Annotated in this window: 39 protein-coding genes and 1 pseudogene (1 of these 40 running past the window's edge); 21 read left to right on the top strand and 19 right to left on the bottom strand. The window is 71.5% G+C overall.

All coding sequences use genetic code 11. From position 1 onward, the window contains the following. The 4 genes and pseudogenes from ACFW47_RS31650 to glgB form a co-directional block, all read left to right on the top strand. Positions 1-435, top strand: a pseudogene (locus ACFW47_RS31650) (alpha-1,4-glucan--maltose-1-phosphate maltosyltransferase); the annotation flags it as partial. Then, positions 432-2,132, top strand: coding sequence for a maltose alpha-D-glucosyltransferase (gene treS / locus ACFW47_RS31645; RefSeq protein WP_386307833.1), 1,701 nt, complete (start codon positions 432-434; stop codon positions 2,130-2,132). The pseudogene ACFW47_RS31650 and the gene treS, both read left to right, overlap by 4 nt. Before the next feature lie 98 nt (positions 2,133-2,230). Then, complete coding sequence (locus ACFW47_RS31640; protein ID WP_386288746.1) at positions 2,231-3,631, top strand: phosphotransferase; 1,401 nt, start codon at positions 2,231-2,233, stop codon at positions 3,629-3,631. 60 nt (positions 3,632-3,691) lie between these two features. Then, positions 3,692-6,136 carry a 1,4-alpha-glucan branching enzyme gene (gene glgB / locus ACFW47_RS31635; RefSeq protein WP_386307832.1) on the top strand — a complete coding sequence of 815 codons (2,445 nt, stop codon included), beginning with the start codon at positions 3,692-3,694 and terminating at the stop codon, positions 6,134-6,136. A 13-nt stretch (positions 6,137-6,149) separates the two neighbouring features. On the opposite strand, the gene ACFW47_RS31630 is transcribed toward glgB, so the two are convergent. The 4 genes from ACFW47_RS31630 to ACFW47_RS31615 all read right to left on the bottom strand — a co-directional run bounded on the left by ACFW47_RS31630 (position 6,150) and on the right by ACFW47_RS31615 (position 10,789). After that, positions 6,150-8,414 (bottom strand): HelD family protein, encoded by a 2,265-nt coding sequence (locus ACFW47_RS31630; protein WP_386307830.1) that lies wholly within the window; start codon positions 8,412-8,414, stop codon positions 6,150-6,152. A 119-nt stretch (positions 8,415-8,533) separates the two neighbouring features. After that, positions 8,534-8,848: a thioredoxin family protein gene (locus tag ACFW47_RS31625; protein ID WP_386288750.1), complete on the bottom strand. Its 315-nt coding sequence runs from the start codon at positions 8,846-8,848 to the stop codon at positions 8,534-8,536. Positions 8,849-8,862: 14 nt separating this feature from the next. Then, positions 8,863-9,261, bottom strand: coding sequence for a MerR family transcriptional regulator (locus ACFW47_RS31620; protein WP_386288740.1), 399 nt, complete (start codon positions 9,259-9,261; stop codon positions 8,863-8,865). A gap of 130 nt (positions 9,262-9,391) precedes the next feature. Continuing rightward, positions 9,392-10,789 carry a cation:dicarboxylate symporter family transporter gene (locus tag ACFW47_RS31615; RefSeq protein ID WP_386288738.1) on the bottom strand — a complete coding sequence of 466 codons (1,398 nt, stop codon included), beginning with the start codon at positions 10,787-10,789 and terminating at the stop codon, positions 9,392-9,394. A 154-nt stretch (positions 10,790-10,943) separates the two neighbouring features. On the opposite strand from ACFW47_RS31615, the gene ACFW47_RS31610 reads away from it, so the two are divergent. The 6 genes from ACFW47_RS31610 to ACFW47_RS31585 all read left to right on the top strand — a co-directional run bounded on the left by ACFW47_RS31610 (position 10,944) and on the right by ACFW47_RS31585 (position 17,409). After that, the gene (locus ACFW47_RS31610; RefSeq protein WP_386288736.1) at positions 10,944-12,611 is read left to right on the top strand and encodes an ATP-binding protein; all 1,668 of its coding nucleotides are present in this window, start codon (positions 10,944-10,946) and stop codon (positions 12,609-12,611) included. Beyond that, the gene (locus ACFW47_RS31605) at positions 12,608-13,312 is read left to right on the top strand and encodes a response regulator (protein WP_386288734.1); all 705 of its coding nucleotides are present in this window, start codon (positions 12,608-12,610) and stop codon (positions 13,310-13,312) included. The genes ACFW47_RS31610 and ACFW47_RS31605 overlap by 4 nt, the downstream gene beginning before the upstream one ends. Positions 13,313-13,418: 106 nt before the next feature. Then, positions 13,419-14,798: an extracellular solute-binding protein gene (locus ACFW47_RS31600; protein WP_386307828.1), complete on the top strand. Its 1,380-nt coding sequence runs from the start codon at positions 13,419-13,421 to the stop codon at positions 14,796-14,798. Then, positions 14,795-15,739, top strand: coding sequence for a carbohydrate ABC transporter permease (locus ACFW47_RS31595; protein WP_386288730.1), 945 nt, complete (start codon positions 14,795-14,797; stop codon positions 15,737-15,739). The genes ACFW47_RS31600 and ACFW47_RS31595 overlap by 4 nt, the downstream gene beginning before the upstream one ends. 1 nt (position 15,740) lies before the next feature. Continuing rightward, on the top strand, positions 15,741-16,604 hold the full coding sequence (locus ACFW47_RS31590; RefSeq protein ID WP_386288728.1) for a carbohydrate ABC transporter permease: 864 nt from the start codon (positions 15,741-15,743) through the stop codon (positions 16,602-16,604). Positions 16,605-16,695: 91 nt separating this feature from the next. Continuing rightward, positions 16,696-17,409, top strand: coding sequence for a helix-turn-helix domain-containing protein (locus ACFW47_RS31585; protein WP_386288726.1), 714 nt, complete (start codon positions 16,696-16,698; stop codon positions 17,407-17,409). Between the two features lie 10 nt (positions 17,410-17,419). Here the strand turns inward: ACFW47_RS31585 and ACFW47_RS31580 are convergent, their stop codons facing one another. Continuing rightward, on the bottom strand, positions 17,420-18,445 hold the full coding sequence (locus tag ACFW47_RS31580) for an ATP-dependent 6-phosphofructokinase (RefSeq protein WP_073724068.1): 1,026 nt from the start codon (positions 18,443-18,445) through the stop codon (positions 17,420-17,422). Between the two features lie 206 nt (positions 18,446-18,651). Between ACFW47_RS31580 and pta the strand changes: the two genes are divergently transcribed. From pta to pyk, 3 genes are all read left to right on the top strand, one after another. Then, positions 18,652-20,745, top strand: a complete 2,094-nt coding sequence (gene pta, locus ACFW47_RS31575) for a phosphate acetyltransferase (RefSeq protein WP_386307826.1) — start codon at positions 18,652-18,654, stop codon at positions 20,743-20,745. Continuing rightward, on the top strand, positions 20,742-21,959 hold the full coding sequence (locus ACFW47_RS31570; RefSeq protein ID WP_386288722.1) for an acetate kinase: 1,218 nt from the start codon (positions 20,742-20,744) through the stop codon (positions 21,957-21,959). The genes pta and ACFW47_RS31570 overlap by 4 nt, the downstream gene beginning before the upstream one ends. 74 nt (positions 21,960-22,033) lie before the next feature. Next, positions 22,034-23,464: a pyruvate kinase gene (pyk, locus tag ACFW47_RS31565; RefSeq protein ID WP_386288720.1), complete on the top strand. Its 1,431-nt coding sequence runs from the start codon at positions 22,034-22,036 to the stop codon at positions 23,462-23,464. 75 nt (positions 23,465-23,539) lie between these two features. On the opposite strand, the gene ACFW47_RS31560 is transcribed toward pyk, so the two are convergent. The 4 genes from ACFW47_RS31560 to ACFW47_RS31545 all read right to left on the bottom strand — a co-directional run bounded on the left by ACFW47_RS31560 (position 23,540) and on the right by ACFW47_RS31545 (position 27,895). Continuing rightward, positions 23,540-24,925 carry a hypothetical protein gene (locus ACFW47_RS31560; protein ID WP_386307825.1) on the bottom strand — a complete coding sequence of 462 codons (1,386 nt, stop codon included), beginning with the start codon at positions 24,923-24,925 and terminating at the stop codon, positions 23,540-23,542. Next, the gene (locus ACFW47_RS31555; RefSeq protein ID WP_386307823.1) at positions 24,915-25,502 is read right to left on the bottom strand and encodes a DUF6114 domain-containing protein; all 588 of its coding nucleotides are present in this window, start codon (positions 25,500-25,502) and stop codon (positions 24,915-24,917) included. The genes ACFW47_RS31560 and ACFW47_RS31555 overlap by 11 nt, the downstream gene beginning before the upstream one ends. Positions 25,503-25,614: 112 nt before the next feature. Continuing rightward, a complete protein-coding gene (locus tag ACFW47_RS31550) occupies positions 25,615-26,262 on the bottom strand; it encodes a DUF6230 family protein (RefSeq protein ID WP_386288715.1) in 648 nt (215 codons plus the stop codon). Between the two features lie 655 nt (positions 26,263-26,917). Further along, positions 26,918-27,895 (bottom strand): tetratricopeptide repeat protein, encoded by a 978-nt coding sequence (locus ACFW47_RS31545; protein ID WP_386288713.1) that lies wholly within the window; start codon positions 27,893-27,895, stop codon positions 26,918-26,920. Between the two features lie 248 nt (positions 27,896-28,143). Between ACFW47_RS31545 and ACFW47_RS31540 the strand changes: the two genes are divergently transcribed. After that, the gene (locus tag ACFW47_RS31540) at positions 28,144-28,785 is read left to right on the top strand and encodes a TetR/AcrR family transcriptional regulator (RefSeq protein ID WP_386288711.1); all 642 of its coding nucleotides are present in this window, start codon (positions 28,144-28,146) and stop codon (positions 28,783-28,785) included. Positions 28,786-28,843: 58 nt separating this feature from the next. On the opposite strand, the gene ACFW47_RS31535 is transcribed toward ACFW47_RS31540, so the two are convergent. The 5 genes from ACFW47_RS31535 to ACFW47_RS31515 form a co-directional block, all read right to left on the bottom strand. Further along, positions 28,844-30,544 carry a methylmalonyl-CoA mutase gene (locus ACFW47_RS31535; protein ID WP_386288709.1) on the bottom strand — a complete coding sequence of 567 codons (1,701 nt, stop codon included), beginning with the start codon at positions 30,542-30,544 and terminating at the stop codon, positions 28,844-28,846. 93 nt (positions 30,545-30,637) lie between these two features. Beyond that, positions 30,638-30,979 carry a DUF3817 domain-containing protein gene (locus ACFW47_RS31530; RefSeq protein ID WP_386288707.1) on the bottom strand — a complete coding sequence of 114 codons (342 nt, stop codon included), beginning with the start codon at positions 30,977-30,979 and terminating at the stop codon, positions 30,638-30,640. A gap of 56 nt (positions 30,980-31,035) precedes the next feature. Next, positions 31,036-31,545 carry a MarR family winged helix-turn-helix transcriptional regulator gene (locus ACFW47_RS31525; RefSeq protein ID WP_386288706.1) on the bottom strand — a complete coding sequence of 170 codons (510 nt, stop codon included), beginning with the start codon at positions 31,543-31,545 and terminating at the stop codon, positions 31,036-31,038. 77 nt (positions 31,546-31,622) lie between these two features. Further along, entirely contained in the window at positions 31,623-31,916 is a 294-nt protein-coding gene (locus ACFW47_RS31520) for an MTH1187 family thiamine-binding protein (RefSeq protein WP_386307821.1), read from the bottom strand. Next, positions 31,913-32,257, bottom strand: a complete 345-nt coding sequence (locus ACFW47_RS31515; protein ID WP_386307820.1) for a DUF3817 domain-containing protein — start codon at positions 32,255-32,257, stop codon at positions 31,913-31,915. The genes ACFW47_RS31520 and ACFW47_RS31515 overlap by 4 nt, the downstream gene beginning before the upstream one ends. A gap of 173 nt (positions 32,258-32,430) precedes the next feature. On the opposite strand from ACFW47_RS31515, the gene ACFW47_RS31510 reads away from it, so the two are divergent. The 4 genes from ACFW47_RS31510 to ACFW47_RS31495 all read left to right on the top strand — a co-directional run bounded on the left by ACFW47_RS31510 (position 32,431) and on the right by ACFW47_RS31495 (position 35,065). After that, complete coding sequence (locus ACFW47_RS31510) at positions 32,431-33,063, top strand: AIM24 family protein (protein ID WP_386307819.1); 633 nt, start codon at positions 32,431-32,433, stop codon at positions 33,061-33,063. A gap of 1 nt (position 33,064) precedes the next feature. Continuing rightward, on the top strand, positions 33,065-33,715 hold the full coding sequence (locus tag ACFW47_RS31505; protein WP_386288699.1) for an AIM24 family protein: 651 nt from the start codon (positions 33,065-33,067) through the stop codon (positions 33,713-33,715). Continuing rightward, positions 33,712-34,488, top strand: coding sequence for an AIM24 family protein (locus ACFW47_RS31500; RefSeq protein WP_386288697.1), 777 nt, complete (start codon positions 33,712-33,714; stop codon positions 34,486-34,488). The genes ACFW47_RS31505 and ACFW47_RS31500 overlap by 4 nt, the downstream gene beginning before the upstream one ends. 100 nt (positions 34,489-34,588) lie before the next feature. Next, on the top strand, positions 34,589-35,065 hold the full coding sequence (locus tag ACFW47_RS31495) for a MarR family winged helix-turn-helix transcriptional regulator (RefSeq protein ID WP_073724102.1): 477 nt from the start codon (positions 34,589-34,591) through the stop codon (positions 35,063-35,065). Positions 35,066-35,096: 31 nt separating this feature from the next. Here the strand turns inward: ACFW47_RS31495 and ACFW47_RS31490 are convergent, their stop codons facing one another. Both ACFW47_RS31490 and ACFW47_RS31485 read right to left on the bottom strand, forming a co-directional pair. Next, positions 35,097-36,515: an ATP-binding protein gene (locus ACFW47_RS31490; RefSeq protein ID WP_386288695.1), complete on the bottom strand. Its 1,419-nt coding sequence runs from the start codon at positions 36,513-36,515 to the stop codon at positions 35,097-35,099. Continuing rightward, on the bottom strand, positions 36,512-37,180 hold the full coding sequence (locus ACFW47_RS31485) for a response regulator transcription factor (RefSeq protein ID WP_100048256.1): 669 nt from the start codon (positions 37,178-37,180) through the stop codon (positions 36,512-36,514). The genes ACFW47_RS31490 and ACFW47_RS31485 overlap by 4 nt, the downstream gene beginning before the upstream one ends. Positions 37,181-37,315: 135 nt before the next feature. On the opposite strand from ACFW47_RS31485, the gene ACFW47_RS31480 reads away from it, so the two are divergent. Then, positions 37,316-38,053: a PepSY domain-containing protein gene (locus ACFW47_RS31480; protein ID WP_386307818.1), complete on the top strand. Its 738-nt coding sequence runs from the start codon at positions 37,316-37,318 to the stop codon at positions 38,051-38,053. Here ACFW47_RS31480 and ACFW47_RS31475 read toward each other — a convergent pair. The 3 genes from ACFW47_RS31475 to ACFW47_RS31465 form a co-directional block, all read right to left on the bottom strand. Further along, on the bottom strand, positions 37,986-39,281 hold the full coding sequence (locus ACFW47_RS31475) for an MFS transporter (RefSeq protein ID WP_386307816.1): 1,296 nt from the start codon (positions 39,279-39,281) through the stop codon (positions 37,986-37,988). The two genes, ACFW47_RS31480 and ACFW47_RS31475, sit on opposite strands and share 68 nt — an antisense overlap. Before the next feature lie 868 nt (positions 39,282-40,149). Beyond that, on the bottom strand, positions 40,150-41,106 hold the full coding sequence (gene meaB / locus ACFW47_RS31470; protein WP_386288689.1) for a methylmalonyl Co-A mutase-associated GTPase MeaB: 957 nt from the start codon (positions 41,104-41,106) through the stop codon (positions 40,150-40,152). A 55-nt stretch (positions 41,107-41,161) separates the two neighbouring features. Next, positions 41,162-42,376: an acetyl-CoA C-acetyltransferase gene (locus tag ACFW47_RS31465; protein ID WP_386307815.1), complete on the bottom strand. Its 1,215-nt coding sequence runs from the start codon at positions 42,374-42,376 to the stop codon at positions 41,162-41,164. A gap of 149 nt (positions 42,377-42,525) precedes the next feature. Here ACFW47_RS31465 and mce point away from each other — a divergent pair, with 149 nt between their 5' ends. Further along, positions 42,526-42,966 (top strand): methylmalonyl-CoA epimerase, encoded by a 441-nt coding sequence (mce, locus tag ACFW47_RS31460; protein ID WP_210960426.1) that lies wholly within the window; start codon positions 42,526-42,528, stop codon positions 42,964-42,966. Positions 42,967-43,201: 235 nt separating this feature from the next. Beyond that, positions 43,202-45,356, top strand: partial view of a polarized growth protein Scy gene (gene scy / locus ACFW47_RS31455; protein WP_386307813.1) — the 5' portion only. 1,829 nt of this gene lie beyond the right edge of the window; the window shows 2,155 of its 3,984 coding nt (coding positions 1-2,155); it begins with the start codon at positions 43,202-43,204; its stop codon lies off the right edge, out of view.

Below are 45,356 nucleotides of genomic sequence, written 5' to 3'. Positions count from 1 at the left end.
AGCGAGAAGTACCAGCTCAAACCCCGCGACTGGGCCCGCGCCGCACGCGAGGGCACCACCATCGCCCCCCTCATCACCCGACTCAACACCATCCGGCGCGAGAACCCGGCGCTCCGCCAACTGCGCGATCTGCACTTCCACCCCACGGACAAGGAGGAGGTGATCGCCTACTCGAAGCGGCGGGGGTCGAACACGGTTCTGGTGGTCGTGAACCTCGACCCCCACCACACCCAGGAGGCCACGGTCTCGTTGGACATGCCGCAACTCGGCCTGGACTGGCACGAGTCGGTGCCGGTGCGCGACGAGCTCACCGGCGAGACCTACCACTGGGGCAGGGCCAACTATGTGCGCCTGGAGCCGGGCCGGACGCCCGCGCACGTCTGCACGGTTCTGCGACCGTCCAACCCGCAGATCGGAGGGTCACCCACCACATGATCTTCAACGAGCCCGTGCCGGACACCTTCGAGGACACCCCGGCCAAGGACCGCGACCCGGACTGGTTCAAACGAGCCGTCTTCTACGAGGTCCTCGTCCGCTCCTTCCAGGACAGCAACGGCGACGGCGTCGGCGACCTCAAGGGCCTGACCGCCAAGCTGGACTACCTGCAATGGCTGGGCGTGGACTGCCTGTGGCTGCCGCCCTTCTTCAAGTCACCGTTGCGCGACGGCGGCTACGACGTCTCCGACTACACCGCCGTACTGCCCGAGTTCGGCGACCTGGCCGACTTCGTCGAGTTCGTGGACGCGGCCCACCAGCGCGGCATGCGCGTGATCATCGACTTCGTCATGAACCACACCAGCGACCAGCACCCGTGGTTCCAGGAGTCCCGGGCCAATCCCGACGGCCCCTACGGGGACTACTACGTCTGGGCGGACGACGACAAGCAGTTCCAGGACGCGCGGATCATCTTCGTCGACACCGAGGCGTCGAACTGGACCTACGACCCGGTGCGCAAGCAGTACTACTGGCACCGCTTCTTCTCCCACCAGCCCGACCTCAACTACGAGAACCCGGCCGTCCAGGAGGAGATGATCTCCGCCCTGAAGTTCTGGCTGGACCTCGGCATCGACGGGTTCCGGCTGGACGCGGTGCCGTACCTGTACCAGGAGGAGGGCACCAACTGCGAAAACCTTCCGGCGACGCACGCCTTCCTCAAGCGGGTGCGCAAGGAGATCGACGCGCAGTACCCGGACACGGTCGTACTGGCGGAGGCGAACCAGTGGCCGGAGGACGTCGTCGACTACTTCGGCGACTTCGCCTCCGGCGGCGACGAGTGCCACATGGCCTTCCACTTCCCGGTCATGCCGCGCATCTTCATGGCCGTCCGCCGCGAGTCCCGCTACCCCGTCTCGGAGATCCTCGCCAAGACCCCGGCCATCCCGTCCGGCTGCCAGTGGGGCATCTTCCTGCGCAACCACGACGAGCTGACCCTGGAGATGGTCACCGACGAAGAGCGCGACTACATGTACGCGGAATACGCCAAGGACCCGCGCATGCGCGCCAACATCGGCATCCGCCGGCGTCTGGCCCCGCTCCTGGACAACGACCGCGACCAGATCGAGCTGTTCACCGCCCTGCTGCTGTCCCTGCCGGGCTCGCCGATCCTCTACTACGGCGACGAGATCGGCATGGGCGACAACATCTGGCTCGGCGACCGGGACGCCGTACGGACCCCGATGCAGTGGACACCGGACCGCAACGCCGGCTTCTCGTCGTCCGACCCCGGCCGTCTGTTCCTGCCCACGATCATGGACCCGGTCTACGGCTACCAGGTGACGAACGTCGAGGCGTCCATGGCCTCGCCGTCCTCGCTGCTGCACTGGACCCGGCGCATGATCGAGATCCGCAAACAGAACGTGGCCTTCGGGCTGGGTTCCTACACCGAACTGCCCTCCTCCAACCCCGCCGTACTGGCCTTCCTGCGGGAGTACGAGGACGACCTGGTGCTGTGCGTGCACAACTTCTCCCGGTTCGCGCAGCCCACCGAGCTGGACCTGAGCGCCTTCGAGGGACGCCATCCGGTCGAGCTGTTCGGCGGGGTCCGCTTCCCGGCCGTCGGCGAGCTGCCGTACCTGCTGACCCTGGGCGGGCACGGCTTCTACTGGTTCCGGCTCCGCAAGGACGCCGTCTAGGCCACAGGGCCCGATCCCCGGCGCGGGGCGGTTTCCGCCGCCCCGCCCGGGGCACGCATCAGTAACACCCCGACGACCCGGGGAAGGGACGCGACGCCATGTCGGAAGCCGTCACGAGCACCGTCACGAGCACGAGCCCACCGGGCCTCCTTGCGTCACTCGATCCACTCCTGCGGGACTGGCTGCCACGCCGGCGCTGGTTCGCGGGCAAGGGGCGTCCGGTCACCGGGTTCTCACTGGTCGCCGCCACCGACCTGCTGCCGTCCGAGGCGCGCCTCGGCCTCCACCACGTGCTGGTCCGCGCCCACCAGCAGCCCGCCGCGGACCCGGGCGGGCCCGAGGAGCCCGGCGACTGCTACCAGCTCCTCATAGGCACGCGCGAGGCGCTGCCGCCCCGGCTGGCGCCCGCGCTGATCGGCCACGTGACCGAGGGCCCGCTGGCGGGCCGCACCGTCTACGACGCCCTGTACGACACCCGGCCCGCCGAGGTGCTCCTGGAGGCGCTGCGCACCAGGGCCCGCATCGGCGGGCTCCGCTTCGAGCGGGAGGGCGAGCGGGAGATACGCACGGGGCTGGTGCCCCGGCTGATGACCGCCGAGCAGTCGAACTCGTCGGTCGTGTATGGAGATACGTTCATTCTGAAGCTGCTGCGCCGGATCGTGCCGGGCGTCAACCCCGATCTGGAGCTGCCTCTGGCGCTGGCCCGCGAGGGCTGCCCCCGGGTGCCCGCACCGGCGGGTTGGATGGTCGCCGACCTGGCCGGCCGGACCTGGGTGCTGGGCGTGCTGCAACCGTACGTGCAGGGCGCGACGGACGGCTGGGAGCTGGCCCTGCGGGAGCTGGCGAAGGGCGAGGACTTCGTCGCCGAGGCGCGGGCGCTGGGGCGGGCCACCGCCGAGGTGCACACCGCGCTGGCCCGCGCGCTGCCGACCGTCACCCTCGGCATCGGTCAGATCCGGCAGCTCGCCGACGGCATGATCGGCCGGCTGGAGGAGGCGGCGCGGGCGGTGCCGCTGCTGCGTCCGTACGCGCCCGCCCTGCGTACGGCGTTCACCGCGCTGGGCGACCTGGCCGCCGAGGGCCGCACCTGGACCGCCCAGCGCGTCCACGGCGACCTGCACCTGGGCCAGTGCCTGCGCTCACCCTCCGGGCAGTGGTCGCTGATCGACTTCGAGGGGGAGCCGGCGAAGCCCCTGGCCGAGCGCCGGATGCCGCAGCCGCCGGTGCGGGACGTCGCCGGGATGCTGCGCTCCTTCGACTACGCCGCGCACTCGGCCGGTGCGCCGTCGCCCGGCTGGGCCGAGTCCTGCCGGGCCGCCTACTGCACCGGGTACGCGGAGGCCGGTGGGCATGATCCGCGCACCGACCCGGTGATGCTGCGCGCCTGTGAGACGGACAAGGCGGTCTACGAGGTCCTGTACGAGGCACGGCACCGTCCCGACTGGCTGACGGTGCCCTTGTCCGCGGTGCGCCGCCTGTCCGCGCCCGAACCGGCATGACGGCCGGCTCCTGATCCCCCCTCTTGATCCCACTGCGACTGCGCCCAGGAGGCCCCGCCCGTGACCCCCCGCTCCTCGTCCAGCGGTCCCGAACCGGAGAAGGCGGCCGCCAAGAAGGCGGCCGAGAAGGAGACGACCGGCAAGAAGGCGACAGCGAAGAAGGCCGCGGCCAAGAAGACCGCGGCGAAGAAGACCGTCGCCAGGAAGACCGCAGCCAAGAAGACCGTCGCCAAGAAGGCATCCGACGGTAGGGCACCCGGCAAGAAGGCATCCGGCAAGAAGGCCGTGCCCGCCGTCGTCCGTCCGGCCGAGACCCCCGTCTCCCCCGCCCTGGACGCCGCCGACCGGGAGCGGCTGCTCGCCGGCACGCACCACGACCCGCACTCCGTGCTGGGCGCCCACGCGGTGCCCGGCGGGGTCGCCTTCCGGGCCTTCAGGCCGTACGCCCTGGCGGTGAGCGTGCTCTGCGGGGAGCTGCGGACCGAACTGCACGACGACGGGGCGGGGTTCTTCTCGGGCCTGCTGCCGCTGGGCGACGTACCGGCCTACCGGCTGCTGGTGACGTACGAGGGCAGGGTCTGGGAGGCGGAGGACCCGTACCGCTTCCTGCCCACGCTGGGCGACCTGGACCTGCATCTGATCGGCGAGGGCCGGCACGAGCAGCTGTGGCAGGCGCTGGGCGCGCACCCGACGGTCCACGAGGGCGTGGCGGGCACCCGCTTCGCGGTGTGGGCGCCGAACGCGCGCGGGGTGCGGGTGGCCGGCGGCTTCAACTTCTGGGACGGCACCGGCCACCCGATGCGCTCGCTGGGCGCCACCGGCGTGTGGGAGCTGTTCCTGCCCGGCATCGGCCCGGGTGAGCTGTACAAGTTCGAGATCACCCGGCCGGACGGCTCGCGCACCTTCCGCGCCGACCCGCTGGCCCGCCGCACCGAGGTGCCGCCGGCCACCTCCTCGGTCGTGCACGCCTCGGACTACACCTGGGGCGACGCCGAGTGGCTGGCGCGCCGCGCCCAGGCGCCCGCGCACGAGGCGCCGATGTCGGTGTACGAGGTCCACCTGCCGTCGTGGCGACCGGGGCTGACCTACCGGGAGCTGGCCGAACAGCTCCCCGCGTACGTCGGCGACCTGGGCTTCACGCACGTCGAGCTGATGCCCGTCGCCGAGCACCCCTTCGGCGGCTCCTGGGGCTACCAGGTCACCGGCTTCTACGCGCCCACGGCCCGGCTCGGCGACCCGGACGACTTCAAGTACCTGGTGGACCGGCTCCACCAGGCGGGCATCGGTGTCCTCATGGACTGGGTGCCCGCGCACTTCCCGCGGGACGACTGGGCGCTGGCCGAGTTCGACGGGCGTCCCCTTTACGAGCACGCCGATCCGCTGCGGGCGGCGCACCCGGACTGGGGGACGCTGGAGTTCGACTTCGGGCGGCGGGAGGTGCGCAACTTCCTGGTCGCCAACGCCGTGTACTGGTGCGAGGAGTTCCACATCGACGGGCTGCGGGTCGACGCGGTCGCCTCGATGCTCTACCTGGACTACTCGCGCGAGCCGGGCCAGTGGACGCCGAACGAGCACGGCGGCCGGGAGAACCTGGACGCGGTGGCGTTCCTCCAGGAGATGAACGCGACGGTGTACCGGCGGGTGCCGGGCGTCGTGACGATCGCGGAGGAGTCGACGGCCTGGGACGGGGTCACCCGAGCCACCCACCACAAGGGGCCGAGCGGGTTCGGCGGGCTCGGGTTCGGGCTGAAGTGGAACATGGGCTGGATGCACGACTCGCTCCAGTACCTGAGCCACGAACCGGTGCACCGCAAATACCACCACGGCGAGATGACCTTCTCCATGGTGTACGCCTACAGCGAGAACTACGTGCTGCCGATATCGCACGACGAGGTGGTGCACGGGAAGAGGTCGCTGGTGTCGAAGATGCCGGGCGACTGGTGGCAGCAGCGGGCCAATGTGCGGGCGTACCTGGGCTTCATGTGGGCCCATCCCGGCAAGCAGCTGCTCTTCATGGGGCAGGAGTTCGCGCAGGGCGCGGAGTGGTCCGAGGCGCACGGGCCCGACTGGTGGCTGCTCGACCCGGAGTACGGGGCGGCGGCGGACCACCGGGGCGTACGGGACCTGGTCCGCGACCTGAACACCGCCTACCGGGCCACGCCCGCCCTGTGGCGGCTCGACACCCACCCCGACGGCTTCGCGTGGGTGGTCGGGGACGCCGCCGAGGACAACGTCCTCGCGTTCCTGCGCCTGGACGCCGACGGCACCCCGCTCCTCGCGGTGTCGAACTTCGCCCCGGTCGTGCGGCACGACTACCGCCTCGGCGTCCCGGACGACGTGCCCGCCTGGCACGAGGTGCTCAACACGGACGCCGTGCGGTACGGCGGCGGTGGCGTGGGCAGCCCCGACCCGGTCAAACCGGAGGCGCGGGGGTGGCACGGCCGGGCGGCGAGCGTCCGCCTGACCCTGCCGCCCCTCGCGACGGTGTGGCTGCGTCCGGCCTAGAGGGTCCGGTGGCCTACGCGTCCACCAGCCCCTTCGGCAGCGGCTCGGTGTGCAGGACGCCGAGTCGCTGGGTGGCCCGGGTGAGGGCGACGTACAGGTCGCTGGTGCCGTAGCGGCCGGGCTCGACGACCAGGACGGAGTCGAACTCCAGGCCCTTGGACTGCCGGGGGTCGAGCAGGACGACCGTGTGGGTCAGGTCGGGCTCGGCGCCCGCCGTGACGCCGTCCAGCCGGGCGGCGAGGGCGCGGTGCAGCTCGCGCGGGGCGATGACGGCGAGGCGGCCCTCCTCGGGGGTCAGCTCGCGGACGGCGTCGGCGACGGCGGCCGGGAGGTCGCCGGTGGCACGGATCCAGGGGCGTACGCCGGTGGACCGGACCGAACTGGGGGGTGCGAAGGCCGGGTCCTCGGCCCGGACCACCGCCGCGGCCACGTCCATGATCTCGGCCGGGGTGCGGTAGTTGACGCCCAGGCGGGTGTGCTCCCAGCGGTCCTCGACGTAGGGGGCGAGGATCCTCGACCAGGAGCCGACGCCGGCCGCCTCGGCGGTCTGCGCCGGGTCGCCGACCAGGGTCATCGAGCGGGTCGGGCAGCGGCGCATCAGCAGCCGCCAGGCCATCGGGGACAGCTCCTGTGCCTCGTCCACGATGATGTGCCCGAAGGCCCAGGTGCGGTCGGCGGCGGCACGCTCGGCGGCGCTGCGGTGGTCCTCCGCCTCCTGACGTTCGGCGAACCGCTCGGCGTCGATGATGTCGTGGGCGAGCAGGACCTCGGCGTCCTCCTCGTCCCTGTCCTCGAACTCGTAGGTCCGGGACGCGTACGACACGTCCAGCACGCCCTGCGCGTAGGCGATCTGCGCCGCCCGCTCGCGTTCGGCGCGGGTGCGGGCGCTGCGGTCGTCCACGCCGAGCAGTTCGGCCGCCTCGTCCAGCAGCGGTACGTCGGCGACGGTCCAGTGCCGGGTGACCGGGCGGCGGACGGCGGCGGCGTCCTCGGCGGGGAGGAAGGGCTCGGGGGCGGCGAGGAAGTCGGCGACCAGGCGGTGCGGGGTGAGGCGGGGCCACAGCTGGTCGATGGCCGACCAGACCTCGGGGTTCTCGGCGATCTCGTCGCGGATCTGGGTGACGTCGCTCGCGTCGAGCAGGCTGGAGCCGTCGAAGGGGTCGGTGCCGATGCGCTCGGCGTACAGCTCGGTCAGCGTGTTGAGGATGTGCCCCTCGAAGTGCTCACGCGCGACGTTGTGCGGCAGCTTCGCGGCGCGGGTGCGCTCGCGGGCGACGCCGACGAGGCCGTCGTCCAGCATCAGGATCTCGCGGTCGTGCTCGATCGTGATCACCGGGTCGGGCAGCGCCTGCCGGTCGCGGACCACCTCGGCGAGTACGTCGGCCATGTCGGCGCGGCCCTTCACCGCCGCCGCCTCGGGGGTGTCCGTCGCGGTGGCCTTCACGCCGGGGAACAGCTCGCCGACGGTGGCGAGGAGCACCCCGGTCTCGCCCAGGGAGGGCAGCACCTCGCCGATGTAGCCGAGGAATGCGGGGTTCGGGCCGACGATGAGGACGGCGCGCTTGGCGAGCAGCTCGCGGTGCTCGTAGAGGAGGTAGGCGGCGCGGTGCAGGGCGACGGCGGTCTTGCCGGTGCCGGGCCCGCCCTCGACGACCAGGACGCCGCGGTGCGGGGCGCGGATGATGCGGTCCTGGTCGGCCTGGATGGTCTGCACGATGTCGCCCATGCGGCCGGTGCGCGCCGAGTTCAGCGCGGCCAGCAGCACGGCGTCGCCGGACGGGTCCTCGTGGCCGGTGCGCGTCTCGTCGCCGACGTCGAGGAACTCGTCGTGCAGAGCGGTGACCCGGCGGCCCTCGCTCGCGATGTGCCGACGGCGCCGCAGACCCATCGGGGTGTGGCCGGTGGCCAGGTAGAAGGGGCGGGCGACGTCGGCCCGCCAGTCGATCAGGACCGGGGTGCGTTCGGCGTCGTCGGCGCGCAGGCCGATGCGGCCGATGTGGTGGCCGGTACCGGAGGCGAGGTCGATCCGGCCGAAGCACAGGGAGCCGTCCACCGCGTTGAGCGCGGCGAGCAGCCCGGAGCGCTCGGCGACCAGGATGTCCCGCTCCAGCCTGGCCTGCTGGGGGGTGTTGCCCTGCGCGAGCGCCTCGGTGACCGACACCTCGGCGTCGCCGCGCAGCGCGTCCACACGCGCGTACAGCCCGTCGATGAATTCCTGCTCGTGCCGCAATTCATCGTCCGGAAATTCGGTGTTTGACAATTCCACTCCCGGCCGCATATACTGTGCCTACTGAACTTCTTCGTGACCTCTTTCTCCTGAAGTCACGAATCAACGAATATACGCAGAGAAATCCCCCGAGCGCAATTGCTCGGGGGATTTTTCGTGTGCCGGGCCGGTCAGACGACGTCGGCCAGTTCCTCGAGAAGCCGCCGCTTGGGCCGGGAGCCCACCATCGACTTCACCGGCTCGCCTCCGCGAAAGACCATGAACGTCGGCATCGACAGCACCTTGTACGCGTTGGTGGTCACCGGGTTCCGGTCGACGTTCAGCTGCACCACCCTCAGCCGGCCGGCTTCCTCGGCGGCCACGGCGGCGAGCACCGGGGCCATCTGCCGGCACGGCGGGCACCAGTCCGCGGTGAACTCCACCAGCACCGGCAGCTCGCCGGCCAGCACCTCCTCGCCGAACTCCGCGTCCGTCACCTCCGGCACCCCGGTGATCGTCGTCATGCGTGTCCTCCCAGTTCGCACTTGGGCTCCGGACCCCCCGGAACCGCCGCCTCGGCCCGCGCGAGCTGCGCGCCCACCTGCGCCCGCACCGACGTCAGCTCTTCGATCAGCGTGTCCAGCTCCGCCAGCTTGCGCCGGTAGACCACGAGGGACGCCGGGCAGGAGTCGCCCTCGGGGTGCCCGGCGCGCAGGCACTCCACGAACGGGCGGGTCTCCTCCAGGTCGAACCCGAAGTCCTGGAGCGTCCTGATCTGCCGCAGCAGCCTCAGGTCGTCCTCGTCGTAGGTCCGGTAGCCGTTCCCGCCCCGCCGCGCGGGCAGCAGGCCCCGCGACTCGTAGTACCGCAGCGTCCGCGTCGTGGTCCCGGCGCGTGCGGCCAGCTCGCCGATTCGCATGCGGACGAACGTAAGCCTTGACGCGGGCGTCAAGGCAAGAAGCCCCGCGCCGGGGGCGCGGGGCTTCTTGGGGGGACCGGGCGGCTGAGCAACGGGGGGAGCCCTCAGCCGCCCGGGGTGTGCGGCGCGGTCAGGCCCGCGCCAGCTCCTTCTCGCCGCCCTGTTCGGGCAGGTCGGGTGCGTCACCGGCGTCGTCGTCGGCGCCGTGGTGATCGTCCAGCAGAGTCTTCTCGTCGAACGGGATCCGGCCGGCGAGCACCTCGTTCACCCGGGCCTTGTCGATCTCCTTGGTCCAGGTGCCGATCAGGACGGTGGCGACGGCGTTGCCGCCGAAGTTGGTCAGGGCGCGGGCCTCGCTCATGAAGCGGTCGATGCCGACGATCAGGCCGATGCCGTCCACCAGGGCGGGCTTGTGCGAGGAGAGACCGCCGGCCAGCGTGGCCAGACCGGCGCCGGAGACACCGGCCGCGCCCTTCGAGGCGACCAGCAGGAAGAGCAGCAGCGGGATCTGCTCGCCGATCGACATCGGCGTGCCCATGGCGTCGGCGATGAACAGCGAGGCCATGGTCATGTAGATCATGGTGCCGTCGAGGTTGAAGGAGTAGCCGGTCGGGACGGTGATGCCGACCACCGGCTTGCTGACGCCCAGGTGCTCCATCTTCGCGATGAGGCGCGGCAGCGCCGACTCCGAGGAGGAGGTGGACAGGATCAGCAGGAACTCGCGGCCCAGGTACTTGAAGAGCGAGAAGACGTTGACGCCGGCGATGACGCGCAGCAGCGTGCCCAGCACCAGGAAGAGGAAGAGGACGCAGGTCACGTAGAAGCCGAGCATCAGGACGGCCAGGCTCTTGAGGGCGTCGACGCCGGCCGAGCCGGTGACGGCGGCGATGGCACCGAAGGCGCCGACCGGGGCGGCCCACATGATCATGGCCAGGACGCGGAAGACCAGCCGCTGGATGTGCTCGATGCCGCGCAGCACCGGCTGCCCGGCGTTGCCCATGGCCTGCAGGGCGAAGCCGCACAGCAGGGCGATCAGCAGGGTCTGCAGGACCTCGCCGGAGGTGAACGCCGACACGATCGTGGTCGGGATGATGCCCATCAGGAAGTCGACGGTGCCCTTGGCCTCCGCGTCGACCTGCGCCTGACCGGTCTCCTTGACGGCGTCGGTCACCGCGAGGCCGGTGCCCGGGTCGAGGATGTTGCCGACGACCAGACCGATGGCGAGCGCCACCAGCGACATGACCAGGAAGTAGCCCAGCGCGATACCACCGACCGCGCCGACCTTGGCGGCCTTGCGGACGGAACCGATGCCCAGCACGATCGTGCAGAAGATGATCGGCGAGATCATCATCTTGATCAGGTTCACGAAGCCGGTGCCGAGCGGCTTCAGCTCCGTCGCGAAGTCGGGCGCGATCAGACCGACGGCGATACCGAGGGCGACCGCGATGATCACCGCGATGTAGAGGTAGTGCGTGCGGTCCCGCTTGGCTTTGGGTGCGGCTGGTGCCGTAGCGGCGTTGCTGGTCACGGCGGCCCTCCTTGACGACGTCGTCGGCATCACCGGCGTGCGGCTCACGTCCGGGCGGTTGTTTCGGGGATGCGGCGACTATCTCCCGTGCTGTGAGCGCGGTCACCCTTGCGTTCATTTAGTTCACAATCCAGCCAGGAGGGAGACTTGCCGCATGCACCTCCGCGTCCCGAGACCCCGTAGCCTGGCAGGTCAGCTCTTCGCCATGCAGGCCGTGCTGATAGCGGTCGTCGTGGCCGGGTACGCGCTGTTCACCTACATCAGCGACCGGGGGCAGGCGCAGGACGCGGCCGGGCGGCAGGCCAGGGCGGTGACCCTGGCGATAGCCGACTCGCCGTCCGTGCTGGAGGCCATCGGTTCCCCCGATCCGACGGCGCGGCTCCAGCCGTACGCGGTGCGGGTCATGCGGGACACCGACGTGGACTTCGTGACGATCATGGACCCGGAGGGCATCCGCTGGACCCACCCGGACCCGAAGCAAATCGGCCATCCCTTCCGCGGGCACATAGAGCGGGCGCAGCGGGGCCAGACCTTCACCGAGACCTATACGGGCACGCTCGGTCCGTCGGTGCGGGCGGTGACGCCGGTGCTGGACGACGGCCGGGTGGTCGGACTGGTCAGCGCCGGGATCAAGGTCGAAGAGATCAGCAAGCGGGCGCAGGAGCAGCTGACGGCGCTGCTCGGGGTGGCCGCGGGGGCGCTGCTCCTCGGCGCGGTCGGCACGTACGTGATCAATGCGCGGCTGCGCCGGCACACGCACGGGATGAACGCGGACGAGCTGAGCCGGATGCACGACTACCATCAGGCGGCGCTGCACGCGGTGCGGGAAGGTCTGCTGATGCTGGACGGGCAGTACCGTGTCGCGCTGATCAACGACGGCGGACGGGAGCTGCTGGGCGTGACCGGTGACGTGGTGGGCGCCTCCGTCGCGGACCTGGGGCTGCCGGCGCAGCTGACGGGGGCGCTGCTGGCGTCGGAGCCGCGGGTGGACGAGGTGCACCTGACCGACCGGCGGGTGCTGGTGGTGAACACCTCGCCGGTCTCCGGCGGCGAGCGGCGGGGCACGGTGGTGACGCTGCGGGACGTGACCGAGCTGCAGTCGCTGATGGGCGAGCTGAACTCGGAGCGGGGCTTCACGCAGGCGCTGCGTTCGCAGGCGCACGAGGCGGCGAACCGGCTGCACACGGTCGTGTCGCTGATCGAGCTGGGGCGCGCGGAGGAGGCCGTGGACTTCGCGACGGCCGAACTGGAACTGGCGCAGGCGCTGACCGACCAGGTGGTGGCCGCGGTGAGCGAACCGGTGCTGGCCGCACTGCTGCTGGGCAAGACGGCGCAGGCCAACGAGCGGGGAGTGGAGCTGGTGGTGTCGCACGACAGCCGACTGGACGACGGACTGCTGCCACCGTCCCTGCCCGCCCGGGACCTGGTGACGATCCTGGGCAACCTGGTCGACAACGCGGTGGACGCGGCGCAGGGCCGGGTGCCGTCGCGGGTGTCGGTGGGGGCGTACACGGAAGCGGTCGGCGGCGGTTCCGAGCTGGTGCTGTGGGTGTCGGACACGGGCGCCGGGGTCGATCCCGCCCATGCCGACCTGGTCTTCCAGCGGGGTTTCTCGACCAAGCCGGCCGGTGAGGGCGGCCGGGGCCTCGGGCTGGCGCTGGTCAGTCAGGCGGTGCAGCGGCACGGCGGCACCCTGACGGTGACGGAGGCGGACGGCGGCGGCGCCCGTTTCGAGGCGCGGCTGCCGCTGGACGGCCCCGGGGGCCGCGCGCCGGTGCCGGACACCCCGGCGGGCAGACATGCGCCCGGGGGTGCCGTATGAGCGGCACCGCCGAGCAGCCCATCCGGGTCCTGGTCGTCGAGGACGACCCCGTCGCCGCCGACGCGCACGTGATGTACGTGGGCCGGGTGCCGGGGTTCACGGCCGTCGGCAAGGCGCACACCGGAGCCGATGCGCGGCGGATGCTGGACCGCACACCGGTGGACCTGCTCCTGCTCGACCTGCACCTGCCGGACGTACACGGGCTGCAGCTGGCCCGCTCGCTGCGGGCGGCCGGGCACCACACCGACGTGATAGCGGTGACGTCGGCGCGGGACCTGACGGTCGTACGGGAAGGGGTGTCGCTGGGCGTCGTGCAGTACGTGCTGAAGCCGTTCACCTTCGCCACCCTGCGCGACCGACTGGTGCGGTACGCGGAGTTCCGGGGTGCCGCCGGGGAGGCGAGCGGCCAGGACGAGGTGGACCGGGCGCTGGCCAGACTGCGGGCTCCCGGCCCGGCCGCGCTGCCGAAGGGGCTGAGCGGCCCGACGCTGGAGCGGGTGACGGGCGCGCTGCGCGGCTCGGACGAGGGCCTCACGGCGGCCGGGGTCGCGGAGACGGTGGGCATCTCGCGGATCACGGCCCGCCGCTACCTGGAGCACCTGGTGGACGCGGGGCGGGCGGGACGGGCCCCGCAGTACGGGCAGGTGGGGCGGCCGGAGTTGGTGTACCGGTGGGTGCGGGAGAGCGAGCGGGGCCGGTGAACACGACTTGTCCACCGCACACTCATTGACCTGACTAGACCATTCCTCTTACGTTCGCGGAGCAGCCGTCCCGGCCACAGCGTCGTGCCCGTAGGAGGTCTTGCCCGTGCGTCCCACCGTCCGGTCCGTCCGGTTCACCGCCCTGTTCACCCTCACCGCGCTCGCCTCCACCGCCCTCGCCGCCTGCGGCAGCGGCTCCGGCGACGATCCGGACACGGTGAAGGTCTCCTTCAAGCAGTCGACGGACAACTCCATCAAGGTGATGGACACCTACCTCGCCGACGTCAAGGAGCAGTTCGAGAAGGCCAACCCGGGGAAGAAGGTCGAGCTGGTGCCGATCAAGGCGCCGGACTCGGAGTACTACACCAAGCTCCAGCAGATGCTCCGCTCCCCCAAGACCGCGCCGGACCTGGTCTACGAGGACACCTTCCTCATCAACTCCGACATCACCAGCGGGTACCTGAAGCCCCTCGACGACTACCTGGCCAAGTGGGACGACTGGGACCAGTTCGTCGACACCGCGAAGGCGGCGGCCACCGGCGAGGACGGCAAGACGTACGGCGTCCCGGACGGGACGGACACCCGGGGGCTGTGGTTCAGCAAGGACGTGTTCGCCAAGGCGGGGCTGCCCGCCGACTGGCAGCCGAAGACCTGGGACGAGGTCCTGGACGCCGCCCGCGCCATCAAGGAGAAGGTCCCCGGCGTCACGCCGCTCAACGTCTACACCGGCAAGCCCGCCGGCGAGGCCGCCACCATGCAGGGCTTCCAGATGCTGCTGTACGGCACGAACGACGGGACCACGGACCCGCTGTACGACAAGGACAGCAAGAAGTGGATCACGGCGGGGCAGGGGTTCGAGGACTCCCTCGCGTTCGTCGAGACGGTGTACAAGGAGAAGCTGGGGCCGGAGGTCTCCGACGCGCTCGACCCCAATTTCGGGACCAAGGTGCGCGGTGAGCTGCTCCCGCAGGGCAAGCTCGGGATCGCGCTGGACGGCTCCTGGCTGCCCCAGGACTGGCTGGAGGGCAGCGGGCACGAGTGGCCGGAGTGGTCGCGGGAGCTGGGCCTCGCCGCCATGCCCACGCAGCACGGACAGGCGCCAGGCAAGGTGAGCATGTCCGGCGGGTGGGCCTGGTCGATCCCGGCCAAGGCGAGCAACCCCGACCTGGCCTTCGAGTTCATCAAGACGATGCAGACCAAGGCCAACGCGCAGAAGTGGTACGTCGCCAACTCCGGCATCGCGGTCCGCGAGGACGTGGCGAGCGATCCCGCGTACGTCGAGGCGCAGCCCGGCACCGAGTTCTTCACCGACCTCGTCGAGGTCACCCACTACCGGCCCGCCTACCCGGCGTACCCGAAGGTGTCCGTCGCCGTCCAGGAGGCCATGGAGGGTGTGACGACCGGTGACATGTCGGTCGAGGAGGCGGCGCGCGGATACGACGAGGCACTCAGGGAGGCGACCGACAACCAGGTGGTGAGCAAGTGACGGCGACCGCGCCGCAGCACGCGGGGCCGGGGGTGCGGAAGGAACCGGCGTCCCCGGCCGCCTCCGGGGGGCGGCCCAGCACCGTGCGCCGGTCCCTGTTCCGGGCCCTGCCCGTCTCCCCCGCCGTCGTCCTGCTGCTGCTCTTCCTCGCGGGCCCGATCGGGTACTGCGTGGTCATCGCCTTCACCGACCTTCAGCTCACCGGGCAGGCCGAGTCGTCCTTCGTCGGCTTCGAGAACTTCACGCGCGCGTTCCAGGACGAGGCGTTCCTCAACGCCGTGTGGCTGACCCTGGTGTTCACCGTGCTGTCGTCGCTGATCGGGCAGAACACCCTGGGCCTGGCGCTGGCCTCGCTGATGCAGCGGGCCTCCAAGCCGGTGCGTACGCTCACCGGCGGCATCGTCGTCACGGCATGGGTGCTGCCGGAGGTCGTGGCGGGCTTCCTGCTGTACGCGTTCTTCCGCCGCGAGGGCACCCTCAACGCCATCCTGGACTGGCTCCACCTGCCGTCCCAGAACTGGCTGTTCACGCTGCCGATCCTGGCGGTGTCCTTCGCCAACGTGTGGCGGGGCACGGCGTTCTCCATGCTGGTGTACTCGGCCGCCCTGAACGAGATCCCCAAGGAGGTCACCGAGGCCGCCGAGGTGGACGGGGCGAGCGGCTGGCGCCGGATGTGGCACATCACGCTGCCGATGATCCGGCGTTCCATCGGCACCAACCTGATGCTCAACACGCTGCAGACCCTGTCGGTCTTCGGGCTGATCTGGGTGATGACGCGGGGCGGGCCGAGCGGCAAGAGCCAGACGCTGCCGCTGTTCATGTACGAGCAGGCCTTCCAGAACAGCCTGATCGGGTACGGCACGGCGGTGGCGCTGCTGCTGTTGCTGATCGGCTCGCTGTTCTCGGTCGTGTACCTGCGCCTGCTGCGGACGGAGGTCTGACATGGCGTCCACGCTCGCGCCCCGCCGAACGCCCGTTTCGGCCGCCCGGCGGGGCAGGCGGCGGATGGCGGCCGACGCCGGGCTGCTGGTGGCCGCCGCCGCCTTCGTGCTGCCGCTGGCCTGGGTGGTGCTGTCCGCCCTGGACCCGCACGCGAGCCTCAGGGTGAAGGTCCCCGACGGGGTGACGCTGGACAACTTCGACGCCGTCCTCACCCCGGAGATCACCTTCACGCCGCTGCTGAACAGTCTCGTCCTGTGCGGCGGCGCGACGGCGCTGACGGTGGTGTGCGCGGCGCTCGCGGCGTACCCGCTCTCCCGTTTCCGGTCGCGGCTGAACCGGCCGTTCCTGCTGACCGTCCTGTTCGCGACCAGCCTGCCCATCACGGCGATCATGGTGCCGGTCTACGCCCTGTTCGTGCGGGTGAACCTGATCGACACCATGCACGGGACGATCTTCTTCTTCGCCGCCTCCCAGCTCCCGTTCGCCATCTGGCTGATGAAGAACTTCATGGACGGCGTGCCCAGGGAGCTGGAGGAGGCGGCGTGGACGGACGGGGCGTCGTCGTTCCAGTCGCTGCTGCGGATCGTGCTGCCGCTGATGGGGCCGGGTGTGGCGGTGGTGACCGTCTTCTCGTTCGTGATGATGTGGGGGAACTTCTTCGTCCCGTTCATGCTGCTGCTCACCCCGGACCAGATGCCGGCCTCGGTGAGCATCAACGACTTCTTCGGCAACCGGGGCATGGTGGCGTACGGGCAGCTCGCGGCGTTCTCGATCGTCTACTCGACGCCGGTGATCCTGCTGTACGTGCTGATCTCGCGGCGGCTGGGCGGGGGGTTCGCGCTGGGCGGGGCGGTCAAGGGGTGAGCGCGGGGACCGGGCGGGCGCGCCCGTAGTTTCGTACAATGCGTATCGCTGGCTGAACAGCCCGTAGTCAGGGTGCGCCAGTACCCCTACGGTGTGGCGCGTGCGCCGACCCTCACCTCACCCGAACCAGTCGGGTCCCCCCTTCAACGCCCTCGCCGCCCGCCGGCTGCGTGCCGCCCTCAACATGGGGCCCGAGCACGTCGCCCACGGCATGCGGGTGTCGTACGGACTGCCGTACGTCACCCCCGACCACGTCATCGCCTGGGAGCGCGGCATCGCCTCCCCCGCCGGTTCCGAGCTCACCGCGCTCGCCGGGGTGCTGTGGTGCTCGCCCGGCGACCTGATAGGCAGGCCGCAGACGCTGCGCGAGCACCGCGTCGCGCGCGGTCTGGCGCCGGAGGACGTGGCCCGTGCCGCCGGGGTCGCGCTCGCGGCCTACCTGCGGATGGAGGAGACGGACGCCTGGCGCGGCACCGACCGCCAGTCGGCCGCGCTCGCCCACGTGCTGGACCTTGCGCTGCCCGACTTCGTGACCGTCACGGGGCGCGAGGAGAAGCTCGCCGAGCTGCTGAGCAGTGCCGTCACCACCCGCTGGCAGGGGTACGTGCGCCCGGTCGCCAAGATCGCGCCGCTGGACCGGCGGGTCCTGGAGAACGTCCTCCAGGTGCTGCACCAGGACTACCAGGGCCACATGACCGCCACCCTCAGCTGGGGCGGCGGCGGTCCCGACTCCAGCGCTGCGGGCCGTGACTTCCTGGACCGGATCGTGGAGCACTTCTGGGCGGCGGTCGAGAAGCACCCGTGACCAGGGGTGCCTAGAAGACCGACTCGGCCTCGTCCATCCGGTCCTTCGGCACCGTCTTCAGCTCGGTGACCGCCTCCGCCAGCGGCACCATGACGACGTCCGTGCCGCGCAGCGCGGTCATCCGGCCGAACTCGCCCTGGTGCGCGGCCTCCACCGCGTGCCAGCCGAAGCGGGTGGCGAGCACCCGGTCGTACGCGGTGGGCACGCCGCCGCGCTGGACGTGGCCGAGGATGACCGGCTTGGCCTCCTTGCCGAGCCTGCGCTCCAGCTCGTAGGCGAGCGCGGTGCCGATGCCCTGGAAGCGCTCGTGGCCGAACTTGTCGATGGCGCCCTTGCCGTAGTCCATGGAGCCCTCGACGGGGTGGGCGCCCTCGGCGACGCAGACCACGGCGAACTTCTTGCCGCGGGAGAACCGCTCCTCGACCATCTTGACCAGGTCGGCGGGGTCGAAGGGGCGCTCGGGCAGGCAGATGCCGTGGGCGCCGGCCGCCATGCCGGACTCCAGGGCGATCCAGCCGGCGTGGCGGCCCATGACCTCGACGACCATCACGCGCTGGTGGGACTCGGCGGTGGTCTTGAGGCGGTCCATCGCCTCGGTCGCGACGCCGACCGCCGTGTCGAAGCCGAAGGTGCGGTCGGTGGAGGAGATGTCGTTGTCGATGGTCTTCGGCACGCCGACCACCGGCAGGCCGGCGTCGGAGAGCATCCGGGCGGCCGTGAGGGTGCCCTCGCCGCCGATCGGGATCAGCGCGTCGATGCCGAAGCTCTGGATCATGTCGCCGGCGTTCTCGCAGGCCTCGCGGAGCCGGTCGCGCTCCAGGCGGGAGGAGCCGAGGATGGTGCCGCCGCGGGCCAGGATGCCGCTGACCGCGTTGAGGTCCAGGGCGCGGTAGCGGCCGTCGAGCAGGCCGGCGTAGCCGTCCTCGAAGCCGATGACCTCGTCGCCGTAGTTGTCGACCGCTCGGTGCACGACCGACCGGATCACTGCGTTCAGGCCGGGGCAGTCGCCGCCTGCGGTGAGTACGCCGATACGCATCGTGCTGTGTCTCCTGCTCGCTGTTGACACCGGTGAGCCGATCCAATTGTTTCACGGTCCGGGCCCCGGCGAGCACTGACGGGCACCGACGCTTGTTGACGGGCGCCTTATCCATAGCCGGAGGTATTGTCAAGAGGGTTCCGCTCACCCCGGTGGGCGATTTTTGTGCACGGGACAGCCGCCACCAGACGAAACGGAGAGCACGCGTGACGCGCAGCGTGTACGTGACCGGTATCGACCGCGGCGACGGCCGCCAGGTCGTCGAACTGGGGGTCATGGAGCTCCTGACCCGGCAGGTCGACCGGGTCGGCGTCTTCCGTCCCCTGGTCCACGACGGACCCGACCGGCTCTTCGAGCTGCTGCGGTCCCGCTACCGGCTCTCGCAGGACCCCTCGACCGTGTACGGCATGGACTACCAGGAGGCGTCGGCGCTCCAGGCCGAGCAGGGCACGGACGAGCTGGTCTCCGCGCTGGTCGACCGCTTCCACCTGGTCGCCCGGGACTACGACGTCGTCCTCGTCCTCGGCACCGACTTCGCCGCCACGCAGCTCCCGGACGAGCTGTCGCTGAACGCGCGGCTCGCCAACGAGTTCGGCGCCTCGGTCCTCCCGGTCGTGGGCGGACGGGGGCAGCCCGCCGAGTCCGTGCTCGCCGAGACCGTCAACGCCTTCCGCGCCTACGACACGCTGGGCTGCGACGTGCTGGCCATGGTGACCAACCGGGTCGCCCGCGAGGACCGGGACGAGATCGCCGGGCTGCTCGGCGGCCGGCTGCCGGTGCCGTGCTGGGTGGTGCCGGACGAGCCCGCGCTGTCCGCGCCGACCGTCTCGCAGATCGCGCACGCCCTCGATGCCAAGGTGATCCTGGGCGACGACTCGGGGCTCGCCCGGGACGCGCTGGACTTCGTCTTCGGCGGCGCCATGCTGCCGAACCTGCTCGCCGCCCTGACCCCGGGCTGCCTGGTCATCACCCCCGGCGACCGCGCCGACCTGGTGGTCGGCACCCTCGCCGCGCACAGCGCCGGCACCCCGCCGATAGCCGGGGTGCTGCTCACGCTGAACGAGGTGCCGGGCGACGGCATCCTCACCCTCGCCGCCCGCCTGGCCCCCGGCACCCCGGTGCTCTCGGTGACCGGCAACAGCTTCCCCACCGCCGAGCGGCTGTTCTCCCTGGAGGGCAAGCTGGGCGCGGCCAGCCCGCGCAAGGCGGAGACCGCCCTCGGCCTCTTCGAGCGCTACGTCGACACCGCCGACCTCAGCGACCGGGTCTCCGCGCCGAGCAGCGACCGCGTCACCCCGATGATGTTCGAGCACAAGCTGCTGGAGCAGGCCCGCTCCGACCTGCGCCGGGTCGTCCTCCCCGAGGGCACCGAGGAGCGGGTGCTGCACGCGGCGGAGGTGCTGCTGCGCCGGGGCGTGTGCGAGCTGACGCTGCTCGGTCCCGTCGAGCAGATCCGCAAGAAGGCCGCCGACCTGGGCATCGACCTGGAGGGCGCCGAGCTGATCGACCCGGCCGTCTCCGAGCTGCGGGACTCCTTCGCCGAGAAGTACGCGGCCCTGCGCGCCCACAAGGGCGTGACCGTGGAGCTGGCGTACGACGTGGTCTCCGACGTGAACTACTTCGGCACGCTGATGGTGCAGGAAGGGTTCGCCGACGGGATGGTGTCGGGGTCGGTGCACTCGACGGCGGCGACGATCCGTCCGGCCTTCGAGATCATCAAGACCAAGCCGGACGCGTCGATCGTGTCGTCCGTGTTCTTCATGTGCCTGGCCGACAAGGTGCTGGTCTACGGCGACTGCGCGGTCAACCCGGACCCGGACGCCGAGCAGCTCGCCGACATCGCCACGCAGTCGGCGGCCACGGCGGCGCGGTTCGGGGTGGACCCGCGGATCGCGATGCTGTCGTACTCGACGGGCACGTCCGGTTCCGGCGCCGACGTCGACAAGGTGCGCGAGGCGACGGAGCTGGTCCGTTCCGGGCGGCCCGACCTGCGCATCGAGGGGCCGATCCAGTACGACGCGGCCGTGGAGCCGTCGGTCGCCGCGACCAAGCTGCCGGGCTCGGAGGTCGCCGGGCAGGCCAGCGTGCTGATCTTCCCCGACCTGAACACCGGCAACAACACCTACAAGGCCGTGCAGCGCTCGGCCGGCGCGATCGCCGTCGGCCCGGTCCTCCAGGGGCTGCGCAAGCCGGTCAACGACCTGTCCCGGGGCGCGCTCGTCCAGGACATCGTCAACACCGTCGCCATCACGGCGATCCAGGCCCAGCAGTCCCCGAGCGAGAAGGTCTCCGCCCAGTGAGTTCCACCCGTGTCCTCGTCCTCAACTCCGGCTCCTCGTCGGTGAAGTACCAGCTCATCGACATGCGGGACGGTGAGCGCCTGGCGGTCGGGCTGGTCGAGCGCATCGGGGAGCAGACCTCGCGGCTGAAGCACACCCGCGTGACCGACGGCGACACCCGGGAGCAGCACGGCCCGATCGCCGACCACGAGGCCGCCCTGAAGGCGGTCGCCGCGGAGCTGGGCCGGGACGGTCTGGGCCTGGACTCCCCGGAACTGGCCGCGATCGGGCACCGGGTGGTGCACGGCGGCATGTTCTTCACCGAGCCCACCCTCATCGACGAGAGCGTCCTCACGGAGATCGAGCGGCTGGTCCCCGTCGCGCCGCTGCACAACCCGGCCAACCTCACCGGGATCCGCACCGCGCAGGCGCTCCGTCCCGACCTGCCCCAGGTGGCGGTCTTCGACACCGCGTTCCACACCACGATGCCCCAGGCCGCGGCGCGCTACGCGATCGACCCGAAGATCGCCGACCGGTACCGCATCCGCCGCTACGGCTTCCACGGCACCTCGCACGCGTACGTCTCCCGCGAGACCGCGCGGCTGCTGGGCAAGGACCCGTCGGAGGTCAACGTCATCGTGCTCCACCTGGGCAACGGCGCCTCGGCCTCGGCGGTCGAGGGCGGCCGGTGCGTGGACACCTCCATGGGGCTGACGCCCTTGGAGGGCCTGGTGATGGGTACCCGGTCGGGAGACCTGGACCCTGCGGTCATCTTCCATTTGGAGCGCGTTGGCGGAATGTCCACGGACGAGATCGACACTTTCCTCAACAAGAGGAGCGGCCTGTTCGGCCTGTGCGGCGACAACGACATGCGGGAGATCCGCCGCCGGGTGGACGAGGGCGACGAGCGGGCGAGGCTGGCCTTCGACATCTACATTCACCGGCTGAAGAAGTACATCGGCGCCTATTACGCCGTTCTCGGACGGGTGGACGCGGTGGCCTTCACGGCCGGGGTGGGCGAGAACGCGGCGCCGGTGCGCGAGGCTGCGGTGGCGGGCCTCGAGGGGCTGGGCCTGGTGGTGGACGGCGAGCTGAACGCCGTACGCGGCGACGAGGCGCGGCTGATCTCGCCCGCGGACGCGCGGGTGGCGGTGGCCGTGGTGCCGACCGACGAGGAAATGGAGATCGCGACACAAACCTACGCGCTGGTAAATGGTTCGGGGAATCTCACCTGAGCGGCATCCCGCCCTTTTGTATTTTCCGCCAGACGGAATATTCCGCGCCGAAACAAACCGATAGGATGGCACCCATGCGCCGTTCGAAAATCGTCTGTACTCTCGGCCCCGCGGTCGACTCCCACGAGCAGCTCGTAGCGCTGATCGAGGCCGGCATGAACGTGGCCCGCTTCAACTTCAGCCACGGCACGCACGCCGAGCACCAGGGCCGTTACGACCGTGTCCGGGCCGCCGCCAAGGAGACCGGCAGGGCCATCGGTGTCCTCGCCGACCTCCAGGGCCCGAAGATCCGCCTGGAGACCTTCGCCGAGGGTCCCGTCGAGCTGGTGCGCGGTGACGAGTTCACCATCACCACCGAGGACGTACCGGGCGACCGGACGATCTGCGGCACGACGTACAAGGGCCTGCCCGGTGACGTCACCAAGGGCGACCAGGTGCTCATCAACGACGGCAACGTCGAGCTGAAGGTCACCGAGGTCGAGGGCCCCCGGGTGAAGACGATCGTCATCGAGGGCGGCGTCATCTCCGACCACAAGGGCATCAACCTGCCCGGTGCGGCCGTGAACGTCCCCGCGCTCAGCGAGAAGGACGTCGAGGACCTGCGGTTCGCGCTGCGGATGGGCTGCGACCTGGTCGCCCTCTCCTTCGTGCGGGACGCCAAGGACGTCGCCGACGTGCACCGCGTGATGGACGAGGAGGGCCGCCGGGTCCCCGTCGTCGCCAAGGTGGAGAAGCCGCAGGCGGTCGAGAACATGGAGGACGTCGTGATGGCATTCGACGGCGTGATGGTCGCCCGTGGCGACCTGGCCGTCGAGTACCCGCTCGAGAAGGTCCCCATGGTGCAGAAGCGGCTGATCGAGCTGTGCCGCCGCAACGCCAAGCCGGTGATCGTGGCGACCCAGATGATGGAGTCGATGATCACCAACTCCCGCCCGACCCGCGCCGAGGCCTCCGACGTGGCCAACGCGATCCTGGACGGCGCCGACGCGGTGATGCTGTCCGCCGAGTCCTCGGTGGGCGCGTACCCGATCGAGACCGTCAAGACGATGTCGAAGATCGTCTCCGCCGCCGAGCAGGAGCTGCTCTCCAAGGGCCTGCAGCCGCTGGTGCCGGGCAAGAAGCCCCGCACGCAGGGCGGTTCGGTGGCCCGCGCCGCCGCCGAGATCGCCGACTTCCTGGGCGGCAAGGGCCTGGTGGCCTTCACCCAGTCCGGGGACACCGCCCGCCGGCTCTCCCGCTACCGCGCGGCCCAGCCGATCCTGGCCTTCACCACCGACGAGTCCACCCGCAACCAGCTGGCGCTCAGCTGGGGCGTGGAGCCGCACGTCGTGCCGTTCGTCAACACCACGGACGAGATGGTCGACCTGGTGGACCAGGAGACGGCCCGCCTCGGCCGGTTCAGCGACGGCGACATCGTCGTGATCACCGCCGGTTCGCCCCCCGGCGTGCCCGGCACCACCAACATGGTCCGGGTGCTGCACCTGGGCGAGACGCGGCGCGGCTGACACCGCGCGGGTTTCCGTACGACGCCGAGGGCGCCCCCTGTCGCAGGGGGCGCCCTCGGCTCGGCCTGACCGGTCTCAGCCGGTGATGTACTGGTGCAGCCCGGGTATGTGCAGGGTCCCTCCGAACTGACCCGCCTGCACCACCTTCACGTCGGTGAAGTAGATGAGCGGGATGTCCAGGGGCGGCGGGTGCTCCGGGTCGAAGGTGATCGGGATCAGCCCGAGCAGGTTGCCCGAGATGCTCTCCGTGTACATCACCGTGTCGCCGTCGCGGATCGTGGACGTCGATCCCTTGGCCGCCTGCACGTGGTAGGTCTTGCCGATCTGCTGATCCTTGACGATCTGGTGCAGGTCGCCGATGTCCGTGCCGTTCGATATGACGTACTTCAGTACCCTCTTGGTCTTGCCGCTCGCCGTCTTCACCTCGACGATGCCCTCGTAGGAGGCACCCTTGAGGAGCAGCGAACTTGCCTCGAGGTGCCAGGGGTCGTCGGGCAGCGGAACGGAGTTGTCGACCCCGCCCTCCGCGTCCGTGGCGACGGGGCAGTCCTCCGGGTCGGGGCGGGCGCTCTCGGAGGTGCTGGGGCTCGGGCTCGGCGAGGCGGTGGCGCCCCCGGTCTCCTCCTCCGCCTTGCCCTCGGCGTCTTCCCGGGCCGCCCCGGCCGCCGACTCCTCGGTGTCCTCGGCCGCCTCCGACGCAGCGCCGGCCGGGTCCTTCACCGCTTCCTTCGCCGGGCCGGTGGCCTTGCCGGTGGTCTCCTTCGCCGGGTCGGACACGTCCTCGCCGGCCTTCCCGCTCGTCGACGCCGAGGGGGTCGGCGAGGGGCTCTCGGCTTCCTCGGACCGGTCGCCGCCGGTGAAGATGCCCTCGATGGCGTCGCCGAGGCCTTCCAGCAGGCCCCCGCCGGACTCGGAGGCGGACGGTGAGGGGGATGCGGAGGGCGAGGACGACGGCTCCCCGCTCCGCGCCGGCTTCTCCTGCGACGCGGAGGGGCTCGGGGCGGGGCCGGCCGCGTCGTCGGAACCTGAATCCGACGAAGAGGCCTCGCCCGTGTCCGTGCCCTTGTCCGCAACGTCGCCTGCGGATTCCGGGGCGCCGGGCTCTTCGGCCCTGCCACCCCTGTCGTCGTCCGGCTGGTCGGACGACGAAGGTGAGGGCGTGGGAGACGCGGACGCTTCCTCGTCGTCACCCGTCATGGCCTCCACACAGGCCTTGTACTCCTCCGCCGTCAGGCTGTTGGCCGGCGGTGCGCCCTGGTCGTTGCCGTCCGCGACGGCGAGGGTGGGCGTGAAGCCCAGTCCCATGAGGACCGCCGTGGGCATGGCGGCCAGGGCGACCGCCTTGCCGGCAGGCATGTGGAACCTGTTGAACAGCGGCTTCCTGGGAGCCGCGTGGCGCGGCCCGGTTCTCGCGGGGGACGCCTCCGCGTCAGTCGCGCGGATGTCCTCGTCAGCCGGCACTGTGCCTCCCGTTCGCCCCGTTGGCCGGGCTAGTTCCTGACAGGTCGTTCGGCTCGTCCGGCGCACCGGCCTCCGCCCTCGGCTGCGGGAGGGCGGCATCGGACTCGGCAGTGCCGGGCAGTGCGCCCCCGGGCGTTCCGTCCCTCCCCTCGCCCTCCCCCGGCGACTCGGTCTCCGAAGGCGTCCCCGGTGCCCAGGACACCGCCATCGCTCCTCCGACCAGCGAGAAGAGGAACCCGATGACGAAGCCGCCGAAGTTGGAGACCGGAATGGAGACCAGCCCCAGAAGGATCGCGGCGACGCCCGCGAACACCCTGATGTGCCGCTGGAACCAGAGACTCATGCCAAGGACCACGAGCAGCACGCCGATGATCAGGGAGCCGGCACCGGCGGTGGTCGACATGGCAAGCGTCAGGTGACCGATCTGCAGATTCGCGTAAGGGAAGTACATGATCGGGAAGCCGGCGAGCGCGACGAACAGGCCGGCCCAGAACGGCCGCGCGCCTCGCCAGGCACGGAACTGCAGCCTCCGGCGGGTGAACTGGCCGGATACGGCAGCAGGGGTTTCGGCGCTCATGGAAAACAGCTCCCTGTACGGCTTTGCTGTGGTGGAGAAGTCCGGCCGCGCGGACGGCGCAGCCGGAGAGTGGACGGACGGGGCGCTTCCGGCCCCGCCCGTCAGTGAGTGCTCAGTAGCACTCGGCCTTGGTGCCCTTGTGCAGCGACATGCTCAGGCCGCTCAGCTTGAAGGTTCCGGCAGTGGTCGCCCACGCCGTCTGCTTCACGCCCGTGAGCACGGCGGTGTCGGACTGCTGCGCGAAGCCGAACCTGTTGGCCTGCTCCTTGCCGCCCTGCATACCGGGACCCTTGCTCAGGTCACCGGCCGCCACGCCGATCTCCATACCGGTGAAGGTGGCGTCGGCTTCGAGCTTCTCGACGTCGAGCTGCAGGTTCTTGGCGTAGACCTGCTTGTCCTCGTCCGGGCTGTCACCGGCCTCCAGCCGGAGCGTGACAGAGCCGATCACCGGGATGTTCGGGGTGACGACCGACTGGCACATCTTCTGGATGTGCGCCTCGCTGAACGACGAGACCGCCACCGGGTGGTGCACCTTGTCACCGGTGAGCGTGTACCCCTCGGTGAGGGCGCCGTACTGGGTGAAGCCTTCGCCCTTGAGCTGCTTGGCCGTCACCTTGAACGACTGCCCCGACACGCTGAACGACGCGGCGAGGGCACCCTGCGCCATCGCGACGCCTATCGCCGCCGTGGCGGCAACGCTGGGCACCATCACCACAGCGAACCGCTTCCATCTGGTCCCGCCACGCACCTGGGACTCCATATTTCCTCCTTCTCGGACGTACATCTCCTGGCCTCGGCCAGCCCCCGAAGCGGCGGCTGGGCCTGGCAGGGATGGGAGAAGTGCTACGTCCTCGGGAAGGAGAGCGCCCGCGCTCGGCGGCACGTATGGAACGAGCCCGAATCACCGGCGATCACCCCCGAGCGACAACCACTGGTCGCGCCTGACACGCATCACGCACAACCCTGCTGGGCAGGCTTCGCCGGGTGGACGAAGACCCCCCTGCCCAAGAGCCGGCGCCACTGCCGCCGACTCTGCTCGGTGGGGACCCAGGAACCCCCGCGACCCGACTGGCTTTCGGGGTACGGGAATGGACCGAGCGTCGCCGATCGTGGTGCATTCTCGGCGTCGACACAAGGGGGTTCGTTACTCGCTGGTAACGGCTCGACAACCGGAGCACGACACACCGCCCCCGAACGGCGACGCTGGGTGTGCCCTGCGGTCGGAACAAAACTATTGATCGATGGACAGAATCCGACAGACCGACGCCGTCGACTTACTGGCAGTAACAGCGGCCGCGATTACCAAGATTTGGCAAAGCGCGGCCGCAGTGACGCACCGGCGACAGCTCTTTCACACGGGCACCACCCGGACGAACGGCGGGCGACCGGGCGGTGCCGGGCGGTCGAACCGCCCGCTAGAACAGGGCGCGGGCCAGCGCCCTGCGCGCCGCGGCCACCCGCGGATCGTCGGCGCCGACGACCTCGAACAGCTCCAGCAGCCGCAGCCGTACGGCGTCCCGGTCGTCGCCGGCCGTGACGCGGACCGTGTCGATGAGGCGCCCGAAGGCGTCCTCCACGTGACCTCCCACCAGGTCCAGGTCGGCGGCGGCGATCTGAGCCTGGGCGTCGCCCGGCTTGTCGGCCGCGTCCTGACGGACCCGCTGCGGGTCGGCGTTCTGCACGCGCTGGAGCAACTCGGCCTGGGCGAGGCCCAGTTTGGCCTCCGTGTTGCCCGGCTCCTCGGCCAGCACGTTCTTGTACGCCTGGACGGCCCCGCCCAGGTCACCGGCGTCCAGCGCCCGCACCGCGGCCTCGAGCGCCGCGTCGTGCGGACCGGCGGGACGCTCGGGGGCGGCGGCCTGGGCGGCACCCGGCTCCGCCTCGGGGTCGACGGCGAGACCGGTCAGACCGAAGCGCTGCTCCGCGACCTGCACCAGCTGGTCGAGGGTCTGGCGGATCTGCGTCTCGCTCGCGGCGCCCTGGAAGAGCGGCAGCGCCTGCCCCGCCACGACCGCGAAGACGGCCGGGATGCCCTGGACGCCGAACTGCTGCATCAGCATCTGGTTGGCGTCGACGTCGATCTTGGCGAGGAGGAAGCGCCCGTTGTACTCGACGGCGAGCCGCTCCAGCACCGGGCTCAGCTGCTTGCAGGGCTCGCACCACTCGGCCCAGAAGTCGATGACGACCGGGACCTCGGTGGACCGCTGCAGGACGTCGCTCTCGAAACGGGCCTCGTCGACGTCGATGACGAGGTCGGCCGGGGAGACGGCGCCCGTCCCGCCGTTCCGGGCCGCCTCGGCGCGCGCCTGCTCCGCCTTCGCCTTGGCCTCCTGGGCCTGCTTCACCGCGGCGAGGTCGACGACCCCGCTCATGGACATGTTCCGTGGCTGCATGGGTCTATCCTCCCCCGTACCGCGCGTGTGCGTGAAAAGCGGGGTCAAAGCCCGCCTGGAAGTGTGTTGTCGGCAGTCGTGCCGGCGCCGGGTCCCCACCCCACGCCCGTGGTCGTCGCTGGGGCACGGGCAGGCCCGTGCTTTCGCTACGACCCGTAGCGTAATACCAGGACGGCTCGCCGGAACAGCCCCTTTCCGTGATCTGCCTCACGGACGCCCGTTCGTTACCCGCCGGTTAAGGTCGGGGAATGCAGAGCAGCACCCCCGCCGGCCGCGCCGGGCGCCCGCGCAGCGCCGCGGCGGACACCGCGATCCTGGCCGCGACGCGGGCGGCCCTGGTGGAACTGGGCTGGTCGAAGCTCACCCTGCAGGACGTCGCCACGCGCGCCGGGGTTGCCAAGACGACGCTGTACCGCCGCTGGGCGGGCAAGAACGAACTGGTCGTCGACGCGGTCGCCGAGCTCTTCGACGAGCTGCGGCTGCCCGACCGGGGCTCCCTGGCCGCCGACATCGAGGGCGTGGTGCTCCAGTTCGCGGCGATCCTGGCCCGTCCGGAGGCCAAGAGCGGTCTGATGGCGGTGGTCGCCGAGTCCACGCGCGACGAGGCGCTGCGCGAGCGTATCCGTACGTCGATCGTGGAGCGGCAGAAGCGTCTGGTGCTGGAGGGCCGGGCGCGGGCCCACGCCAGGGGGGAACTGCCCGCCGAGCCGGATCCGGCGGAGGCCGCCCGCACGGCGGACCTCATCTTCGACGTGGTGGCGGGCGCGGTGGTGCACCGCACCCTGGTCAGTGCGGAGGCGGCGGACGGCGAGTGGGTGCGGAGCTTCACGCAGGTGCTGCTGTGGGGTCTGGCCTCCCGGCCCACCGAGTCGGGTGACGGTTGGGCATAGGCCCGGGGCCCAGGGGGCGGAGCCCCCTGGGACGACGCCCGCGCCGTCAGGTCGGCCCCTAGAACCCCGCCGGCTCCGTGTACACCCCCCACTCGTCCCGCAGCACGCCGCAGATCTCACCCAGCGTCGCCTCCGCGCGCACCGCGTCCAGCATCGGCTCGATCATGTTCGCGCCGGAGCGGGCGGCGGCCAGCATCCCGTCCAGCGCCGCGCGCACGGCCGCGTCGTCCCGGGCCGCCCTGCGCTCCCCGAGCACCCGCACCTGCTCGCGCTCCACCTCGTGGCTGACCCGCAGGATCTCCAGGTCACCGGTGACGGAACCGGTGTGGACGTTGACGCCGACGACCTTCTTGTCGTCCTTCTCCAGGGCCTGCTGGTACCGGAAGGCGGACTCGGCGATCTCGCCGGTGAACCAGCCGTCCTCGATGCCGCGCAGGAGGCCGGAGGTGATCGGCCCGACGGGGTGCTGTCCGTCGGGGTGGGCCCGCAGCCCCCGCTCCTTGATCTGCTCGAAGATCTTCTCCGCGTCGGCCTCGATCCGGTCCGTCAGCTGCTCGATGAACCAGGAGCCGCCCAGCGGATCGGCGACGTTGGCGACGCCGGTCTCCTCCATGAGCACCTGCTGGGTGCGCAGGGCGATCTCCGCGGCCTGCTCGCTGGGCAGCGCGAGGGTCTCGTCCAGCGCGTTGGTGTGCAGGGAGTTCGTCCCGCCGAGCACCGCCGCCAGCGCCTCCACCGCCGTACGCACCACGTTGTTGTACGGCTGCTGCGCGGTCAGCGAGACACCGGCGGTCTGCGTGTGGAAGCGCAGCCACTGCGCCTTGTCGGTCTTCGCGCCGTACACGTCCCGCATCCACCGCGCCCAGATCCTGCGGGCCGCGCGGAACTTGGCGATCTCCTCGAAGAAGTCGAGGTGCGCGTCGAAGAAGAAGGACAGCCCCGGCGCGAAGACGTCCACGTCCAGTCCGCGGCTGAGCCCCAGCTCCACGTACCCGAAGCCGTCCGCCAGCGTGTAGGCCAGCTCCTGCGCGGCCGTCGCCCCGGCCTCGCGGATGTGGTAGCCGGAGACGGAGAGCGGCTTGTAGGCGGGGATGCCGGCCGCGCAGTACTCCATCAGGTCGCCGATCAGGCGCAGGTGCGGCTCGGGCTGGAAGAGCCACTCCTTCTGCGCGATGTACTCCTTGAAGATGTCGGTCTGGAGCGTGCCGTTGAGCACGGACGCGTCCACGCCCTGGCGTTCGGCGGCGACCAGGTACATGCAGAACACGGGCACGGCGGGCCCGCTGATCGTCATGGAGGTCGTCACGTCACCGAGCGGGATGTCCTTGAACAGCACCTCCATGTCGGCCGCCGAGTCGATGGCCACGCCGCAGTGCCCGACCTCGCCGAGGGAGCGCGGGTCGTCGGAGTCGCGGCCCATGAGGGTCGGCATGTCGAAGGCGACCGAGAGCCCTCCGCCGCCGTTGCGGAGGATCATCTTGTAGCGCTCGTTGGTCTGCTCGGCGTTGCCGAACCCGGCGAACTGCCGGATGGTCCACGTACGCCCCCGGTACCCGGTCGGATGCAGGCCACGGGTGAAGGGGTACTCCCCCGGCCAGCCGATCCGCTCGAAGCCCTCGTAGGCGTCCCCGGGCCTGGGCCCGTACACCGGCTCCACGGGATCGCCGGAGAGCGTGGTGAAGTCGGCGTCGCGCTTGCGCGCCGCGTCGTACCGGGCCTGCCAGCGAAGGCGGCCCTCCTCTATGGCGTCAGCATCCATACCCTCGAATTTACTAGGACGTCCAAGTAAATGTCGATGGGGTACCGCCGTACGGGTGCCCGTACGGCGGTCGGAGGGCTTGACAGGACCCGGCTACGCCTTGACGGCGGCGGGCGCCTCGGTCGCGGCGACCTTGGCGTCCAGTTCCCGGCTGATCCGGCGCTCCACGAAGAACGCGGCGGTCGGGACGGTCCCGGCCAGCAGCACCCACAGCTGCTTGCTGACCTTCCACTTCGCCTTGGCGCCCAGGTCGAAGGCGAAGACGAGGTAGACGACGTACAGCCAGCCGTGCGCGATGCTGACGACGCGTGTGAAGTCGGCCGCGCCGTCCATGTCCAGCAGGTACTTGGCGATCATGCCGAGGCAGAGCAGGATCAGCAGCACACCGGTGACGTACGCCATGACCCGGTAGCGGGTCAGCACGCTCTTTTTCATGGGAACGAGCCTAACCGTCCGTTTCGCGCGATCTCCGGGCGGGCCCGGCGACTCGCTCAGACGTCCTCGAAGTCGCCGGCGGCGACCCGCAGCGGACGGAGCATCGCGAAGATCTCGCCGCACTCCTCGGCGTCGTACGCGCCCAGGCCGAAGTCCATCGCCATGAGGTCGCGGGTGGCCGACTCGACCACCTCGCGCCCCTTGTCGGTGATGGTGGCGAGCGTTCCGCGGCCGTCGTTGGGGTTGGGGCGCTTGTCGACCAGGCCCGACTTCACCAGCCGGTCGACGGTGTTCGTCACGGAGGTGGGGTGCACCATGAGGCGCTCGCCGATCTTGGACATCGGCAGCTCCCCCGACTTCGAGAAGGTCAGCAGCACCAGCGCCTCGTAGCGTGCGAAGGTCAGCCCGTACGGCTTGACCACCGCGTCCACCTCGGCCAGCAGGATCTGGTGCGCCCGCATGATCGAGGTGATCGCGGCCATGGACGGCACACCGCCCCAGCGCTGCTTCCACAGTTCGTCGGCGCGGGCGATGGGGTCGAAGGAGAGACTGAGGGGCTTCGGCACGGCATCAGACCCTACCGGCCGGTCATATCCCGGTCAGCCCCGTCTCGCCTTTCGATACCACCGCCCGCGGCGCACCGCTACTGGCCGAGGTGGCGTTCGACCGTCTCCACCTTCGCGGTGAGGCCGTCGGTCACGCCGGGCCGGATGTCCGCCTTGAGCACCAGGGAGACGCGCGGCGCCCGGGCCTCGACGGCGGCGACGGCCCGGCGGACGACGTCCATGACCTCGTCCCACTCGCCCTCGACGGACGTGAACATCGCGTCCGTGCGGTTGGGCAGGCCCGACTCGCGGACCACCCGGACGGCGTCGGCGACGTACTCCCCCACGTCCTCGCCGACGCCGAGCGGCGTCACGGAGAAGGCGACGATCATGCGCCCACGACCCCTTCCTGGCGGGCGCGGGAGGCGATGACCGCGCTCTCGGCCTCGCGCTTGAGCCTGCGCTCGGCGAAGAAGCCGCCGGTCGGCAGGACCGACATGACGAAGTAGAAGGCGGCGGCGCCGAAGGACCACTTGGCGCGGTTCCAGGCGTCCGCCCAGAAGATCACGTACAGGATGAAGAGGAAGCCGTGGACCGCGCCCATCACGGGCACCGCGTTGAAGTCGGTGGTCCGCTTCAGCACGGAGCAGACCAGGAGCAGCAGGAACGAGATCGCCTCGGGGCCGGAGACCAGGCGGAGGCGGCGGAGGGCGGAGGCGGTCTTGAGGTCCACGGGTCACCTTCGGTGGGAGGGGAATCGGTACTCGGGCACGCTCGGCGAGCCGGTGCTTTGTGAACGAACGCACAAGCGCGCGTCCATTGTGGCAAACCCCCGACGCGCCCGGGCGAGGGGGTCGGAGACCTGTCGGCGGGGCCGCCCGGCGGGCTACCGTCACATTTGTGGCGATGTTCCGACTTCAAGGAAGCAAGGTACTCGCCGTCGACATGACCGGGGACGCCGTGAAGGCGAAGAACGGCTCGATGGTCGCGTACGACGGGGAGATGGCCTTCAAGAAGCTGAGCGGCGGCGGTGAGGGCATCCGGGGCATGGTGACCCGGCGGCTCACCGGCGAGCAGATGACGGTGATGGAGGTGAAGGGGCACGGGACCTGCTGGTTCGCGGACCGGGCCTCGGAGATCAACCTCGTCGGCCTCCAGGGCGACAGGCTGTACGTCGAGTCGAGCAACTTCCTGGCGGCCGACGCCGGACTGCGGACCGGCACCAGCTTCACGGGGACGCGCGGCGCCTCGCAGGGCAACGGTCTGTTCACCACGACCGTGGAGGGGCGCGGACAGGTGGCGATCATGTCGGACGGGCCGGCGGTGGTGCTGCGGGTCAGCGCCCAGTACCCGCTGACCGTCGACCCGGGGGCGTACGTCGCGCACCAGGGGAACCTGCGGCAGTCCTTCCAGTCGGGTGTGACCTTCCGCACGCTGTTCGGTGAGGGCGGCGGGGAGGCCTTCCAGATCCGCTTCGAGGGCGACGGGCTGGTGTACGTGCAGCCGAGCGAGCGGAACACGATCGCGGGGGATGTGTGACATGGGCTTCCGGGAGATCAACTCGAAGATGGTGCAGGCGACCGTGGCGCCCGGGCAGCGGCTGTTCAGTCAGCGCGGGGCGATGCTCGCCTACCAGGGGGACGTGTCCTTCACCCCGAACATGGGCGGCGGTCAGGGCGGGGTCATGTCGATGATCGGGCGCCGGGTGGCGAACGAGGACACGCCGCTGATGACCGTCGAGGGCAGCGGCACGGTGCTCTTCGGGCACGGCGGCCATCACGTGCAGGTGATCGAACTCTCCGGCGACACGCTGTACGTGGAGGCGGACCGGCTCCTCGCCTTCGAGGGCACGCTGGAGCAGAACACCGTGTTCCTGGGCTCGCAGGGCGGGGTGATGGGCATGGTGCGCGGCCAGGTGAGCGGGCAGGGGCTGTTCACGACGACGCTGCGGGGCCACGGCTCGGTGGCGGTGATGGCGCACGGCGGCGTCTTCGAGGTGCCGATCACCCCGCAGCGGCCGGTGCGCGTCGACCCGCAGGCATACGTCGCCCACCACGGTGACGTGCGCAACAAGCTGTCCACGGCACTGGGCTGGCGGGACATGGTCGGACGGGGCTCGGGCGAGGCGTTCCAGCTGGAGCTGAGCGGCAGTGGCACGGTGTTCGTCCAGGCCTCGGAGGAGAAGCTGTGAGCGCGGTGCACCACGACCCGGCGACCCTGCCGGCGGACGACAACGTCAACCCGTACACCTTCTGCGTGGAGCTCAAGGGGAGCCAGTGGTTCCTGCAGAAGGGGAAGATGATCGCCTACTACGGGGCGATCGAGTTCAACGGGGTCGGGCACGGGCGGCTGGACCGTCTGATGCGTACGTCGTTCCATTCGCCTCTGCACGCGAGCGACTGGGTCGTCGCGGAGGGCTCGGGCAAGATGCTCCTCGCCGACCGGGCATTCGATGTGAACTCGTATGACCTCGAAGACGGCAACCTGACCATTCGCTCGGGCAACCTGCTTGCTTTTCAGCCAAGTCTCGCTCTCAAGCAGTCGATCGTGCCGGGTTTTCTGACCCTGATCGGAACCGGGAAGTTCGTGGCCGCGTCGAACGGTCCGGTGGTGTTCATGGAGCCGCCGATCCGGGTCGACCCGCAGGCCCTGGTCGGCTGGGCGGACTGCCCGTCCCCGTGCCATCACTACGACCACGGGTACATGACCGGCCTGCTGGGCGGTCTACGTGCGATGACGGGGCTCGGCGGGGCCTCCGGGGAGGAGCACCAGTTCGAGTTCGCCGGCGCGGGGACGGTGCTGCTGCAGTCGAGCGAGACGCTGATGCCGGAGCAGGCGACGGGGGTCGCCCCGCAGCAGGCGGGAGTGCCCGCAGGCGGCGCTTCCGGGGGTCCGGGAGGCCGGTCCGGGGTACCGGGGCTTCCCGGACAGCTGGGGGACCTCCAGCGCCGCTTCGGGCTGTGAGCGGTAATCTGCGGAGTGTGACGTCGAACGCGTGCGCACCGTCACCGTCACGGATCACCCTCACTAGTTCGCCTTTCAACATTTTAGGTAGACTTCATACATGGAGACCGAGACGGCCACCCGCTGGCTGACCGATACGGAGCAGTGTGCTTGGCGCACCCACCTGGAGGTCAACAGACTGTTGACGCACCAGCTCGAGAAGGACCTGCAGCCGTTCGGCCTGACGATGAACGACTACGAGATCCTGGTGAACCTCTCCGAGTCGGAGGGCGACCGCATGCGGATGAGCGACCTGGCCACCGCCACGATGCAGTCCAAGAGCCGCCTCTCCCACCAGATCACCCGCATGGAGAACGCGAACCTGGTCCGGCGGGAGAACTGCGAGTCCGACCGCCGCGGGCTCTACGCCGTCCTCACCGAGCACGGCCTGGAGACGATGCGGAAGGTCGCCCCGCACCACGTGGCGTCCGTCCGCCGGCACTTCATCGACCTGCTGGCCCCCGAGGCCCTGACGGAGCTGGACAAGGCCCTCAAGCCGATCGCGGAGCACCTGCGCGGGCAGCGCGGGCGCCCCTGATCACAGCACTGTCCATAGCCATGGCAACGGTCTAGGCAGCCGGCAGGCGGAGCTCGAACAGGGCACCGCCTGCCGGTGCGTCGTGGACCGTGAGCGTGCCGCCGTGCCGTACGGCGACGTCGCGGGCGATGGCCAGGCCCAGCCCGGCCCCGCCGTCGTCGCGGCTGCGGGCGGCGTCGAGCCGTACGAACCGCTCGAAGACCCGCTCCCGGTCGGCCGCCGGCACGCCCTCCCCGTCGTCGGCCACCGCGACCACCGCCGCCTCCCCGTCCCGCCGCACGGACACCTCCACGGCCGAGCGGGCGTGCCGCTGGGCGTTGTCCAGCAGGTTGGCCAGCACCCGGCCCAGCTGCCCGCGCGACCCGGCGACCGTCACGTCGTCCTCGGCCCGCACCCGCACCCCGGCCCTGCCCCCCGTCTCCTCCCGCGCCAACTCGGCGAGGTCGACGCGCGCGTCGGCGGGCCGCTCCCCCGCGTCCAGCCGGGCCAGCAGCAGCAGGTCGGCGGCGAGCCGTTGCAGCCGTACGGTGTCCTCCACGGCGCCGTCCAGGTCCAGCAGCTCCGGGTGGGCGGCGGCCACCTCCAGCTGGGTGCGCAGCGAGGCGATCGGGCTGCGCAGCTCGTGCGAGGCGTCGGCGACGAAACGCCGTTGCCGCTCCACCGAGGACTCCAGGGCGGCCAGCGTCTCGTTGGTGGTCGAGGCGAGCCTGGCCACCTCGTCGTGCGTGCCCGGCACCGGGACGCGGCGCGCCAGGTCCTCGCTGGCGGTGATCGCGGCCATCTCCCGGCGGATGCCCTCCACGGGCCGCAGCGCGCGCCGGGTGACCAGCCAGGTCACCCACCCGACGACCACGAGCAGCAGCGGGAAGCCGATCAGCATGACGGTCAGCGCGGTGCTCACGGCGCCGTGCTCGGCGGACAGCGGGGCGCCGGCCCAGACGGTGAGCCTCCCCTGCGCGTCGGTCTCGACGGGTACGGCGGCGAAGCGGTAGTCCTCCGTGTCCCCGTCGATCGTCGCCGAGCCGTCGCTGACGGTGGTCCGCTCGCCGATCTCACCGGCTTCGAGCGCCTCGGCGGAGTCGTCGTCATCGTCCGAGCCGCCGTCCTCGGCGTCGTCGCCGGTGGGGGCCGGCTGCGGCTTCACCGCGTCGACGCCGGTGCCGCTGATCCGTTCCAGGTCCTCGCTGGCGGCGACGAGCCGGCCGTCCTCGTCGACGATCTGCAACGGGCGGTCGTCGACGTCCAGGGACAGCTCGCCGTACGGCGTCCCGACGGCCAGTTCGGTGGCTACCTCGCGGGCGGAGCGTTCCGCCTGGGTGCCCGCCTCGCCGAGCAGGTTGGACCGCAGGGACAGCAGGACGGCGGTGCCGGCCGCGACCAGGGCGACGGCGACCACGAGGGTGGCGGCGAGCGTGGCCCGCGCCCGGACCGACCCGAAGAGGCGCTTCATCGCTCGACCTCCAGCCGGTAGCCGGCGCCGCGCACGGTCCGGATGAGGGCCGCGCGCAGCTTGCGCCGCAGGGCGCTGACGTAGACCTCGACGATGTTGGGGTCGCCGTCGTAGGCGAAGTCCCAGACGTGCTCCAGGATTTCGGCCTTGGACACCACCTGCCCGGCCCGCACCACCAGCTGTTCCAGGACGGCGAACTCCTTCGCCGTGAGGGTCACTTCGCGCTCGCCCAGGAAGACCCGGCGGGCGGCGGTGTCGACCTTCAGGTCCCCGTGGACGTGCACGGGCGAGGCTCCGGCGCCCTGTGCCCGGCGCCGCAGCAGGGCCTTCACACGGGCGACGAGGACGACGTACGAGAAGGGCTTGGTGAGGTAGTCGTCGGCGCCCGTGTCCAGCCCCTCCGCCTCGTCGTACTCACCGTCCTTGGCGGTGAGCATCAGGATCGGCACGTCGTGGCCGGCGGCGCGCAGGGCGGCGCAGACCCGGTAGCCGTTGAGGCCGGGCAGCATGATGTCGAGGATGACGAGGTCGTACACGCCCTCACCGGCCCGGTGCAGGCCTTCCCGGCCGTCGTGGACGACGTCCACGGCGTAGCCCTCGGCGGTGAGGCCCTTGGCGAGCGACACGGCGAGGCGCTTCTCGTCCTCCACGATCAACAGGCGCATGCGTAAAGACTCGCAAAACGTAGCTGAAGAAGCCTTCAGGTGGCTTCAGCTCCGCCTCAGCGTCCGTCCCCGACAGTGAGGGTGTCGAAAGCACAGCGACACCAGACGAACTTGTATGACTCGGGAGGATTCCGCATGAAGCGCAACATCGTGATCGCCGTCGTCACCGCCGCCGCACTGATCGGGGGCGGTACGGCGACGGCGCTGGCGACCGCGGGGGACGACGACCCGGGTACGGCGCGCCAGTCGGACGTCCGGGACCGGGACGACGACGCGAAGGGCGCCGCGGACGACGACGCGGACGACCGCGGCGACTCCCGTGACCGTGACCAGGACGACGACGGGGACGACGACCGCGACGACGCCGCCCGCGCGTCCTCCGCGAAGGTGACGGCCGCCGAGGCCGTCGCAGCCGCCCTGAAGGGGGCCCCGGGCACCACCGTCTCCGCCGAGCTGGACGACGAGGACGGCGACGACGGCGACGGCCGCGAGCGTGCGGTCTGGGAGGTCGACGTCCTCGGCGGCGACGGCACCTGGCACAGCGTCCGCATCGATCCGGGCTCCGGCAAGGTGCTCGGCTCCGAGACCGACGACGAGGACGACACCGACGAGGTGCGGGCCGCGCTGAAGGGCGCCTCCGTGGACGCCGCCGAGGCCGCGGAGGCCGCCGCCGGCCGCGGGACCGTGACCTCCGTGGAGCTGGACGAGGACGGGTACCACGGTGACGGCAAGGCCGCCTGGGAGGTCGAGACCGCATCCGGCAAGGGCGAGCAGGACTGGCGCGTCGACCTGAGGACCGGCAAGGTCACGGCCGACCGTTCGCACCACTCGGACTCCGACGACGCCGACGACTCCGGCTCGGACGACGACTGACCGGGCCCGGCCGCCCGGCGGCCCCCCGGCGGCGGCGCCCCGGCACCAGCGCCGCCGCCGCGGCGACCGCGCCGGACAACGCGAAGCACACCGGCAGCGGCAGCCGCTCCACCAGCAGGCCCACGGCGGCGGCACCGGCCGACATCCCCGCGTTCACGGCCGTGTTGCACCAGGTACCGGCCCGGACCCGGAACCCGGGGGCCGCGCTCTCGTCGGCGACCAGGTAGGCCGTGGTCAGCGCCGGGGCCACGAACAGCCCCGCGCACGTGACGGCCACGATCAGCGTGCCGAGGCCGGGCGCGAGACCGGCGGCGGCGAGGCAGATGCCGAGACCGGCCGCGAAGAACGGGAGCCGGGCGCGGGTGGGCGAACTCCAGGCGACGGCACCGTTGGCGAGACCGCCGACCGCGCTGCCCACCGACAGCGCCGCGAGCACCCAGGCGACGGCGCCGTCCCCGAGGTCGCGCACCCCCGCGTAGGCGACGACGAGGAGGTCGACGGCGCTCACCGAGACACCGACGCACGCCGCGACGACGACGGGCTGCAGCAGGGCCCGGCCCTGCCCGGAGCCGCCGCTCCCGGGCACGGGGAGGTCGCCCTTCTCCTCCCCCGCCGGCCGCAGTACGGCCGCCGCCGGTGAGGCGACGAAGGCGAGCGTGCCCGCGACCACCAGGAACGCACTGAGGACGAGGCCGGCGGCCGGCGGGGCGACGGCCACGACGGCGCCGACCAGGAGCGGGCCGGAGACGAAGAGCAGTTCTTCGGCGACGCCGTCCAGGCTGTACGCGCGCCGCAGCAGGTGCCTGTCCGGGAGCAGTCCGGCCCACACCGCGCGCATCGTGGAGCCGAGCGGCGGCGTGCAGGCCCCCGCGAGCGCGGCGGCCACGGCGAGCACGGCCGCGGGCACACCGGGGTGCCGGCACAGTTCCGCCAGCGCGCAGAGAAGGCCGCCGTAGAGCAGGGCCATGGGGGTCAGGGCCCGGCGCAGGCCGTGCCGGTCGACGAGCGCCGCGCGGTAGGGGGAGGCGAGGACGCCCGTGCCGCCGAAGACGGCCATGACCGTGCCGGCCACGGCGTACGACCCGGTGGACCGGGTCAGGGAGAGCATCAGGGCGAGGGAGACCGTGCCGTACGACAGCCGGCCGACGAGGGCGGCCGCGAAGGTGCGGGGGGCATGGGGGACACGGAGCACGGCGGCGTACGAGGGCCGCGGAGTGGGCGTGGACACGCGAGGGGTTCCTCAGAGGGGAGGCAACGAGGGGACGCCGAAGCGCGCGACGGCCGGATGCGGCGGTCGCGTGCGGGGCGGGCCCTAGGCCAAGAGGAGGAACACGCGCGTCAAGGTAGCAGCGCGACCTGACGGCCGCACGCCGTTTTCAGCACCGGCCGCCGACGGCCGCGCACGCCGCGCAGCCCGACGGACGCTGGGTGCGGGCGGGCGCGCCATCCCTTGCCCGACCGCCGGACCAAGCCGACCGCCACCGGCGGACACCCCTGCCGCGGAACCGGACGCACACCAATCACATGCCGGCGCCGCACTCCCCGGCCCGGCGGGCGCTCCCGCCGCCGGCGGACGGGCCTCTCCTTCGCGGGCCGCCCCGTACCGAGATGGCCGCCCGCCGGCCGGCACCCTGCCGCGGGACCGGGCCCGCACGAGCGCGTGCCGAGGCGCCGCACTCCCCCTGCACCGGCACCCAGGCGCCCCAACTCCGGGCCACCACCCGCCCCTGGGCCGCAACCCGCACCCGGCCCGGCACCAGCCGCCACCGGGACCGACGCCGGGGACCGGACCGGCACCAGGCGCGGGCCGACTCTCCCTTTCCCCGACCACCCGGCACCGAAGAGGCCGCCCACCGGCGGACCCTCCGCCCCGGGGCCGGGCGAACACCGGACGCGAGCCGACGCGCCGCCGCTTCCCCGGCCACTTGGCGGCAGGACCGCCGACAACCCGGCGGGCGTTCCTGCCGCGGGCCCGGACGGACACCGGGTGCGGCCGCGTCACCCCTTCGCCGGCCGACGGCGGGCACGCACGGTGCCAGGTCACTGCCCGCGTCCTGGGCGCGAGCGGCGTCCGGCACCGCGCCCGGAAGCCCGCGTCAGCCGTTGGTCAGGCCCGCCACCAGTTCGTCCGCCGCGCGGTACGGGTCCAGTTCGCCCGCGACGATGCGCTCCGCGAGGGCGCCGAGGCGGCGGTCGCCGTGGAGGTCGCCGATGCGTTCGCGCAGGGTGGTGACGGCGATGGTCTCGACCTCGCGGGCGGCGCGGGCGCGGCGGCGTTCGGCCAGGACGTCCCGCTCCTCCATCCACGCGCGGTGCTTCTCCAGCGCCTCGACGACCTCGTCGACGCCCTCGCCGCGCGCGGCGACCGTCTTGACGATGGGCGGGCGCCAGTCGCCGGGACCGCGGGCCTCGCCGAGGCCGAGCATGTGGTTCAGCTCGCGGGCGGTGGCGTCGGCGCCGTCGCGGTCGGCCTTGTTGACGACGTAGACGTCGCCGATCTCCAGGATGCCGGCCTTCGCGGCCTGGATGCCGTCGCCCATGCCCGGGGCGAGGAGGACGACGGAGGTGTCGGCCTGGGAGGCGATCTCGACCTCCGACTGGCCGACGCCCACCGTCTCGACCAGGATCACGTCGCAGCCCGCCGCGTCGAGGACGCGGATCGCCTGCGGCGCCGCCCAGGCGAGGCCGCCGAGGTGGCCGCGGGTCGCCATCGAGCGGATGTAGACGCCCGGGTCGGAGGCGTGCTCCGACATCCGCACGCGGTCGCCGAGCAGGGCGCCGCCGGAGAAGGGGGAGGACGGGTCGACGGCCAGGACGCCGACCCGCCTGCCCTGCTTGCGGTACGCCGTCACCAGCGCCGAGGTCGACGTCGACTTGCCGACGCCGGGGGAACCGGTCAGGCCGACGACGTAGGCGTTGCCCGTGAGCGGCGCCAGCGTCTCCATGACCTCCCTGAGCTGCGGGGACGCCCCCTCCACCAGCGAGATCAGCCGGGCCACGGCCCGCGGCCGGCCTTCCCTGGCCTGGGCCACCAGCGAGGAGACGTCCTGCATCACAGCTCCGTTCAGTGAGAAGTCGTCACCCGGGTCCTTACCCGGTGACCCGAAGTCAGGCCTTGGGCACCCGCACGATCAGCGCGTCGCCCTGGCCGCCGCCGCCGCACAGCGCCGCCGCGCCGACCCCGCCGCCGCGCCGCTTCAGCTCCAGCGCCAGGTGCAGCACCAGGCGGGCGCCGGACATGCCGATGGGGTGGCCCAGCGCGATCGCGCCGCCGTTGACGTTCACCTTTTCGGTGGAGACGCCGAGGTCCTTCATTGACTGCACGGCGACGGCCGCGAAGGCCTCGTTGATCTCGATCAGGTCGAGGTCGGAGACATCCAGCCCTTCCTTCTTCAGGGCGTGCTGGATGGCGTTCGACGGCTGCGACTGCAAAGAGTTGTCCGGGCCGGCCACGTTGCCGTGGGCGCCGATCTCCGCGATCCACTCCAGGCCGAGCTCCTGCGCCTTGGCCCTGCTCATGACGACCACGGCCGCGGCGCCGTCGGAGATCTGCGAGGAGGAGCCCGCGGTGATCGTGCCGTCCTTGGAGAAGGCCGGGCGCAGCTTGCCCAGTGACTCGGCGGTGGTGTCGCCGCGGATGCCCTCGTCCTTGCTGAACAGCACCGGGTCGCCCTTGCGCTGCGGGATCTCGACCGGGGCGATCTCGGCCTCGTAGATCCCGTTCTTCTGGGCGGCGGCGGCGCGCTGGTGGGAGAGGGCGGCGATCTCGTCCTGGGCGGCGCGCTCGATGCCGAGGCGGGTGTTGTGCTTCTCGGTGGACTCGCCCATGGCGATGTTCTCGAAGGAGTCGGTCAGACCGTCGTGCGCCATGGCGTCGAGCATCTGGACCGCGCCGTACTTGTAGCCCTCGCGGGACTTCGGCAGCAGGTGCGGTGCGTTGGTCATGGACTCCTGGCCGCCGGCGACGACCACGTCGAATTCACCGGCGCGAATGAGCTGGTCGGCGAGCGCGATCGCGTCCAGGCCGGACAGGCAGACCTTGTTGATCGTGAGCGCCGGGACGTTCATGGGGATGCCGGCCTTGACGGCGGCCTGGCGGGCCGGGATCTGACCGGCGCCGGCCTGGAGCACCTGCCCCATGATCACGTACTGGACCTGGTCGCCGCCGATCCCCGCGCGGTCGAGGGCGGCCTTGATGGCGAAGCCTCCGAGGTCGGCGCCGGAGAAGGACTTGAGCGAGCCGAGGAGCCGCCCCATCGGGGTGCGGGCACCCGCGACGATGACGGAGGTCGTGCCGTTCGTTCCAGAAGTTGCGGAAGACATGAGCTGCGATCCCCTTTTCCGGCCCGCACAGGCCGAGGAGTGAACGAGGGTTTACTCGAATGTACTGAGCGGTATGCCGCCCGTCATCGGGCTGTCGGTGTGATCGCGCGCACGTTGCGTAACCACCTCCGGAGCGCTGCACTGAATCCATGCTGACGCGAATCGACCACATCGGAATCGCCTGCCGCGACCTCGACACGACCGTCGAGTTCTACCGTGCCACCTACGGCTTCGAGGTGTTCCACACCGAGGTCAACGAGGAGCAGGGCGTGCGCGAGGCCATGCTCAAGATCAACGATACGTCGGACGGCGGCGCCTCGTACCTCCAGCTCCTGGAGCCGACCCGCGAGGACTCCGCGGTGGGCAAGTGGCTCGCGAAGAACGGCGAGGGCGTCCACCACATCGCCTTCGGCACGGCGGACGTGGACGCGGACGCCGCGGACATCCGGGGCAAGGGCGTACGCGTTCTGTACGACGAGCCCCGGCGCGGTTCCATGGGGTCCAGGATCACCTTCCTGCACCCCAAGGACTGCCATGGCGTACTGACAGAACTGGTCACTTCGGCGGCCGTTGAGTCACCTGAGCACTGACCCTCGTACATAAGGGCCGGTAGGGTTGGGTGCGGTCGCCGCTCAGTCCGGGGTGACCCGGTCCTGCCGTCTGGGGTGGCGGGACCGCCGGGGTCCGTGTTTCGGGGGGCGAACGCCGGGGCAGAAGCTCGTGCTCCGCCGTTGATCTGACACCATTCCCCCGGGGGCCCCGTCCGGTGGACGGACGGAGCTCGTTCGGAAGTTTTTGCGACCAGGGGACGGATGGGACCGCGCAGTGCGGGGCTACGAGAGCCAGGAGCGAGAGCCGGCGGCTGACGTCGACCACCTCTCTCGGTTCGAGGCCGAGATGAAGCGGCTGAGGACCGAGCGGGAAAAGGCGATCCAGCACGCCGAGGACCTCGGCTACCAGGTCGAGGTGCTGCGCGCCAAGCTGCACGAGGCGCGGCGCACCATCATGTCCCGGCCCGCCTTCGACGGCGGCGACATCGGGTACCAGGCCGAGCAGTTGCTGCGCAACGCGCAGACGCAGGCCGACCAGCTGCGCGCGGACGCCGAGCGGGAGCTGAGCCAGGCCCGGGCGCAGACCCAGCGCATCCTCCAGGAGCACGCCGAGCAGGCCGCCCGGCTCCAGGCGGAGCTGCACCAGGAGGCGGTGACCCGGCGCCAGCAGCTCGACCAGGAGCTCGCCGAGCGCCGGCAGACCGTCGAGTCGCACGTCAACGAGAACGTGGCGTGGGCGGAGCAGCTGCGCGCCCGCACCGAGCAGCAGGCCCGCCGGCTGCTCGACGAGTCCCGCGCGGAGGCCGAGCAGTCCCTGGCCGCGGCCCGCGCGGAGGCCGAGCGGCTGACCACCGAGGCCCGGCAGCGGCTGCGCAGCGACGCCGAGACCGCCCGCGCGGAGGCCGAGCAGATCCTGCGCCGGGCCCGCGCGGACGCCGAGCGGCTGCTGAACGCCGCCTCCACGCAGGCCCAGGAGGCCACCGACCACGCCGAGCAGCTGCGCACCTCCACGGCCACCGAGTCGGAGGAGGCGCGGCGCCGGGCCCAGGAGCTGAGCCGGACCGCCGAGCAGCGGATGGCCGAGGCCGAGGAGGCGCTGCGCAAGGCGCAGACCGAGGCCGAGAAGGTGGTCACCGAGGCCAAGGAGGCCGCCGCCAAGGCCATCGCGAGCGCCGAGCAGACCAACGAGCAGCGCACCCGCACCGCCAAGGAGCAGGTCGCCCGGCTGGTCGGCGAGGCCACCAAGGACGCCGAGACGACGAAGTCCGAGGCCGAACAGCTGGTCGCGGACGCCCGCGCCGAGGCCGAGAAGATCGTCGCCGAGGCCGCCGAGAAGGCCCGCACGATCACCGCCGAGGAGTCGGCGACCCAGCTGTCCAAGGCGGCCAAGACCGCCGAGGACGTGCTGAACAAGGCCTCGGAGGACGCCAAGCGCACCACGAAGGCCGCCGCCGAGGAGGCCGAGCGGATCCGCTCCGAGGCCGAGGCGGAGGCGGACCGGCTGCGCGGCGAGGCGCACGACATCGCCGAGCAGCTCAAGGGCGCGGCGAAGGACGACACCAAGGAGTACCGCGCCAAGACGGTCGAGCTCCAGGAGGAGGCGCGCCGGCTGCGCGGCGAGGCCGAGCAGCTGCGCGCCGACGCGGTCGAAGAGGGCGAGAAGATCCGCGCCGAGGCCCGCAAGGAGGCCGTGGCGCAGATCGAGGAGGCGGCGAAGACCGCCGAGGAACTGCTCGCCAAGGCCAAGGCGGACGCCGACGAGCTGCGGCAGACCGCGACGGCGGACGGCGAGAAGGTCCGCGCCGAGGCCATCGAGCGGGCGACGACCCTGCGCCGGCAGGCCGAGGAGACCCTGGAGCGCACCCGCGCGGAGGCCGAGCGGCACCGCGCGGAGGCCGAGGAGCGGGCCGAGCAGCTCCAGGCGGAGGCCGAGCGGGCCGCCCGCGAGCTGCGCGAGGAGACCGAGCGGGCCGTCGAGGCCCGCCGCGAGGAGGCCGCCGAGGAGCTGGCGCGGCTCCAGACGGAGGCCGAGGAGCGGCGCACGGCCGCCGAGCAGGCGCTGACCGAGGCCCGCGAGGAGGGCGAGCGGATCCGCCGCGAGGCCGCGGAGGAGAGCGAGCGGCTGCGCACCGAGGCCGCCGAGCGCGTCCGTACGCTCCAGCAGCAGGCCGAGACGGAGGCCGAGCGGCTGCGCACCGAGGCCGCCGCGGACGCCTCCGCCTCCCGCGCGGAGGGCGAGGCCGTCGCCGTACGGCTCAGGTCGGAGGCCTCCAGCGAGGCCGAGCGGCTGAAGTCGGAGGCGCAGGAGAGCGCCGACCGGGTGCGGGCGGAGGCGCAGAGCGCCGCCGAGCGGATCGCCGCCGAGGCGTCCGAGACGCTGGCGGCCGCCCAGGAGGAGGCGGCGAGGCGCCGCCGCGAGGCCGAGGAAC

It is taken from the genome of Streptomyces sp. NPDC058796, from assembly GCF_042745235.1.
Classification (GTDB): Bacteria; Actinomycetota; Actinomycetes; order Streptomycetales; family Streptomycetaceae; genus Streptomyces.
Note: the sequence above shows the minus strand (reverse complement) of the source record. Positions and strands in the feature narration are given on the sequence as shown.

What these genes read in the sequence shown, in the direction of transcription:
- treS (WP_386307833.1), top strand. Translation starts at nt 432, where the DNA reads ATGATCTTCAACGAGCCCGTGCCGGACACCTTCGAGGACACCCCGGCC.
- ACFW47_RS31640 (WP_386288746.1), top strand. Translation starts at nt 2,231, where the DNA reads ATGTCGGAAGCCGTCACGAGCACCGTCACGAGCACGAGCCCACCGGGC.
- ACFW47_RS31630 (WP_386307830.1), bottom strand. Translation starts at nt 8,414, where the DNA reads ATGCGGCCGGGAGTGGAATTGTCAAACACCGAATTTCCGGACGATGAA.
- ACFW47_RS31620 (WP_386288740.1), bottom strand. Translation starts at nt 9,261, where the DNA reads ATGCGAATCGGCGAGCTGGCCGCACGCGCCGGGACCACGACGCGGACG.
- ACFW47_RS31610 (WP_386288736.1), top strand. Translation starts at nt 10,944, where the DNA reads ATGCACCTCCGCGTCCCGAGACCCCGTAGCCTGGCAGGTCAGCTCTTC.
- ACFW47_RS31605 (WP_386288734.1), top strand. Translation starts at nt 12,608, where the DNA reads ATGAGCGGCACCGCCGAGCAGCCCATCCGGGTCCTGGTCGTCGAGGAC.
- ACFW47_RS31590 (WP_386288728.1), top strand. Translation starts at nt 15,741, where the DNA reads ATGGCGTCCACGCTCGCGCCCCGCCGAACGCCCGTTTCGGCCGCCCGG.
- ACFW47_RS31580 (WP_073724068.1), bottom strand. Translation starts at nt 18,445, where the DNA reads ATGCGTATCGGCGTACTCACCGCAGGCGGCGACTGCCCCGGCCTGAAC.
- pyk (WP_386288720.1), top strand. Translation starts at nt 22,034, where the DNA reads ATGCGCCGTTCGAAAATCGTCTGTACTCTCGGCCCCGCGGTCGACTCC.
- ACFW47_RS31555 (WP_386307823.1), bottom strand. Translation starts at nt 25,502, where the DNA reads ATGAGCGCCGAAACCCCTGCTGCCGTATCCGGCCAGTTCACCCGCCGG.
- ACFW47_RS31550 (WP_386288715.1), bottom strand. Translation starts at nt 26,262, where the DNA reads ATGGAGTCCCAGGTGCGTGGCGGGACCAGATGGAAGCGGTTCGCTGTG.
- ACFW47_RS31545 (WP_386288713.1), bottom strand. Translation starts at nt 27,895, where the DNA reads ATGCAGCCACGGAACATGTCCATGAGCGGGGTCGTCGACCTCGCCGCG.
- ACFW47_RS31540 (WP_386288711.1), top strand. Translation starts at nt 28,144, where the DNA reads ATGCAGAGCAGCACCCCCGCCGGCCGCGCCGGGCGCCCGCGCAGCGCC.
- ACFW47_RS31535 (WP_386288709.1), bottom strand. Translation starts at nt 30,544, where the DNA reads ATGGATGCTGACGCCATAGAGGAGGGCCGCCTTCGCTGGCAGGCCCGG.
- ACFW47_RS31530 (WP_386288707.1), bottom strand. Translation starts at nt 30,979, where the DNA reads ATGAAAAAGAGCGTGCTGACCCGCTACCGGGTCATGGCGTACGTCACC.
- ACFW47_RS31520 (WP_386307821.1), bottom strand. Translation starts at nt 31,916, where the DNA reads ATGATCGTCGCCTTCTCCGTGACGCCGCTCGGCGTCGGCGAGGACGTG.
- ACFW47_RS31510 (WP_386307819.1), top strand. Translation starts at nt 32,431, where the DNA reads ATGTTCCGACTTCAAGGAAGCAAGGTACTCGCCGTCGACATGACCGGG.
- ACFW47_RS31505 (WP_386288699.1), top strand. Translation starts at nt 33,065, where the DNA reads ATGGGCTTCCGGGAGATCAACTCGAAGATGGTGCAGGCGACCGTGGCG.
- ACFW47_RS31495 (WP_073724102.1), top strand. Translation starts at nt 34,589, where the DNA reads ATGGAGACCGAGACGGCCACCCGCTGGCTGACCGATACGGAGCAGTGT.
- ACFW47_RS31490 (WP_386288695.1), bottom strand. Translation starts at nt 36,515, where the DNA reads ATGAAGCGCCTCTTCGGGTCGGTCCGGGCGCGGGCCACGCTCGCCGCC.
- ACFW47_RS31485 (WP_100048256.1), bottom strand. Translation starts at nt 37,180, where the DNA reads ATGCGCCTGTTGATCGTGGAGGACGAGAAGCGCCTCGCCGTGTCGCTC.
- ACFW47_RS31480 (WP_386307818.1), top strand. Translation starts at nt 37,316, where the DNA reads ATGAAGCGCAACATCGTGATCGCCGTCGTCACCGCCGCCGCACTGATC.
- meaB (WP_386288689.1), bottom strand. Translation starts at nt 41,106, where the DNA reads ATGCAGGACGTCTCCTCGCTGGTGGCCCAGGCCAGGGAAGGCCGGCCG.
- ACFW47_RS31465 (WP_386307815.1), bottom strand. Translation starts at nt 42,376, where the DNA reads ATGTCTTCCGCAACTTCTGGAACGAACGGCACGACCTCCGTCATCGTC.
- mce (WP_210960426.1), top strand. Translation starts at nt 42,526, where the DNA reads ATGCTGACGCGAATCGACCACATCGGAATCGCCTGCCGCGACCTCGAC.